This is a genomic window from Pseudomonas sp. B1-22 (genome assembly GCF_050474425.1).
Taxonomy (GTDB): Bacteria; Pseudomonadota; Gammaproteobacteria; order Pseudomonadales; family Pseudomonadaceae; genus Pseudomonas.
Genome location: NZ_JBCHVH010000007.1, coordinates 171,760 through 227,209, shown reverse-complemented (window position 1 = coordinate 227,209; position 55,450 = coordinate 171,760). Strand labels below are relative to the sequence as shown.

The following is a 55,450-nucleotide window of genomic DNA, read 5'->3' as shown; positions in this document are numbered from 1 at the left end:
TTGGGAGCGTATCGAGGTCTGGCGCGGTATGTCGGTGCGGACTTTGTCCGCTTATCGCGGGCATGGCCCGCTCCTACAGGAATAGTGCGCGGTCGACCTGTAGGAGCTGGCCATGCCTGCGACAGGCCCAGCGCATGGCATCAGGATGGAATCACATAGGGCGTTATTCGCCGTTTGGCGGATAACCCGTTCCAGGTTATGCGCCCTACGTTGCTGGAACTGGGCGGCATCAGGCTTGGACTATCACTTCGAAGCCGCCGAAGATCATGCGTTGCCCGTCGAAGGGCATGTCGCTGAATTCGGTCTTCATCCGTGGGTCCTCCATGAACTTCTTCATGCCCGCGTCCCGCACTTCCTTGCTGGGCCAGGTGATCCAGGAGAACACCACGGTCTCGTCTTCCTTGAGCTTCACCGCCATGGGGAAGGAGGTCACCTTGCCCTCGGGAACGTCGTTGCCCCAGCACTCGACGACGCCGAGCGCGCCGTACTCCTTGAACATCGCCGCCGCCTTGCGCGCCACCTCGATGTAGCGCTCGCGGCTGGCGGTGGGCACTGGTACGAGGAAGCCATCGACATAGGTCATCGTTCATCTCCTGCGGGTGGACGGACGGCCGGATGCCGCCTGCCTTTGATCAGTAGTCGAAGGGCGAAGGGCGGGATCGACAGGATGGAGGAGTGGGGCGACGGGCGGTCGGCGAGGGATTACAGCCATGTAGGGCGGATAACGCCTGGGGCGTTATCCGCCGTCTTGTTCGGTGTTTCTGCGCCGCTTCGGCGTGCTCGGGTACTTCTTGTTTCGCCCCCTCGGGCGACCCACTTTGGCAAACGACCCAAAGTGGGCAAAGGTCTTGCCCCATCATCCGGGTCCCGCTTCGCGGGACTTCCCTCGCTCCATCGAAGTTTCAGGGGCACGCGTCGACGGGCCATCCCTGGCCCGACGACGCTCTCGCGGCATCCATGCCGCTCAACCCCTGAAACTCCGACTCCACTCGGCCTCCTGAAGGGGCGCTCGGAGTGCGCGGAGGTTTCTCTGGAAGTCTTCAAGAGCAAGAGCAAGAGCAAGAGCATCGCGGGCATGGCCCGCTCCTACGGGGTGAGTGCAAGGCGTCTCTTGTAGGAGCGGGCCATGCCCGCGATTAGAGTTACAGGCAACGCCGAGCTATCCGCCGTGATGGGTATCGCTGCGCTCCACGCCATCCTACGAGCCTGCATTTTTGCGAGATTCGTTCGCCAATTGGGCTCAGTGGAAATCCCGACTCCGCACATCCAGCCCTTCCAGCAGCTCGCTCAGATCCGTCAGCCTTCCGGCGATCACATGGCGCACGCCGTCCTTGGCTTCCAGGGCGCCGTCCACCTGCAGCAGGCGGGCGCTGAGGAAGGGGCGGCGCTGGTGTTCGGCGAGGTCGCGCCAGACGATCACGTTGATCATGCCGAACTCGTCCTCCAGGGTGATGAAGGTGACACCGCTGGCGGTGCCGGGACGCTGGCGGCCGACGACCAGGCCGGCGACGCGCACCGGGCGGTCGGCTTCCAGCTTCAGCAGGTCGCGCGAACTACGGCAACGGCGGGCCTTGAGGGCGCCACGCAGCAGCGTCATGGGGTGTGGACCGAGGGTGGTGCCGAGGGTCGCGTAGTCGGTGAGCAGGTCTTCGCCACGGCTGGGCAGCGGCAGGCTGACCGGCGCTTCCTCGGTGACTTGCCCTGCGAACAACGGCAGCTGTGGTTCGACCCCGGCAATCGCCCAGCGCGCCTTGTGCCGGTGTCCGGCGAGGCCGCGCAGGGCACCGGCGTCGGCCAACTGTTCGCGGGCGCGGCCGTCGAGGTGGGCGCGCAGGCAGAGGTCGGCGACGTCGGCGAAGGGGCGTTGTTCGCGCGCCTGGGCTACGGCGTTGGCGACCTCCTCGCGTAGCCCGCGCACCATGCGCAGGCCGAGGCGGATCGCCGGCTGGCGGTCGGCGATGGGCTCCAGGGTGCAGTCCCAGTGGCTGTGGCGCACGTCCACCGGACGGATTTCCAGACCGTGGCGGCGGGCGTCCTGCAGCAACTGGTCGGGGCTGTAGAAGCCCATGGGCCAGCTGTTGATCAGCGCGCAGGTGAAGGCCGCCGGCTCGTGGCATTTCAGCCAGCAGCTGGCGTAGGTGAGCAGGGCGAAACTGGCGGCGTGGGATTCGGGGAAGCCGTAGCTGCCGAAGCCTTCTATCTGTTTGAAGATGCGCTCGGCGAAATCCTGGGTGTAGCCGTTCTTCAACATGCCTTGGAAGAGGCGCTGACGGTGCGGCTCCAGACCGCCATGCCGCTTCCACGCGGCCATGCACCGACGCAGGTGGTCCGCTTCGCCCTGGGTGTAGTCGGCGGCAATGACGGCCACTTCCATGACCTGTTCCTGAAACAGCGGAACACCCAAGGTGCGCCTGAAGACCTTTTCCAAGGCTTTGGACGGATAGGTAACGGGTTCTTCCTTGTTACGTCGGCGCAGGTAGGGATGCACCATGTCGCCCTGGATCGGTCCGGGCCGGACGATGGCCACTTCGATGACCAAGTCATAAAACGTTTCGGGCTTGAGGCGCGGCAGCATGGCCATCTGCGCACGGGACTCGATCTGGAACACGCCAATGGTGTCGGCGCGGCTGATCATTTCGTAGGTCTTCGGACATTCCTGCGGCAGGGAGGCGAGTGTCCACCGCTGACCACGATAACGTTCGATCAGGTCGAAACAGCGGCGCAGCGCGCTGAGCATGCCGAGGGCGAGCACGTCGACTTTGAGCAGGCCGACGGCGTCGAGGTCGTCCTTGTCCCATTGGATCAAGGTGCGTTCTGGCATCGCGGCATTCTCTACCGGCACCAGGGTTTCCAATGGCTGCTGGGAAATCACGAAACCGCCGGGATGCTGTGACAGATGCCGGGGGAATCCGACCAATTGCTCGGTAAGCGCCAGTACTCGTCGCAGTACCGGGCTGTCCGGATCGAAGCCGGACTCAATCAGACGGTCACGGGGAGGGCCTTCACGACTCCAGCGCCCGCAGCAATCGGCCAGGGCACCTACTTGATCGGGCGGAAGACCCAGAGCCTTGGCCACGTCGCGCACCGCCCCAGCGCCCCGGTAGGTACTGACTACGGCAGTCAGTGCTGCCCGCGTGCGGCCGTAGCGGCGAAATATGTACTGGATGACTTCCTCGCGGCGGTCGTGCTCGAAATCGACGTCGATATCCGGCGGCTCGTTGCGTTCGCGGGAGATGAAGCGGCCGAACAGCAGGTTGCTGTGTGTTGGGTCGAGTTCGGTAATCCCCAGCGTGAAGCACACTGCGGAATTGGCGGCCGAACCGCGTCCCTGGCAGAGGATGTGCTGCGAGCGGGCAAACCGGACGATGTCATGGACCGTGAGGAAATAGCTTTCGTATTTCAGTTCGATGATCAGCCGCAGTTCCTTGCGGATGCGTTTGATGATTTTCTTCCTGGCTCCTTTGGGCCAACGTTCGCGAATGCCTTTGTGAGTCAGGGCGCAAAGCCAACTGGCTGGCGTATGCCCTTCGGGCACCAGCTCGCGCGGGTACTGGTAGTCGAGTTGACCGAGGTCGAAAGCACAGCGCCCGGCAATCTTCACCGTCTCCGCCAGCAGCTCGGCGGGGTAGATCGACGCCAGCGCCTCCCACGGTCGCAGATGGCGTTCGCCGTTGGGATAGAGGTACTGCCCGGCCTCTTGCACCGGCAGGTGCTGGCGGATGGCGGTCATGCAGTCCTGCAGGGCGCGGCGGCCGCGCACATGCATGTGCACGTCGCCGCAGGCCACGGCGGGAATCTCCAGGCGTGCGGCCTGTTCCTGCAGGCGCCGCAGCTTGCCGGCGTCGTCCGGGCCCTTGTGCAGCTCGACGCCCAGCCACAGGCGCTCAGGGAACAGCCCGCGCAACCAGAGGCCGTCGTCGTCCTGATCATCCCGTGGCAGCCAGATCGCCAGCAGGTGCTCCAAGTTGCCGTCGAAGTCCGCGCGCACCAGTCGATAGCTGCCTTTCTCGGCACGGCGGCGGGCGTGAGTGAGCAGGCGGCAGAGGTTCTCGTAGCCGGCCAGGTTCTCCGCCAGCAGCACCAGCTTCGGGCCTTGCGAGAGGCTCAGTTCGCTGCCGGTGATCAGCGGGATTTCCGTCTCCTTCGAGGCCTGCCAGGCGCGGACGATACCGGCCAGGCTGCATTCGTCGGTGATCGCCAGCGCCCGGTAGCCGAGCTTCTTCGCCCGCTCGAAGAGCTCGGCCGCGCTGGAGGCGCCGCGCTGGAAGCTGAAGTTGGACAGGCAATGCAGCTCGGCATAGCCGATGCCTTCGGCCGGCGCGCTCATGCGAACCAGCCGTGCAGCAGCAGGGGGCCGTCGTCGCCCACCGGGCGGAACGCCCAGGCGCGCTGGCCGCTGCGGGTTCGCACCTGGTAGTAGTCGCGGCGGATGTCCTCGCCGTCCCACCAGCCGGATTCGATGCGCTCGGGGCCGGCCAGCAGCGTCGGGGCGAATTCGCGCAATGGCTGGGGTTCGGCCAGCAGCCAGCCGGGGCGCGGGGCTTCGGTGACGGGCAAAAGCGGCATGGAGCTGCTTTGCCAGGCGCGCTCCGGGCGATGGTCGGCGCGGCCACCGAGACTGTGCACGGCATCGTCGCCCAGTCGCGCGCGCAGCCGTTCGCGCAGTTGCTCCCAGGGCAGCGACTGCTGCGGGCGGTCGTCGAACAGCTCGCGGTGCTGCGGGACGAAGGCCGGCAGGTCGTCGGCCAGCAGTCGCACGCTGTGCACCGGGGCGCGCAGTTGCAGTTGCTCCAGACGGCCACGGGTCAGCTCGAAGAGCATCGCTGCCTCGCGCTCGGCGCTGAGCAGGCCGACCGGCATCTGCGTGTCGCTGCCTTCGTGGTGTTCCAGATAGAGGACGAAACGCTGCACGCCACTGTCGCGCCCGGCGAGGAAGGCGGCGAGGTCGGCGGTCAGGCGGCGCAGCGGGAACAGCAGTGCCTGGGTCGATTCCACGTCGAAGTTCAGCTCGATGCGTGACTCGAAGGTATCCGGCGGCCGGTAGAACTCCAGGGCCAGCGGGCGCTGGCCGAGCAGGGTGTCGACCTGCCGCAGCACCTGTGGCGGGAAACGCCGGGCCAGACTCTCGCGCGGCAGGGCGAGCAGTTGCTGCAGGCTGCGCAGGCCCATGCGGCCCAGGGAGGTGGCGGTGTCGCGCTCCAGGCCCAGGCGCTCCAGCGGCATCCGTCCCAGGTACTGGCGCAGTTGCTGGTTGTCGTGGATCGCCAGGCCGTCGTGGCCGTTGGCGAGGATGCGCGCCGCGGCCGGATTGGGCGCGGCGGTGATGCGATGGCGGAAGCCCAGTCCGTTCAGCTCCTCGCGCAGGCGCGCTTCGAAGCGTGGCCAGGGACCGAACAGTTGCAGGCTGGACTGCACCTCCAGCAGCAGCGCGCGCGGGTAGTGCTGGCTGACTTGCGAGCTGAAGCCGTAGGCCCAGGCGGCCAGCAGGTTCTGCCAGCGCTGCACGTCGCGCAGGTCGTACTCGGCGGTGGCGAAGTCGCGGCTCAGCGCCTGGGCTGCGGTGAGCGACTGGCCGGGCTTGAGCCCCAGCGCCCGCGCGGCCGGGTTCACCGCCTGCAGCACGCGGCGCTGGGGCGGCCCGGCGAGCAGCGCCAGGGCGGCGTCCGGCTCGGGACGGCCGCGCAACACGCCGTCCATTGCCAGCTGCGGCAGGAGAATGCAGGCCCAGAGCATGGCGGCCTCAATGCCAGGGCAGCGGGATGGACCGCGTCGGCGCCAGGCCTCCACGGCACTTGAGCACGCGCAGCTGCGCCGGGTTGGCGTCCAGCGCCAGGCGCAGTGCGGCGGGCGACGGGTTGAGCGCTTCGCGCTGCGAGCGGTAGGCGATGGCCAGGGTCTGCCCGGTTTCGGCGGCCACCTGCAGGCGGCGCAGGGCGCGGTCGTCGGCCTGCTGTGGCCAGCACAGCACGGCGCCGCAACTGCCCGAGCGCAGGCACTGCTCGGCGGCCCAGAGCGCATCGCGGCCGCTGGCCTGGACGATGGTGAGCTGGTCCAGTATGACGCCGGCGGCCTGCCAGGCGGCCGGGTAGGGGATGTGGGGCGGTGCGACCAGCACGATGCGTTCGCCCGCCGCGCTGAGCCGCGCGAGGGTCGGCCAGACCAGTTGCAGCTCGCCGGTGCCTTCGGTAGCCAGGAGGATTTCGCTGAGCGCCGCTTCCGGCCAGCCGCCGCTGGGCAGGGCGGCGTCCAGCGCGGCATGGCCAGTGGGTTGCAGGCTGGGCGGCAGACCCTGGGGCTGACCCTTCCAGACCTGGCGCTGGTTAAACAGGGTGTCGAGCGCGACTACGCTGCCCATCACGCGCTCCTGGTCGGCGAGCGGAGACGGTCATGCGTCCGACGGGCGAGTTGGGGGATGGGATGGCGGGGCATGGGGTGGCTCGAATATGACTGTATGGATATACAGTTTATCCGGTGGGATGGGGCCGTCAATGGTGGTTGGTCTGACGGACGTTGGGGCTCACTGTAGGAGCGGGCCATGCCCGCGATCAGCCGGCAGGCGGCGTTTCAGGCGAGGTTCGCGAGCAAGCTCGCTCCTACAATTTGGCGGGGGCCTCGGTATTTCCGGGTGGGATCGAAATACGCCGCGATGGATGTCGCGGGCATGGCCCGCTCCTACGGGAGCAACCGCCATGCCCTCGCTCTTGATCTTTGCTCTTGCCCTTGGGACTTCCAGGGAAACATCCGTACGCGCCGAATGCCCCTTTCAGGAGGCCTCGTTGAATTGGAGTTTCAGGGGTTGAGCGGCATGGATGCCGCGAGAGCCGCGATGGGCCAGGGATGGCCCTTCGCGGCGGGCCCCTGAAACTGCGATTCGACGAGGGTATTTTTCGCCCCCATGCGAAAAACCGGATGGAGGGGCAAGACCTTTTGGTTCCTTTTGTGAGGGCGGCTATCCGACGTTTGACAAAAGGGGCTCGCCCGAGGGGGCGAAACAAAAAGTCCCAGCACACGCCGAAGCGGCGCATACACACCCAACCCGAAGCAAAAGCATCGCGGACAAAGTCCGCTCCTACCTAGCCGGAAATGCCGGCGCCGTAGCAGCTCCCCATGGGCGCTATCACGGGCATGCCCCGATCAGACCGTGCAAAGGGCTACAGCAGCAGATACCCCTGCGGCGCCTTGAACCGCGGCGGGTCGGCGATGAACTTCAACCGCTCCGGCTTCCACCACCCCGGCAGCAACTTCCGCACCGCCGGCTGGTTGAAGCGGTCATCCAGCAGGTAGATCACCCCCGAATCCGTCGTCGTGCGGATCACCCGGCCGGCCGCCTGGACGACCTTCTGCAAGCCGGGGAACAGGTAGGTGTAGTCGTAGCCGTCGCCGAACATCCCCTGCATGCGCTGCTTGATCTCCTCGTTGACCTCGTTCACCTGCGGCAGGCCCAGCGTGGCGATGAAGGCGCCGATCAGCCGGTCGCCCGGCAGGTCGATGCCCTCGCCGAAGGCGCCGCCGAGCACGGCGAAGCCGATGCCGCGTGATTGGGTGGTGAAGCGGTCGAGAAAGGCCTGGCGCTCCAGTTCGTTCATGCTGCGCGACTGCACCCAACAGGGAATATCCGGGTGCTCGGCGGTGAAGCGCTCCAGCGCCTGCTGCAGGTAGGCGTAGCTGCTGAAGAAGGCCAGGTAGTTGCCGGGGCGCGCGCGGAACTGCCGGGCCATCAGGGTGCTGATCGGCGTGAGGCTGGCCTCGCGGTGCTGGTAGCGGGTGGACAGGTTGCTCAGCGCGTGGACTTCCAGCTGCTCGGCGTGGAAGGGCGACTCCACCTCACGCCAGCCGGTGTCTTCGGGCAGGCCGAGCAGGTCGGCGTAGTAGTGCGCCGGGGTCAGGGTGGCGGAGAACAGTGTGGTGCTGTGCGCCGCCTTGAAGCGCTCGGCGAGGAAGGGCGCCGGCACCACGTTGCGCAGGCATAGGGTCGAGAGCACGCGCCGCGCGCTGACGTCGTGGCGGGTGATGTCGAACAGCGAGTGCGGCCCGTAGGACTCGGCCAGACGGCAGAACAGCATGGCGTCGAGGTAGAAGCGCAGCAGCTCGGCCTCGTTGCCGGTGGGCTGGTCGGTGAGGTGGTCGGTGATGGCGCTGACGGCCTTCTGCAGCGCGGCGATGAACAGGTCGGGAATGGTCGGGTAGATCTGGTACTCCGCGTCCTGGTCCTGGTGCAGCTGGTTCCAGTGCCGGCCGACGCGCTCCAGCGCGCTCTTCAGCTTGGCCGGGGCGACCTTGCGCAGGGCGTTGAACTCGCCCTGGTCCAGCTCGGCGCTGTACATGCCACGGCCGCGCTCGATGAGGTTGTGCGCCTCGTCCACCAGCAGGGTGACCTTCCAGTCGTTGAGCACGGTAAGGCCGTAGAGCAGGGCGGTCATGTCGAAGTAGTAGTTGTAGTCGCCCACCACCACGTCGGACCAGCGGCACAGCTCCTGGCTCAGGTAGTAGGGGCAGACCTGGTGCTCCAGCGCCACCTGGCGCACCGTTTCCTGGTTCAGCCAGCACTGTTTGAGCGCGGCCTCGCGGGCGGCGGGCAGGCGGTCGTAGAAGCCCTTGGCCAGCGGGCAGGATTCGCCGTGGCAGGCTTTGTCCGGGTGTTCGCAGGCCTTGTCGCGGGCGACGTGCTCCAGCACCCGCAGCGGCTGGGCGGCCTCCTGCTGGCGCAGGGTCGCCAGGGCGTCCAGGGCCAGGCGCCGGCCGGGGGTCTTGGCGGTGAGGAAGAACAATCGGTCCAGTTGCTGGCCGGGGAAGGCCTTGAGCTGCGGGAACAGCGTACCGAGGGTCTTGCCGATGCCGGTGGTGGCCTGCGCCATCAGCGTCTGGCCGTCGCGGGCGGCGCGGTACACCGACTCGGCAAGCATGCGCTGGCCCTGGCGGAAGTCGGCATAGGGGAAGCGCAGCGCTTCCAGTCCCTGGTCGCGTTCGACGCGGTGGGCGCTCTCCTGCTCGGCCCACTGCACGAAGCGCTGGCATTGCAGCTCGAAGAAGGCGCGCAGTTCGTCAGCGGCGAAGCGCTCGCGGAACTCGGTTTCCTTCTGGGTGATGACGTTGAAGTAGACGACGGCGAGATCGATGGCGTCGATCTCCAGCGTCTGGCACAGCAGCCAGCCATACACCTTCACCTGCGCCCAGTGCAGCAGCCGATGGTTCTGCGGGATGCGCGCGACGTCGCCGCGGTGGGTCTTGATCTCTTCCAGCAGGTTTTCGTTCGGGTCGTAGCCGTCGGCGCGGCCGCTGACCACCAGGCCCGGATATTCGCCGCGCAAAGGCAATTCGGCGATGTAGCCAAGGCCGCGGCGGGAGACCACCGTGGCGTGCCCGGCCATGCCTTCCTGGGCGGTGGGGGCGGGGGTGAAGCGCAGGTCGAGGTCACCTTCCTTGGCGGTGAATTCGCACAGCGCGCGCACGGCGATGGCGTAGCTCATTCGGCTTCGTCCGCCTCGCCCTGCCAGCGCACATAGCAGACCTCCACCGGCATGCCGTGCTCGGCGCAGAAGGCCAGCCAGCGCTTCTGGTTGTCCTGCAGGCGGTCGCCGGGGCCTTTCACCTCGATCATTCGGTAGCGCGCCTCTCCGGGCCAGAACTGGATCAGGTCGGGCATGCCGGCGCGGTTGGCCTTCGGGTCGGCCAGCAGGCGCTCGAACCACAGCTTCAGGTGCGCCGCCGGCAGGCAGTGCAGGGCCTGTTCCAGCAGGTTCTCATCGAGCAGTTCCCAATGCACGAAGGGCGAGAGGATGCCGGACTTGGCGGCCCAGGTTTCGCGGATCGCCGTCCGGTACGCGTCGCTGTCCAGCAACGCCAGGCGTGCGGCAAAGGCTTCGGCACGGCGACTGACGAAGTCGCTGCGGTAGAGGTCGCTGGGCCCGGCCTGGAAGGGGTGGAAGAAGGCGCCGGGCAGCGGCGCGAAGATCACCTCCCAGCAGAGCAGGCCGAACAGGCTGCAGACCAGCGCGTTTTCAACGTAGTGCACCGGCGCTTCGTCCTGGTGAAGCACGGCCTGCACGGCGAATTCGACGTTGACGTCCGGGCGCGGCAGTTCCAGATCGATGCGCAGCGGCGGCACGGCCTTGGCGGTTTTCTCTTTCGGCAGGCCGAGCTGGCGGACCAGCCGGGTCAGCGCGCGCTCCACCAACTGCAGCTCGCCGTCGCTTTCCGGCGCTGCCAGCGCGGCTTGCACCAGAGCGTGGGCTTCCTCGAAGCGTTGCAGGCGTTCCAGCACGCGGATCTGCCGCTGCCGCGAACCTCCGGCGGCGGTGCGCTGGTACAGCGCCAGCGCGGCGTCCAGCTCGCCTTCGCGCTCCAGCTGGTAGGCCATGCGGTACAGCAGGCGACCGTGGCGGGTCTGTAAATAAGGGTTGTCGCTATGGAAGTCGCCCAGTTCGGCCAGCAGGTCAGCGATGGGCTCACCGCTTTCGAAGCGCACCGCACCGTTCCACAGGTGGATGTAGGCCTGCAGGTCGTCGCGACTGCGGAAGGCTCGGGAATCGGCAGTGAAGGGGACGTTTTCGTAACGGAAGATGCCGAGGTCGGCGAGGACGAATTCGGACCAGTCCTGCTGCAGGTTGCCGAAGAACAGCAGGCGCAGGCGGTCGCACAGCGGTGTCGCCATCAGGGTGTAGAGCGGGTCGAGGTTCGGGTACCAGCCGGCGAAGGGCTGCACCTGTTCGTGGTAGGCGTGCAGGTGCTCGTACAACTCGGCCTTCTTCAGCGCGCCGCGTGGCAGGTCATCGCGAAAGCGCGCGAGCAGTTCGTCCTTGAGCAGCAGCGGCAGCAGCTCTTCCAATGTCAGCGGGCAGGCGTCGTCCAGCCAGCCCAGCTCCAGCAGCGGCGCGGCGGCACTGGGGATGTCACCGATCTCCGCGTAGCTCAGCTTGCCGGCGCGAAAGTGCGGGCCCTTGCGCATCACCAGCCGCACCAGCAGCGCCCGCGACGGCAGCGGCAGCGCGCGGAAATCGGCGATGAACCGGGCTTCCTCGGCGTCGAGCAGGTCGGCGTAGCGTTCGTCGATCCAGTCGAGGGCGCGGTGGAAGTTGGTCAGGTAGTAAAGGCTGGGGTCGAGCGGCGCGGACATCGGCAGGCACTGGTTTTACATACAGTGGCAAGGATGGCGTGATGGGGGCCTGGCCGCAAGGGTTAGTGCGGCCTTTCATCGGGAGATTGCCTACATAGCAGCGGGCTGCTCTTCGTAGGAGCGAGCTTGCTCGCGAACCGCATTGCACCGAATGGCCCGGCGTGAAGCGGGGTTCGCGAGCAAGCTCGCTCCTACAGGGGCATAGTGCCGGCGATGGGGCGGCGGATAACGCCGTAGGCGTTATGCGCCCTACGGGGCCTCGAACTGGTGCGCCCATTCGTAGGGCGAATAACCGTTCACGGTTATCCGCCGTTTTGGCGTCAGGCGGATCAATCCAGCCGGAACACCAGCGCCTTGAGCCCGCTGTCTTCCTCGATATCGGCAAACTCCGGCGGGTTTTCCAGGCGCTCGACGAAGCGCAGCTGCGGCGCCTCGGCGGCCATACCCTGGAGGAGGAAGTCCACGCCCACGGCCGGGTCGTTCACGCAGGCCAGCACGGTACCGGCGCCGTCCAGCAGCTCCGGCAGGCGGCGCAGGACGCGGGCGTAGTCCTTGTCGAGGACGAAGCTGCCTTTCTGGAAGCTCGGCGGGTCGATGATGATCAGGTCGTACGGGCCGGATTTCTTCACCTTACCCCAGGACTTGAACAGGTCGTGGTCGAGGAAGCTTACCTTCGACAGGTCGTGGCCGTTCAGGCGGTGGTTGTCGCGGCCACGGCTGAGCGCGGCGCGGGCCATGTCGAGGTTGACCACCTTCTGCGCGCCGCCGGCCATCGCCGCCACGGAGAAGCCGCAGGTGTAGGCGAACAGGTTGAGCACGCGCAGCCCGGCGGAGTGGGCCTGCACCCACTGGCGGCCGTAGCGCATGTCGAGGAACAGGCCGTTGTTCTGCTTGCGCCCCAGGTCCAACTGGTAGCGCAGTCCGTGTTCGCTGATCTGCCAGCCGTCGAAGGCCTCGCCGTGGAGCACTTCCATGGTGCTTTCCAGGGTGTAGCGGTGCTGCAGCATCAGGCTGCGGGCGCCGGTGGTGCGCCAGATATCGCCTTGCGCCAGTTCCACCAGCATCGCCCGCAGCGCGCTCAGCTCGTCTTCGGCCGGCTCGCGGAACAGCGACACCAGCAGCACGCCTTCCAGCCAGTCGGCGGTGACCTGCTCCAACCCCGGCCAGCGGCGGCCGCGGCCATGGAACAGGCGGCGGGTTTCCGCGGGGGCGGGGTTCAGGGCGCTGAGCAGTTGCTCGCGAAGGGTGGCGATGGCTTCGGTGTTCATCTTTCTGGTCTTTCTGAGTTCAGGCGATTGGGGCCAATCGGGGCGGCGATTCTACGCGCCATGGCGCTGCACCTGCAGCTTTTCCTCCGGACGCGGGGCGACGAAGTAGCGGTTGAGCGCTTCGTAGCCGGCCGGGTCCAGCGGCGCGGCCAGGGGCGCCAGGGCATGGCGCGCCAGCAGTCGGCTGCGGCAGGTGGCCGGGTCGACGTCGAGGAAATGCAGGCAGTGCGCGGCGCCGGCCTGCTGCGCCAGGTCGATCAGCCAGCGGCGGTCGGCCAGGGTGTTGGCGGGGATATCCAGCACCACGCTGGTGCCGGCGCGCAGCAGGCCGACCACGTGCGGGCCCATGACCTTGCGCACCCGGCGGGCGTAGAGCTGGTAGTCGTCCGGATTGCTGATGCCCCAGGGGAACAGCTCGGCCAGCCATTGTTCCTCGGCCAGCATCACGGTGCCCGGCGCCTCGGCCAGTTCGCGGGCGAGGCAGGATTTGCCCGACGCGGCCTTGCCGCACAACAAGTGCAGTGTGCCGGTACTCATGTCGAGGCCTCCAGCAGGTCGGTGCCATAGGAGTTGTCCACGGCGCAGCGCCAGGCGCCGTCGGCCTCGCGGCGGAACACGTAGGTGGCGCGGCGGCTCAGCTTGCCGTGGCTGGTGTTGAGCAGGGTCTGCGCGACCACCAGGGCGGTGTCGCCGGTTTCGAGGATTTCCAGGCTGCCCTGGCGTACCCGCAGCTTGTGCCCGAAGTGCTCGGCGATAGCGACGAAGGCACGGCGGATCTGCTCCTTGCCGCGCGCCAGCAGGCCGGGCTTGACCACCAGCACGGCATCGTCGGTGTAGAACGCCAGCAGCGCGTCGAAATCCTCGCGGCCGATGGCTTCGTCGGCGGCCTGGATGAGCGCGTGCAGAGGGTGCTGTTGTGGGTGGCTTGCCGGGTCCATCGGTCTCTCCTTGTCTGGGAGCCTCGGACGGCGGGCATTAAAAAACCCGCCGGGAGGCGGGTTTGGTTGTTCGCGGAATGCGCTAACCCACCATCGGAGCGATGGTGGTAATAATCTGCTGGAAGGTGCGGTTGGCGGCATTCATGGAGCCAGAAGCTAGCAGAAGTTTCGTCCGTCGCGCCAGCACTCTTTTTTTGCTGGCGTCATGGCATGATCGCGCCGCGCCGTGGTCCAACGGCCAAGTCTTTCTCCTCGCTGTAGCGGAGCACCCCCATGCCATCCCCCCATCCAACCCGCATCCTGCGCGCGCTGGCGCTGCTCGCCGGGTTGGTCATGTCCGCCGAAACGCCCGCCGTCAGCTGCCCCACGGGGCAGCGCCAGGTCTGCCTGGACACCTGCGTCTGCCTGCCGGACCTGGGCGCTGTGCTCGGTCCGGTGATCGCCGATACCCGCAAGATGGCGGGGCAGGCGCTGGGCGTGTGGCTGCAGCAGTCCCGCGACCAGGCGGAGCAGGGCGGCACCCAGCCGATCCCGCTGGAAATCCGCGCGCAGCTTCAAGCCTATTTCCCGGATGAAGTGCTGATGGCGGCGCGCTATTCCACCGGCGCGCTGGACGAGCTGAACGCCGCCCAGACCATGATGCAGAACCCCGACACCGAGGCCGTCACCCTGGTGGACGTGATCGTCTTCCGCCGCGAGGAAGACGCGCAGAACGACGTTGCCCTCTGGGCCCACGAGCTGTGGCACGTCAAGCAGTTCCAGGAGTGGGGCGTGCAGGGCTTCGCCAGCCGCTACAGCGAGGATTACGAAGCCGTGGAAACGCCGGCCTACGCCATGCAGCGGCGGGTAGCCAAGGACCTGCGCGACAGCCAGCAGACGGCCGCCGTACAGCACTAGCGGCTGGCGGAGGCTCCAGCAGCCTCTGGCGCAGGCGTCCCTCCACCGAGCGCCTTGCACAGGGCGATCAGGCTCAGGCGCAACTGGGTATCGCTGTCCACCAGGTCGCGGCGCGATTGCAGGTAGGCGCGCTGGGCGTCCAGTTCCACCAGGAAGTCGGTCATCCCGCCGGCGTAACGCGCCTTGGCCATGCCGTAGGCGATGTCGGCGCTGCGCTGCTTGTCCTGCAACTGGCGGTTGCGCTGGCGTTCTGCGCCGTACTGGCTGAGGCTGTCGTCGACTTCCTGCCAGGCCTTGAGCACGGTCTGCTGGTAGGCCACGGCGGCTTCCTGCTGCTCCAGTTTGCGCAGGTTGATGCTGGAGCGTCGCCGGCCATTGTCGAAGATCGGCACGCTGAGGCTCGGGCCCACGCTCCAGGTACGGCTGCCCCAGTCGCCGAGGTGGCCGCCCTCGGTGGATTCGAAGCCGAAACGCGCGCCCAGGCGGATGGCCGGGTAGAGATCGGCCACCGCCACGCCGATATTGGCCGTGGCGGCATGCAGCTGGGCTTCGGCGGCGCGGATGTCCGGGCGCCGGCGGGCGAGTTCCGAGGGCAGACCGAGGCTGAGGTCCGGTGTTTGCGGTTCGGCTGCGGCAACGGGTTTGAGTTCGTCGCGCAGGCTGCCGGGCTCGGCGCCGATCAGCACGCCGATCTGGTTGATCGCCGCGCTTTCGCTGGCCAGCAGCTGCGGCAGGCGCGAGCGCAGGTCGGCGAGCTGGCCGCGCTGGCGTTCGACGTCGAAATCGTCCACCAGCCCGCCATCGGCGCGGGCCTGGATCAGTTGCAGCGACTCCTCGGTGGCGGCCAGGTCCTGGCGGGTCACGGCGATCTGCTGTTGCACACCGCGCAGCTCGAAGTAGGCGCGGGACAGTTCCGCCGCGACGCCCAGGCGCACTTCGTCGAGCATCGCCGCCTGCGCCGCCACGCCGGCGTCGGCGGACTCGATGGAGCGGCGGATGCGGCCCCACAGGTCCGGTTCCCAGGAGGCGTCGAAGCCGGCCTGGTAGAGGGTGAAGGGTTCGGCGAGGACCTTGCTGATCTGCTCGCTGTTCGCGCCCGGGGCGATGCGCTGGATCATCAGCGCGTTGGCGCCGTTCTCGCTCATGCGCTGGCGGTTGACCGCCGCCGAGGCGTTGACGTCCACGCCGCGCTGGGACGCCACCATCTGCCGCTGCATGCGGCTCTGGGCGAAGCGCAGCACGGCGGTGTTGAGGTCCGGGCTGGCCTTGTCCGCGCGGCGCTGCAGGTTGTTCAGCACCGGGTCGTTGAACAGCGTCCACCAGTCCTCGGCGAGCCGGGTGGTGCCGGCGCCGGGCTGCAGCGCTGCCTCGCCGGAATGGGCCGCCTGCCAGCTGGCCGGGCTCTTGGTCTGCGGCGCTTCATAGTCGGGGCCGACGGCGCAGCCGCCGAGCAGGATCAGGCAGCAGGCGAGGGGAGTGAGGGAATGCTTCATAGGGTTTCTCTCACGTCAGCCGGTGGCGGAACAGCCACGAGGCGAGCGGCAGGGTAACGGCGGCCACCACCAGCATGGGGACCAGGTTGAGCGACACGCTGGCGAGGCTGGCACCTTCCAGGTAGATGCGCTGGATCAGGTCGATGCCGAAGCGCAGCGGGTTGGCGTAGGTGACCACCTGCAGGAATTCCGGCATGTTGCGCACCGGCGTGGCGAGGCCGGAGAGCAGCGTCAGCGGCATGATCAGCACGAAGGTGTAGAGCATCGCCTGCTGCATGTTCAGCGAGATGGCGGAAATCGACATGCCCAGACCGACGCAGGCGACGGTGAATACCGCCAGCCCGCCGTAGAGGTCGAGCAGCGAACCGGCCATGGGGATGCGGAACCAGAACAGCGCCATCAGCAGCACCAGGCTGGCCTGCGCCAGGCCGATCAGGGTTGGCGGGATGGCCTTGCCGAGCATGATTTCCAGCGGCGTGTAGGGCGTTACCAGGAGCTGATCGAAAGTGCCCTGTTCGCGCTCGCGGGCCACCGAGAGGGCGGTGAGCATCAGCGTCTGCATCATGCTCAGGGTGGCGATCAGCGCCGGGATCAGCGGCCAGCGGGTTTCCAGGTTGGGGTTGTACCAGGCGCGGCTGACCACGCTCAAAGGCGGTGCCGCCAGGCCCCGGCTGCGGTTGAAATCGATGACGATGTTGGCCACGCCCGCTGCCGCGGAGCCGGCGGTGTTGGAGTTGCGCCCGTCGAGGATGACCTGGATCGGCGCCGGATCGTTCTGCGCCAGGCGGGTCTGGAAGTCGGACGGGATGTGGACCACCAGCAGCGCTTTCTGCTCGTCGATCACCGTCTGGATTTCCTCGACCCGCGTGAGGGTCGCCACCCGGTGGAAGATGCCGCTGCCGTCCAATCGCGAGACCAGCTCGCGGGAGGCCTCGCCGTGGCTGAGGTCGAGCAGGGCATAGGGGGCGTCGTTGAGGTCGAAGGTCACGGCGTAGCCGAACAGCACGCTCTGCATCAGCACCGGCACCACCAGCACGATGCGGTTGGCCGGGTCCTTGAGGATCACCAGCAGTTCCTTGCGCCAGAGGTTGAGAATGCGCCAGAAGAATTCCATCACGTTCTAGTCCAGTCGCTTGCGCGTCGCCAACCGCGCCAGGCCCAGCAGGACCACGGCGTAGGCGGCGAGAATCGCGCAGTCCTTGAGGATCATCGGCCAGAAGTTGCCGGCCAGGAACAGGGATTTCACCAGTTCCATGAAGTAGGTCGCCGGCAGCAGGTCGCCGACCACGCGGATGGCGGTGGGCACGTTGCGCAGGTCGAAGATGAAGCCCGAGAGCATCATCGCCGGCAGGAAGCTAGCGAGCAGGGCGATCTGGCTGGCGAGGAACTGGTTCTTGGTCATCGCCGAGATCAGCAGGCCGATGCCCAGGGCCACCAGCATGTAGAGCATGGAGGCCACCACCAGCACGACGAAGGAGCCATACAGCGGCACGTCGAACAGCAGGCGCGCGGCGAGCAGGCAGAGGGCGAGGCCGATCATGCCGATGCCGAAGCAGGGGATGATCTTCGCCAGGAGGATTTCCACCGGCCGCACCGGGGTGACGAACAGCGCCTCCAGGGTGCCGCGCTCCCATTCGCGGGCCATCACCAGGGCGGTGAGAAAGGCGCCGACCAGGGTCATGATCAGCACGATCAGCCCCGGCACCAGATACCAGGTGCTGGTGTTGGCGGCGTTGAACCACATGCGCTGGACGATGGTGACGGCGCCGCCCTGACTCTGGGCACCGGCGCTGCGGTCGGCCTGCTTCTCGCCCCAGCCGGCCAGGGCGCTGCCGACATAAGTGGCGACGCTGGCGGCGCGGGTGGCGTCCGAGCCCTGCACCAGCACCTGGATCTGCGCGTTGCCTTCATTCAGGCGGCGGGTGAAGTCGGAGGGGAGCTGCACCAGCGCGTCCACCTCGCGGGCCTTCATCAGCGCCTCGCCCTCGGCGAGGGAGCGTACCGGGTGCGGCACCAGATAATCCGTGCGGCTGATGCTGGCGGCCACGTCGCGGGCAATCGGCGAGGGATCGTCGAGGACGATGGCGATGACCGCGCGCTTCACGTCTAGCGACAGGCCGTAGCCGAAGATCAGGATCAGTGCGATGGGCAGGCCGATGCCGATCAGCAGGTTGCTGCGGTCGCGCACCAGCTGCCGCACTTCCTTGCGGGTCAGCGAAGCGAGGCGCCGCCAGAAGCCGCCGCTCATGCCGCGCCCGCCCTGGCCTGTTCGCGGTTGCTTTCCACGATTTCAATAAAGGCCTGTTCCATGTTGAGCGTGCTGCCCTGGCCGCCGGCCTGCTCGCGCACTTCCTGCGGGGTGCCCATGGCCAGCAGCTTGCCGGCGTCCTGGATGACGATGCGGTCGCAGTACTCGGCTTCTTCCATGAAGTGGGTGGTGATGATGATGGTGGTGCCGGAGGCGGCCAGCGCCGTGATGCGCTGCCAGAAGCCACGGCGGGCCAGCGGATCGGCGCCGCTGGTGGGTTCGTCGAGAAAGAGGATTTCCGGCTCGTGGAGCAGGCCGACCGCCATCGCCAGGCGTTGCTTGAAGCCGCCGGGTAACTGGCCGCTGGGGGCGTCTTCCTGGCCGGCGAGGTCGAACTGCCGCGATACCGCGTCCATCCGCTGGCTCAGGCGCTTGCCGCCCAGGCCGTAGGCGCCGCCGAAGAAGCGCAGGTTCTCGGCCACCGAGAGGTTGCCGTAGAGGGAGAACTTCTGCGACACGTAGCCGACCTTGCGTCGCGCCTGGGCCCGCGCATGGCGCAGGTTGACCCCGGCTACCTGGAGGGTGCCGCTGGTGGCGGGCAGCAGCCCGCAGAGCATGCGGAAGGTGGTGGTCTTGCCGGCGCCGTTGGGGCCGAGCAGGCCGAAGATCTCTCCCCGGCGCACGCTGAAGCTGGTGCTGGCCACGGCGGTGAAGTCGCCGAACTTGCGCACCAGGTCCTTCACTTCGATCACCGCCTCGTCGCCGTCTTCGTGGCGTTGAGTGCCGGCTTTCAGCGATTCCATGTCCACCGCTTCGGCGTCGCTGCGGGCGCGCAGCAGGAACATGAAGCCATCTTCCAGCCTTGCCTCCACCGGGCGGACCGGCGCGCCGTCTAGCAGCTTGTCCAGCACCCCCTGGTCCGCGTCCGGTTGGCGGATGAAGCGCACTTCACCCGATTGCGGCACGGCGTCGACGATGTTGTGGTGGTCTTCCAGCAGCCGTGCCTGAAGCGTACGCGCCGGCTCGCCCTGTGGCGGCGTGGCGATGAAGCAGAGGTTGTCGGCGTGCTGGCGGATCGATGCCGGGTCGCCCTTGGCCATCAGCTGGCCCTGGTGCAGCAGGAAAACTTCGGCGCAGCGCTCGGCTTCGTCCATGTAGGAGGTGGAGACCAGCACGCTGAGCTGCTCCTGCTCGATCAACTGCTGGATGATCTCCCAGAGTTCGCGGCGCGACAGCGGGTCGACGCCCACCGTGGGCTCATCGAGCAGCAGTAGGTCCGGCGAACGCACCAGCGTGCAGGCCAGGCCGAGCTTCTGCTTCATGCCGCCGGAGAGCTTGCCCGCCGGACGATCGGTGAAGCGCGCCAGGTCGGTCATCTCCAGCAGGCGCTTGTAGCGCTCAACACGCTGTGGGTGCGGAACCCCGTGCAGGTCGGCATAGAGGTCGAGGTTCTCCTGCACGCTCAGGTCTTCATAGAGGCCGAAGCGCTGCGGCATGTAGCTGATGCGGTCCTGCACCTGCTGCGGGTGGGCGTGGACGTCCAGGTCCAGCGCCGTCAGGCGGCCGGCGTCGGCCTGCAGGAGCCCGGCGACCAGGCGCAGGAAGGTGGTCTTGCCGGCGCCGTCCGGACCGACCAGCGCGGTGAGCTGGCCGCGCGGGATGTCCAGGCTGATGTTCTTGAGTGCCTGTACCGTCTTGCCCGACTCTTTCACCAGGAAGTGCTTGGCCAGACCCTCGGCGCGGATTACCGGACCTTCGTTGAGGCTTTTCTGAACAGGCGCCATCAGCGCGGCTCGTCGGCGAAGCGCACCGTGGCCGGCATGCCCAGGCGCAGGCGGTTGTCCGGGTCGGCCACCAGCACGCGCACCTCGTAGACGAGGCTGGTGCGCAGCTCCTCGGTCTGCACCGATTTCGGGGTGAACTCGGCCACCGAGGAGATGAAGCCGATGTGGCCGTCGATGGCCTGGTCCGGGTGGCTGTCGGTGAATACCTGGGCTTTCATGCCCGGCTTGATCCGTCCCAGGTTGATTTCGCTGACGTAGGCGCGAATCCATTTCGGGTCGGTCAGCGCCAGGGAGTACACCGGGCGCTGCGGCGAGGCCATGTCGCCGGGCTCCAGCAGGCGCGAGCGCACGGTGGCGTTCTGCGGCGCCTTGAGGTCGGCTTCGTCGAGGTTGTGCTGGAGCAGGGCGAGGTCGGCGCGGGCGGCGGCGAGCTGGGCTTCGGCCTGGGCGATGTCTTCCGCGCGCGGGCCGATCTGCGCCAGGCGCAGGGATTTCTGGCGGTCTTCCAGCTGGGCCTGGGCGACTTTCTGCTGCGAGGTGGCGCTGTCGATGTCCTGCTGGCTCACGGCGCGGCCGCCAGGACTGTTGGCGCGGATGTTCTGCAGGCGGCGCAACTGGGTGTTGGCGAGGTCGAGCTGGGCGCGGGCGGCCTGGTCCTGGGCCTTCGCGCGGTCGATGTCCTCGGGGCGCGAGCCGTTCTTCAGGCGCAGCAGGTTCTGCTCCTGCGCGGCGATCTGCGCCCGGGCCTTGTCGATCTGCAGGCGCAGGGCGCGGGTGTCGAGGCTGGCCAGCACATCGCCGGCCCTCACCAGGTCGCCTTCATCGACGTTCATTTTGGCGATGCGCTCGCTGCCGATGAAGGCCAGCGAAACCTGGCGGATATCGACGTTGCCGTAGAGCACCAGTCCCCTTTCTTCGTGTTCTCGAGACTGCAGGTACCACCACAGCCCGCCCCCCAGCAAAGCCACCAGCAAGACGACGAGCAACAGCCTATTGCGCATTACGGCCCTCCATGTTCCGCGACAACGAGGTGAAAGCAGCAGCACGAGCAGTGCAGGGAGTAAGAGTTTCTTGTGCATCTAATTTGGCGCTCGTACCGCCAGACGAAGGATAGACAGGGATTTCGGAGGGCGCAGACTTGCGCGCCCGCAAGGCTAACGCAGAGGGGCTGGGGAGAACGGCGGAACGGCGTCACGTTCGGCGCTCCTGGGCCGTTGGCTTGCGCATTCGTCGGCCCGGTGATCCGCCGCCGTGGCGGCTGTTAACGTGAGGGAAGGTTCCCTGGAGGAGCGCTGTCATGAACGACGATATGGAGAAGCTTCAGTCCCTCAAGCAGTTCCCCTGGTACCGCCGCGTGCAGCTGATGCAGTGGTTCGGCCTGGTGATGTTCGTGCTGGCCATCGGCCTCGCCGCGCTGACGGATTTCATGGTGCGTCAGGAGGGCATCGTGACCGTCATTTTCTTCGTGGTGCTCGGGCTGCTGGCGATGGTGGCGGCGCGCCTGATCCTCGGTGCCCATCTGCGGCACCCGTAGGGCGTGGCATGGCTCTTCGTAGGAGCGAGCTTGCTCACGCCCAGCTCAACCCCGCTGTGGCCGGGTAATCCTCGCTCGCGACTCCGTCCAGCGCCGACCTTGCCGGCGAATCGCGGAGAAGCTCGCTCCTACGAGAGCAGCGCTGCGCTCTTCCTGTGCGATCAACGCCGGGGAATAGCCTGAACCTGCTGCGGGGCAATCCCCTGGTAGCCGATATTGATCTCGTCGGACATCTGCGGCTTCGGCGGCGGGGCCACGTTGTGCTCGCTGGGCTGCCCCTGGCCGCTGCAGGACGAGCCGCCCAGGGCGAAGGCCAGTACGCCCGCCAGCAGCACGGCGATGAATCTACGCATGTCTGCATCCTCCCATTGGCTGTCCCACCCACCAGTGAACGCGCCTTGGCGCCAGTGACTGCGCGCGCCTGACGAACGGCTCCACCCCTCTGTCACGAAATGAAAAGCCCCTGTCGTTCGATGTGAAGCGTCTGTCCGGCCCCCTCCCTAGAGTCCGATCCATGGGCATCCGCCCTTTAAAAAAACAAGACAGACTGGAGAATCCGGCATGGCCAAAGCCGTTCGTTTCTATGAAACCGGGGGTCCCGAAGTTCTGCGTTACGAGGACGTGGAGGTCGGCGATCCCGGCCCGGGGCAGGTTCGCCTGCGCCACGTTGCCGTAGGGCTGAACTACGCGGACACCTACTTCCGTAATGGCACCTACGCGGTGCCCCTGCCCAGCGGCATGGGCGTGGAGGCTGCCGGGGTGGTGGTGGCGGTGGGCGAGGGCGTGAACAACGTCGTGCCGGGTGACCGTGTCACCTATACCGGCTTCATCAATACCCTGGGCGCTTACAGCACCGAGCGCCTGGTGCCCGCCGCACCCCTGATCCGCCTGCCCGAAAGCATCGCCTTCGAGACCGCTGCCGCCATGACCATGCGCGGCCTGACCTCGGCCTACCTGATGCGCCGCATCCACGACTTCAAGCGCGGTGACAGCATCCTGCTGCACGCCGCCGCCGGTGGCGTGGGCCTGATCGTCTCGCAGTGGGCGCGTCTGCTCGGCCTGCGGGTGATCGGCACCGTGTCCAGCGAAGCCAAGGCCCAGGTCGCACTGGCCCACGGCTGCTCGGATGTCATCGACTACAGCCGCGAAGACGTCGCCACCCGCGTCCGCGAGCTGACCGATGGCCGCGGCGTCGATGTGGTGTTCGACAGCGTCGGCAAGGACACCTTCATGTCCTCCCTGGACTCGCTCAAGCGCCGTGGCCTGATGGTCTGCGTCGGCACCGCGTCCGGGCCGATCCCGCCGTTCGACCCGGTCCTGCTGGCGATGAAGGGCTCGATCTTCCTCACCCGCCCGGCGCTGGCCGACTACATCGCCGACCCGGCGGAGAAGGCCGCGCTGCTGGATGAACTGTTCACCCACGTCGGCAATGGCGACATCCGCATCGAGATCAACCAGCACTACGCGCTGGAAGATGCCGTGCAGGCCCACCGCGACCTCGAGTCGCGCAAGACCACCGGTTCGTCGATCTTCGTCATCTGAGGTGACTCGTCATGCACGTGGAGCAACTGACTTGCAGCATCGGCGCTGAAGTTTCCGGCGTGAACCTGGGCGATGCCGCCCGTGACGATGCACTGTTCGACGAAATGCGCAGCCTGCTGCTCAAGCACAAGGTGCTGTTCCTGCGCGATCAGGACATCAGCCGCGCGGACCACGTGGCCTTCGCTCGCCGTTTCGGCGAGCTGGAGGACCACCCGGTGGCTGGCAGCGACCCTGAGCATCCGGGCCTGGTACGTATCTACAAGACCCCGGACCTGCCCAACGACCGCTACGAGAACGCCTGGCACACCGATGCCACCTGGCGCGAGAGCCCGCCCATGGGCTGCGTGCTGCGCTGCGTGGAGTGCCCGCCGGTGGGTGGCGACACCATGTGGGCCAACATGGCCCTGGCCTACGAGAACCTGCCCGCCGAGATCAAGACCAAGATCGCCGAGCTGCGCGCCCGCCACAGCATCGAGGCGAGCTTCGGCGCGGCCATGCCGATCGAGAAGCGCCTGGCGCTCAAGGCGATGTACCCGGACGCCGAGCACCCGGTGGTGCGTACCCATCCGGAGACCGGTGAGAAGGTGCTGTTCGTCAACGCCTTCACCACCCACTTCACCAACTACCACACCGCGCAGAACGTGCGCTTCGGCCAGGACGCCAACCCCGGCGCGATGGACCTGCTGCGCTATCTGGTGAGCCAGGTCTACATCCCCGAGTACCAGGTGCGCTGGCGTTGGAAGAAGAACAGCGTGGCGATCTGGGACAACCGCAGTACCCAGCATTACGCGGTGATGGATTACCCGCCCTGCGTGCGCCGCATGGAACGGGCCGGAATCATGGGCGACAAGCCGTTCTGACCCTCGGAAAAAAGAGCTCTACAAGAACAATTTACGGAGACTGACATGCAATTTTTCGACGATTCCCTGCACCCGGAAAACCAGGAGAAGGTAGTCATCACCGTGGCCCCCTACGGCCCGGAATGGATGCCCGAGGATTTCCCGGAAGACATCCCGGTAACCATGGACGAACAGGTCCAGAAGGCCGTTGACTGCTACGAAGCGGGCGCCACCGTGCTGCACCTGCACGTACGTGAGCTGGACGGCAAGGGCTCCAAGCGCCTGTCCAAGTTCAATGAGCTGATCGCCGGTGTACGTGAAGCCGTACCGGACATGATCATCCAGGTCGGCGGCTCGATTTCCTTCGCCCCGGAAAGCGACGGCGAAGCGGCCAAGTGGCTGTCCGACGACACCCGCCACATGCTGGCCGAGCTGACGCCCAAGCCCGACCAGGTGACGGTGGCGATCAACACCACCCAGATGAACATCATGGAGCTGCTCTATCCGGAGTACCTGAAGGGCACCTCCCTGGAAAACCCGCTCTACCAGGCGGCCTACAGCGAAATGACCGTGCCGGCCGGCCCGGCCTGGGTCGAGGAGCACTTGAAGCGCCTGCAGGCGGCCAACATCCAGCCGCATTTCCAGCTGACCGGCATGCATGCCCTGGAAACCCTGGAGCGCTTGGTGCGCAAGGGTGTCTACCGTGGCCCGCTGAACCTGACCTGGATCGGCATCGGTGGCGGCTTCGACGGCCCCAACCCGTTCAACTTCATGAACTTCGTGCACCGCGCACCGGACGGCGCCACCGTCACCGCCGAATCGCTGCTCAAGAACGTGCTGCCGTTCAACATGATGGCCATGGCCATGGGCCTGCACCCGCGCTGCGGCATCGAGGACACCATCATCGGCCAGCACGGTCAGCGCATGACCTCGGTGGAGCAGATCCAGCAGTGCGTCCGCGTTGCCCACGAGCTGGGCCGCGAAGTCGCCAGCGGCCAGGAAGCCCGCGCCATCTACAAGATCGGCGTGCAGTACGACAGCATCGAGGAAACCCTGCGTATGAACGGCATGGCGCCCAACCGCCAGCCGGGCCAGAAGTCCGTCCCGCTTCGCGCGTGACAGGCTCCGGCGCGGGTTCTGCCAGTAACCCGCGCCGGCTTTCCTACAAGAACAACAAGAACCCGATTACTCGCCTGGAGAGGTAGCGTCATGGCCATCCACTCCGTCGCCCTGGGCGACATTTCCGCCACCACCCCCAGCGTGCCGCGCCGCTATGCCTGGGTGGTCTTCGCCCTGACCTTCGGCCTGCTGATTTCCGATTACATGTCGCGCCAGGTGCTCAACGCGGTCTTCCCGCTGATCAAGAGCGAATGGGCCCTGAGCGACGCCAAGCTCGGCCTGCTCAGCGGCATCGTCGCCGTCATGGTCGGCCTGTTGACCTTCCCGCTTTCGCTGCTCGCCGACCGCTGGGGCCGGGTGCGCAGCCTGTCGCTGATGGCCATGCTCTGGAGCCTCGCGACCCTGGGCTGCGCCGTGGCGCAGACCTTCCCGCAGATGTTCGCCGCACGCTTCTTCGTCGGCGTTGGCGAGGCGGCCTACGGCAGCGTCGGCATCGCCGTGGTGATCTCGGTATTCCCGGCGCACCTGCGCGCTACCCTGACCGGCGCCTTCATGGCCGGCGGCATGTTCGGCTCGGTGCTGGGCATGGGCCTGGGCGGCGTGCTGGCCGCCCACATGGGTTGGCGCTGGGCCTTTGCCGGCATGGCGCTGTTCGGCCTGCTGCTGGCGCTGCTCTATCCGCTGGTGGTGAGCGAGAAGCGCATCGCCCCGGTGGCCGCCGCCGAGGCGCCGCGCCGGGCTGGCGGGCGTTCGCTGCGCAGCCTGTTCGGCAGCCGTTCGGTGATCGCCGCCTACCTGGGCAGCGGCCTGCAGCTGTTCGTCGCCGCCGCCGTGATGGTGTGGATTCCCAGCTACCTGAACCGCTACTACCACCTGGACACCGACAAGGCCGGGCTGATCTCGGCGGTGATCGTGCTGGTGGGCGGCAGCGGCATGGTGCTCTGCGGCATCCTCTGTGACCGCCTGGGCCGCTCCAATCCTCCGCGCAAGATCGCCCTAGCCATCGGCTTCTGCCTGACCAGCTGCGTGCTGCTCTCGGTGGCCTTCCACCTGCCGCCGGGCGCCACCCAGCTGAGCCTGCTGGCCCTGGGCATGCTGGTCGCCGCCGGCACCTCCGGGCCGTCCGGCGCCATGGTCGCCAACCTCACCGCGCCGGCCGTGCATGGCACCGCCTTCGCCACCCTGACCCTGGCCAACAACCTGCTGGGCCTGGCGCCCGGCCCGCTGCTCACCGGCGTGCTGGCCGACGCCGTGGGACTGGACCGCGCGTTCCAGATCGTCCCGCTGCTGAGCATCTTTGCCGCGCTGGTGTTCATCTACGCCCGGCGCCATTACCACAGCGATATCTGCCGCCTGCGCGGCGAGGAGGAGGGCGCATGATGCCGACGCTGAACCTGGACATGACCTTCGACTTCATCTGCCCCTGGTGTCTGATCGGCAAGCGCAACCTCGACAGCGCGCTGCGCATGCTGGCCCGGCAGCGTCCGGAACTGGACGTGCGGGTGAACTGGCTGGGCCTGCAGCTGCTGCCCCAGGTGCCGATGGACGGTGAACCCTTCGCCGCCTTCTACCAGCGCCGCCTGGGTGGCAAGCGGGCGGTGCGCGCGCGGCAGATGGAAGTGCGCGACGCTGCGCGCCAGGCAGGTGTGGAGATCGATTTCGAACTCATCCGCAGCATGCCGAATACCACTTACGCCCACCGTGTGTTCCAGCGCGCCGCGCAGCTGGGCAGCCAGTCGCAGCTGGAGCGCCTGCTGGAGCTGCTGTTCCGCGCGCACTTCCAGCTTGGCGAGGACATCGGCCAGCGCGACACCCTGCGCCGCCTTTTGCGCGCCTGCGATTACCTCCCCGAGGAGTTCGAAGAGGCCCTGGCCGACGGCGCGCGGGCGTTCATCGGCCGCCGCGTGGGGCTGGCGGACTCCAGCGTGCCGCTGTTCCTGCTCGACGGGCGCGCCTTTGCTCTCGGCGGGCAGAGCCCGGATCACCTGCTCGTGGCCTTGCTGCGGGCCTTCGATCGGCAGGAGGCGCTGTCGGCATGAGTGGCGCGTTGCACATTCCGAGTGAGCGACTGCCTGCACCGGGTGGCCGCAGCCTGTTCCATCACGACAAAGGCATCGTCCTGCTGTTCGACGTCGAAGGTTGCCTGTACGCCATTGATGACCGTTGCCCCCACGCCGGCGCCTCGCTGTTCAGCGGCCGCCTGGATGGCCGCTGGCTGCAGTGCCCGGCGCACGGGCTGAAATTCAACCTGGACACGGGTTGCCCGGCGGGCCTAAAGGGCTTCGGCGTGCGCCGCTACCCCATCGAGTGGCGCGCCGACGAGTGCTTCCTGCTGCTCGACGAGGGCATCGCCGAGGGGGCTTGCGCATGAGCACTGCCGTTATCTCCACACTCGGCAGCCGCAGCCGGACTCTGCTGCCGGGGCTGCTGGTCAGTGCCATGGTCGCGGCTGCTGCGACCTTCCTCTCCGAACACTACGGCGCGCCGGTGATGCTGTTCGCGCTGCTGTTGGGGCTGGCGCTGAACTTCCTCGCCACCGACAGTGTGTGCAAGGCCGGCATCGAGTTCACCGCCCGCGAGATCCTGCGCCTGGGCGTGGCCTTGCTGGGCATCCGCATCACCTTCGGGCAGATCGCCGAACTGGGCTGGCAGCCGGTGGTGATGGTCGTGGTGCTGGTGACGGTGACCATCCTGGTCTCCATCGCTGCCGCCCGCGCCATGGGCTTCAACTTCCTGTTCGGCCTGCTCACCGGTGGCGCCACGGCCATCTGCGGCGCCTCGGCGGCCCTGGCCCTGGCGGCGGCGCTGCCGGCCCACACGCAGAAGGAGAAGGCCACGCTGTTCACCGTGCTCGGTGTCTCGGCGCTCTCGACCCTGGCGATGATTCTCTACCCGATGATCGTCCACGCCCTGGGCCTGCCGCCGTTGCAGGCCGGCATCTTCCTCGGCGGCACCATCCACGACGTGGCCCAGGTGGTTGGCGCCGGCTACAGCATTTCGCCGGAAGTCGGCGACAGCGCCACGGTGGTCAAGCTGATGCGGGTGGCCATGCTGCTGCCGGTGATCCTTTGCGCGGCGATGATCACCCGCGCCCGGGGCGTCGAGCCGGGAGACAAGCGTCCGCCGCTGCTGCCATGGTTCGCCGTGGGCTTCGTGCTGCTGGCGGCCATCAACAGCACCGGCGTGCTGGCGCCGGTGGTGCAGCAGGCGGGCAGCAAGCTGTCGCAGTGGTGTCTGGTGATCGCCATCGCCGCGCTGGGCATGAAGACCCAGCTGCGTGCCCTGGCCACGGTGGGGATCAAGCCGATCCTGCTGATGGTGGGGGAGACGGTGTTCCTGGCGGTGCTGGTGTTGGGGATGTTGCGTCTGGCGGGTTGATCGGTCGGCGTTGATCGTTGCGCCCTATCGGCGCCAATCGCGGACAAAGTCCGCTCCTACGTAGGCGCGATGCGTTGGCATTCCCCTGTACGAGAGGAGCCATCCGCGATGGATTTCGCGGACAAGGGCTAGGCGCCCCCGTCGCTCCTACAGGAGCGCAGCTCCGCTCTGGCTCTGGCTTTAAAGACTTCCAGAGAAATCTCCGCGCACTCCGAGCGCCCCTTCAGGAGGCCGAGTGGAATCGGAGTTTCAGGGGTTGAGCGGCATGGATGCCGCGAGAGCCGCGATGGGCCAAGGATGGCCCTTCGCGGCGTGCCCCTGAAACTTCGATGGAGCGAGGGGAGTCCCGCGAAGCGGGACCCGGATGCAGGGGCAAGCGCTTTGGTTACTTTCTCGCGTTTGAGAAAGTGACTCGCCCGAGGGGGCGAAACAGAAGACATCCGAGCACGCCGAAGCGGCGCTGGAACACCCATATCCCACAACGGCGGATAACTCCCATACATGCCCTACGAAGTCCGCGCAGCCGCCCGCCGCGCAGCCCGTCGCTTGAGCTTCCGCGCACGGCGCTCCAGCCACAGGTAGACCAGGCAGGCGAGCAGCAGGGGAACGAGGAAATACAGCACCCGATAGCCGATCAGAGCGGCCAGCAGCGCACCACGGGAAAAGTGCTCGCGCAGCACCGTAATGAACACCGTCTCCAGTACGCCGAGCCCGGCCGGCACATGCAGGACCACGCCGGCAATGCTGCTGATCAACAGGGTGGCCAGCACCTCCGGATAGCTTGCGCTGTCGGGCAGCAGGATATGGATCAGCAAGGCCATCATCGACCAGTTGCTGGCGCCGGCAATGCCCTGCAGCAGTGCCAGCCGCCAGCTCGGCAGCTGCAGTCGGTGCTGCTTCCAGCCCCAGGAGCGGCGCCGGGCGAAGCGGCAGGCCAGTGGGTAGGCGGCCCCCAGCAGCAGGCACAGTGCACCGACCAGTTGCAGTCCGCCGCCGCCGAGCCCCCAGCTGCGCGGCAGGTTCGGATAGCCCGAGGCGAACAGCACGCCGGCCAGCAACAGGTAGCCGTACCAGTTGGTGATCAGGCTGAAGCTGAGGATGCGGGTGATATCCCCCGTGTTCATGCCCAGCCGGCCGTACAGGCGATAGCGCAACGCCACGGCGCCGACCCAGGAACTCAGGTTGAGGTTGAAGGCGTTGCACACGAAGGCCACGGTCAGCACCCGCCGCACCGGCAGCGGATGGCCGATGTAGAAGCGGCTGAGCACGTCGAAGCTGCTGAAGATCGCGTAGCTGCCCAGGCTGATCAGCATCCCCAGGGCGAGGGTGGTCGCCTTGTACTCGCCCAGTAGGTGAAACACCTCGCGCCAGTCGGTGGCGCGCAGCAGCAGGAACAGCAGGATCGGCAAGGCGATCAGCAGCGCGACGTTGAAGATGCGATTGGCCAGCCTCCAGAAGTCACGGCGGTTCATGGCTGCGCCTGCGATTCGCCATGCTCGCCTGCCGCCGTACCTGCCGGATGGAGCGCCTGGCGGTGGGCGGGCAGTTGCCCGGCGATGGCCGGGAAGTGGCGCAGGAAGTGGAAACTCAGGAACACCAGCGGCGCCCGCCACCAGTAGCCGCGCCGCGCGGCCTTGCGGGTGACCCGTCGGCAATTCTGCGTGGCGAGGCGCAGCAGGTGCGCGTCCAGTTCGCTGGCGAAGGCGGCATCCTCGATCATCAGGTTGCCTTCCAGGTTCAGCGACAGGCTCAGCGGGTCCAGGTTGCTGGAGCCCACCGTGGCCCAGCGCCCGTCCATCACGGCGACCTTGGCGTGCAGCGGGCGCTCGCAGTATTCGTAGATCTCCACGCCGTCACGCAGCAGGGTGTCGTACAGCAGCTTGCTGCACAGGCGCGCCAGCGGCATGTCCGGCAGGCCCTGCAGGATCAGCCGGACCTGCACGCCCCGGCGCGCCGCATCGCGCAGGGCGCGCAGCAGGCGATAGCCGGGGAAGAAGTAGGCGTTGGCGATCAGCAGCCGTTGCTCGGCCCGGGCGATGGCGCGCAGGTAATGCTGCTCGATGTCGGTGCGGCGGTAGTGGTTGTCGCGTATCGCCAGGCAGGCCCGGCAGGGCCCGGTACCGGAGGGCGCGGGCTTGCCGTCCGCCGGGGGGAAGTCGCCGTACTGGCTGAGCAGCTCCAGGCAAGCCTGGCGGATGTCCGCAACGATCGGCCCTTCCACCCGCACGGCATAGTCCTGCTTGGCCATGGTGCCGAAGTCGGCCAGGTGCTCGGCACAGAAGTTGATGCCACCGACGAACGCCAGCCGGTTGTCGATCACCAACAGCTTGCGGTGTAGGCGGCGGAACAGGTTGGTGCGCATGCCCAGCAGGCGCGGGCGCGGGTCGAACAGGTGGAGCCGGGCGCCGGAAGCGAGCAGTGGCCCGAGATACTCGACGCCCAGGTCCGGCGTGCCATAGCCGTCGGCCACCAGTTCCACCCGCACGCCACGTTGCGCGGCGGCGATCAGCGACTGGCGCAGCGCGCGCCCCACCTTGTCGTCGAAGATGATGAAGGTTTCCATCAGCACCTCCCGGCGTGCCGCGGCGATGGCCTGGAATGCGGCCGGGAAGAAGTCCTCGCCGTTGATCAGCAGCTCGACCCGGTTGCCGCTGCGCCAGCGCTCGTTCACAGGCGTACCTCCGCCAGCAGCGGCAGGTGATCCGAAAGATGCGGCCAGGGGCGCCGGTTGAGCACTTCGCTGCTGTTCACCGCAAGGTTGCGCACGTAGATGCGATCCAGGCGCAGCACCGGCCAGCGCGCGGGGAAGCTGCGCGGCTCGCCGCCCTGGCCGAATACCGGGCGCAGCCCGCAGTGCGCGAGAATTCCGCTGGCGCGGCAGCGCCAGTCGTTGAAGTCCCCGGCCACCACCAGGGGCGCATCCGCCGGTAGTTCCCCGATCAGTGCGCAGAGCAGCCGCAGTTGGCGCTGCCGCTGTCCCTCGCGCAGCCCCAGGTGTACGCACACGGCATGCAACGAACGCTGCTCCGGCAGTGCGATGCGAGCGTGCAGCAAGCCGCGCTGTTCGTTGCCGGCAATGGAAATGTCGCGGTTGACGTACTCCTGGATCGGCAGCCGGCAGAGCAGCGCGTTGCCGTGGTGGCCTTCGGGATAGACCGCGTTGCGGCCATAGGCGAAGGCCGGCCACATGCTGTCGGCGAGGAATTCGTACTGCGGCGTCGGCGGCCAGTTGGCGTTGCGCGAGGCGTGCAGCTGGTGTTCGCCGTGGACCTCCTGGAGGAACACCAGGTCCGCCCCGGTGGCGCGCACGGCGTCGCGCAGCTCATGAAGGATGAAGCGGCGGTTGAAGGCGTTGAAACCCTTGTGGGTGTTCACCGTGAGTACCCGCAGTGTCATGCCGCGCAGGTCGACCGTGTCGGCTCCGGCCCGTGTCATGACCAGTCTCCGGCCGGCGCGCCGGGCTCCTGGCGCTCCGGCAGGCGCAGGTCCAGCAGCGCCATGAGCCGGCTGGCGTCATAGGGCGCGCGGACCTTGAGGTCGTTGTCGAAGTAGCAGAACACCTCGCGCGGATGGCGGTCGCCGCGCACGCCGCTGTCGAGCAACTCCGCGTCCGTCGGCTGCAGGCCGTGCCGCCAGTGCTCGATACGCTCGCGCCAGCGTTCGAGCGCATCGGCATCGTAGCCGCTGGCGTACAGCTGCTTGTCGCCGTGCAGGCGCAGGTAGACGAAATCCTTCGCCGTCAGGTCCTCGGCATAGGGCCACTTGCGCGGTGCGTCGGCGATCACCAGGGCCACGCCATGCCGTCGCAGTTGTTCGGCGAAGCGCGGGGTGACGAAACTCGGATGGCGTACTTCCATGGCGTGCCGCAAGCGCCGCTCGCCCAGCGGTTTCGGCCAGTGCGACGGCGGGCGGGTCGCCCAGCGCCTGGCCAGCGCCAGGGCCGCATCCGCGCGGTCGGGCAACAGGGCCAGGAAGGCCTCGACCAGCGCCTCGTCGTAGACCAGGCTCGGCGGCAGTTGCCAGAGCAGCGGGCCCAGCTTGTCGCCCAGCTCCAGCGGGCCGGACGCGAAGAAGTTCGCGAGTCCCTCGCGGGGCTCGCGCAGCCGCTTGATGTGGGTGATGTAGCGAGGCCCCTTGATGCTGAAGCAGAAGTGCTCCGGGGTATCCCCGGCCCACTGGCGATAGCGCTCGGGCGTCTGCAGTGCGTAGAACGAACCGTTCAGCTCGATGCTGTTGAACGCCCGCGAGGCATAGCGCAGCTCATCGCGCTGACGCAGCCCCTCGGGGTAGAAGTCGCCGCGCCAGGGGGCGTAACGCCAGCCGGAGATGCCGATGTGCAGTTCCTTCATACGTCGTCATCTCACTGCGCATGGCCTGCTCCGGGTCGGTGTACGACTTCCTCGTCGCCCACCCGCGCCTCCTGCCGCTGCGGCTGCAGTTCCACCTTGACCCAGCCGGTCTCGCGCTGGTCGAAGGCCTCGAAGGCGGCGATGGCATCGTTCATCGGCTTGATCTGGGTGAGGACCTTCTCCGGATCGATGCGTCCGGACAGCACCAGCTCGATCAGCCTGGGGATGTACTGACGGTGGTGACAGTTGCCCATCTTCAGCGTGAGGTTCTTGTTCATCGCCTCGCCGATGGGGAAGGTGCGCGCATCGGGCCCGTAGACGCCGATGATGCCCAGGCTGCCGGCCTTCGCCAGGCCGGCAACGGCCCAGTCCAGGGCCTGCGCGGGGGCGTTGCCGGGTTCCCATTCGGGCTTGTGGTCCTGCGCCGGTGCCACGGTCACGCCCTGGCTGTGTTCGGCATCCACGCCGACGGCGTCGATGGCGCAATCCACGCCAATGCCGTCGGTGAGCCAAAGCAGCGCCTGGGGCGGTTCCTCGCGGTCGAAGTCGATCACCTCGGCGCCTTGCTGGCGGGCCATGTGCAGGCGGTCCGGATGCCGGTCGATGGCGAACACCCGCGAGGCGCCCATCAGCAGCGCGCTGGCGATGGCGAACTGGCCGACCGGCCCGCAGCCGAACACGGCCACGGTATCGCCGATGCCGACTTCAGCGAGCTCCGCGCCAAACCAGCCGGTGGGGAAGATGTCCGACAGCAGGATCGCCTGGTCGTCGCTGATCTGCGGCGGCAGGCGCACCAGGCCGATGTTGGCGTAGGGGATGCGTGCCCGCTCGGCCTGCAATCCCTGGAAGGCGCCATTGGCTTCCGGGCCGCCGAAGAAGGCGGTGCCGCCGCGCTTGCCGTTGGGGTTGGCGTTGTCGCACTGGGCGTAATAGCCGGAGCGGCAGTACGCGCAGTTGCCGCAGGCGATGGTCGAGGGAATCACCACCCGGTCGCCGATCTGCAGGTTGCGGACCTCATCGCCCAGTTCTTCGACGATGCCGACGCCTTCGTGGCCGAGGATGGTGCCTTGCTTCATGCCGCCGACGCTGCCGCGCACGAAGTGCAGGTCGGTACCGCAGATGGCCGAGGCGGTGAGACGCACGATGGCGTCGTTGGGGTGTTTCAGCGTGGGTTCCGGAACATCCTCCAGGCGGATGTCGCCGACGTCATGGAATACGACTGCTTTCATGGCGTCCTCCTGTCAGGGACGGGCCGCACGCCAACGGGGCGGCGGCCGGGCTGTGTGTGCGTCAGTGCGCCTGGGCGACGCCGCGCAGGAGGGTGTCGCTGGCGTGTTCGCTGCGGCAGGCGGCGATGTTGCCGAGCGAGACGACTCCCACCAGGCGTTTCTGCCGGCTCAGGACCGGGAGGCGGCGCATCTGGATGTCCGCCATGTTCTGGGCAACGTGCTGGACGTCCTCGTCTTCGAAGCAGTAATGCACGTTGCCGCTCATCACGCGTCCCACCGGGGTCGACGGGCCGAGCCCGGCGGCCACCGCGCGGATCGCGATGTCCCGGTCAGTGATCATGCCCACCAGCAGGTCGCCTTCGTTGACCAGCAGGGCACCGCTGTCGATGCTCGCCATCAGGGCGGCGGCGTCCTTGAGCGTGGTATCCGGAACGACCCGTTGTACGTCGCGGGTCATGATGTCGCCGATCTTCATGGTGTTCTCCTTCCTGTTCGGGATGATTCGGACGGCCCTTTATCGGGCGTCTACTGGTTCCGACTGAGGTCGATGGTCACCGTTCAGAGGGATTTTCCCCGCTCGTCAGGCCGGTCAGTCCTCGCTTCGCCGCAGCGTGAACAGCGCAACGCAGCGGCTATCGAGGGGGTAGGGGGTGTGGAAATCCCAGAGCGGCTCGTGGTCTTCCGGGCGTTCGGCGGTGTCCATCAGCAGTTGCCAGTCGCGTCCCTGGGCGGCGGCGGGCAGCTGGAATTCCAGCGGTTCGTGGCCGGCGTTGAGCAGCAGGAGCAGGGTCGCGTCGCCGCCGCTGCGGTGGATGCCCGAGGGTTGGGCGCGGCCGTCCATGAGCATGCCCAGGCTGCGTCGCTGGCTGTCGTGCCAGAGCGCCTCGCACATCTCGCCGCCCTCCGGGGCGAGCCAGGTGACGTCGCGCACTCCCAGTTCGGCGTTGTACTCGCCGACCAGGAAGCGCCTGCGCCGCAGTATCGGGTAGGCCTGGCGCAGGCGGATCATGCGCCGGGTGAAGGCCAGCAGCTCGCGGCCTTCGGCGTCCAGGTCCCAGTCCACCCAGCTCAGTTCGTTGTCCTGGCAGTAGACATTGTTGTTGCCGTGCTGGGTGCGGCTGAACTCGTCGCCGGCCACCAGCATCGGCGTGCCCTGGGAGAGCAGCAGGGTGGCCAGCAGGTTCTTCATCTGGCGCAGGCGCAGGCGGCGGATCTGCGGATCGTCGGTCGGGCCTTCGACGCCATGGTTCCAGGAGCGGTTGTCGTCGTGCCCGTCGCGGTTGTCCTCGCCGTTCGCCAGATTGTGCTTGCTGTTGTAGCTGACCACGTCGCGCAGGGTGAAACCGTCGTGGGCGGTGATGAAGTTCACCGAGGCGTAGGGACGGCGCCCGCGCTGGTCGTACAGGTCGCCGGACGCGGTGAGGCGCCTGGCCAGTTCCGGCAACTGGCCCTCGTCGCCGCGCCAGAAGCTGCGGACGGTATCGCGGAAGCGATCGTTCCATTCCACCCAGCCGGGCGGAAAGCGGCCGACCTGGTAGCCGCCGGGCCCGCAGTCCCAGGGCTCGGCGATCAGCTTGCGGTGGCTGAGCAAGGGGTCCTGGCGGCAGGCGACGAGGAAACTGTGGCGCTCCTCGAAACCCTCGGCGTAACGGCCGAGGATGGTGGCCAGGTCGAAGCGGAAACCATCCACGCGCATCTCGGTCGCCCAGTAGCGCAGCGAGTCGGTGACCATCTGCAGCACGCAGGGATGGCTGAGGTCGAGGGTATTGCCGGTGCCCGAATCGTTGACGTAGTAGCGTCGGTCGTCGGCATGCAGACGGTAGTAGGAGACGTTGTCGATGCCGCGCATGCACAGCGTCGGGCCGAGCTCGTTGCCTTCCGCGGTGTGGTTGTAGACCACGTCGAGGATCAGTTCGATGCCGGCATCGTGCAGGTGCGCGACCATTTCCTTGAATTCGTTGATCTGCCCGCTGGCCAGGTAGCGCGAATGGGGCGCGAAGAAGGCGATGCTGTTGTAGCCCCAGTAGTTGTTCATGCCTTTTTCCAGCAGGTGCTTGTCGTCGACGAAGCCATGCACCGGCAGCAGTTCCAGGCTGCTGATGCCGAGGTTGCGCAGGTGCTTGAGCAACTCGCTGTTCATCAGCCCGGCGCAGGTGCCGCGCAGGCGTTCGGGCACCTCCGGGTGGCGCATGGAAAGTCCGCGCAGGTGCGCCTCGTAGATTACCGTTTCGTCCCAGGGCACGCGGACCTGTTGCTGCTCGCCCCAGGTGAAGGCCGGGTCGATGACCCTGGACTTGGGCACGAAGGGCGAGCTGTCGCGTTCGTCGAAGCTGAGGTCGGCATCGGGCGAGCCGATGGAATAGCCGAACAGGCTCTCCGACCAGCGCAGCTCGCCCACCAGTTGGCGGGCGTAGGGGTCGAGCAGCAGCTTGTTGGGGTTGAAGCGGTGGCCGGCATCCGGGGCGAAGGGGCCGTGGACCCGGTAACCGTAGATTTGTCCGGGATGCGCGTCGGGCAGGTAGCCATGCCAGATTTCATCGCTGTACTCGGGCAGCTCGATGCGCTCCAGCTCGCGCTTGCCGGCGGCGTCGAACAGGCACAGTTCCACCTTGGTGGCGTGTGCGGAAAACAAGGCGAAGTTGACACCCAGTCCATCCCAGGTCGCCCCCAGCGGAAAGGGGCGGCCTTCGGTGACACGGGAATGTGCTCGGCGGGTCATGCAGACCTCCTGGCATCAGCTGTTCTTGGGCGCCCTGGACGAAGAGGGGGCGGTCGGCTTCCTGGCGGTCCCGGCCCCGGCTGGTTTCGCAGCGGCGCGCCTGGGCTTGGCGGCGGGTTTTGCCGGCGCCTCCGGGGTGGCCTCGGGCAACTGCCCCTGTCGCCGGGGCGGCGGTTGCAGGATGGCGGGAGGCTCCGGCTCCTCCTTGCCCTCGAAACGAGGCTGCACGTCCTCGGGCGGTTGCAGGGGTTTGACCGCCTCACCCTCGGCCAGGCTGCGGGCCATCCGCCAATGCCGCTCATGCTGGCCTTCGGGACGGCCCTCGGCCTCCCAGATCTGGTAGGCCAGTTCGCGTACGCGTTTTTCAGGGACACTCATCCTTCACCTCCAGTGCGGGGCATCAGCAGATTGACGGGAAGCTCGCCCAGCAGCTCGGCCAGGTGCAGCTCCGCGTTGCGGGGAATGTGATCGCGAGTGAGGCCCCGCCAGCACACCGCGCCCAGGGTGGGCGGCAGCGACAGGCGCGTATCGCCCCAGGCCTCGGGGGGCACCAGCGGTCGGCTCGACTCGCCGAGCAACCCGGCGCAGCAGTGGGGAACGACCACCAGCAGATACACCCCGGAAAGGCTGCGCAGGAAGGCGGCGACCTGCCCGGCTTGTTCACCGCGTACGGTCAGCGGCAGATAGTCGCCGTGGATGAACAGGTCTGGCCACTGCCTGCGCAAACCCAGCGTGTGGGCCAGCAGCGCCTGCTTGATCCGGCCGTCGCGCCAGGCGTTCAACAACGCCGTCCAGTCCGGCTGGCCGCTCAGGGCCGCCTCGCGCGCGGCGAAATCGGGCAGTCGGCGGTTGTCCGGGTCCACCAGGCTGAAGTCCCAGAATTCGCAGCCCTGGTACAGGTCCGGTACCCCCGGCACGGTATTGCGCAGCACGCATTGCGCCAGGCCGTTGACGGCGCCCGCCGGCATCAACTGCGCGGCGGCGCGGGCGATGGACTCCCGCAGAGGGCGCCCGGCGGGGTCCAGCAGGATACCGGCGAGGAACTCGCTGCAGGCCGTTTCGTACGCGTCCACCGGTGCGCTCCAGTGGCTCTCCAGCTTGGCTTCGCGGATGGCCTTGCGCTGCCATTGCTCCAGCCTCCGGTAGAAGGCCTGCAGGCCGTCGCTGTCGTCCAGCGCAAGCTCCAGCGGCCAGCTGCCGAGCAGGCACTGATAGAGGAACAGTTCGTCCCCGCCGCTGGGGGCGGCGCCATGGGGCAGCGCCCGGCGCATCGGCGCGGCGAGCGTCCACCATTGCCAGACCTGGCTGGCGAACCAGTCGGCGCGTTCGCTCAGTACCGCCAGACGGGCACGGCAGTCCTCACCGCGCTTGTGGTCGTGGGTGGCGGTGGCCAGCAGCGACTGTGGGAAATGCCACAGCCGTTCCTGGCAGTCGTGGTGGAAAGCCTGGACGTCGCAACCCAGCCTGCCGGGATCGAAGCCGACGTCGTTGCGCCCCAGGGCGACCACCGAGCGATAGCAGGCGGTGTCTTCCAGGGCCTTGGCGGCAATCGGCGGTGTGAGCTGCTGGAAGCGTGCCAGGGCCTGTTCCCGCAGGCGCCGCAGTGGGCCGGGGGGGATGGTGCACAGGCGCTCGCCGCCCAGGACCGTGTCCAGCCAGTGCAGGGTGCCCAGGTCGGTCGGCGCCAGATGGCGTTGGGCGTCCACCAGCGCCTGGGCCATGAACGCCTGATCCTGTGCCGAGCGCCCCAGCGCGCCGGCATAGCTGCGGTAGACCGGGAAGGCCACCAGCAGGCGATACAGCGCGCGCCGAATCGAGCCCAGCGGGATGTCGCGGCTGGCCAGGTCCTGGCGGGCGACCCGCCAGAGCAGCCGCGCCAGACTGTCGAAATCGCCGGCGAAAGAGGTGCCCAGCACGCGTTCGCGGGCTCGGCGCACTTCGTCGGCAAAGGTCCCACGGCGGTCACTGACTTCCTCCCAGAGATTGCGCAAGGCCGGCTCGCCCCGCACGTCATGCTGGAGGAGCGACACCTGGTTCATGAAGTCGTAGCCCGTGCTGCCGGCAACCCGCCAGTCGGCCGGCAGGGTCTCGCCCGGACCGAGTATCTTCTCCACGTACAGCGGTGCACCGTTGCTGGCCCGCCACAGGCGGCGGCAATAGCCGCGGGGGTCGGCAAGGCCGTCCACGTGATCGATCCGCAGGCCGTCGATCAGGCCATCCTTCATCAGCTTCAGCAGGTAGGCATGGGTAGCCTGGAATACCTCGGGACGCTCGACACGCAGTCCGACCAGCTCGTTGATGTCGAAGAAGCGCCGCCAGTTGATCTCATCGTCGGCCACTCGCCAGTTGGCCAGACGGTAATGCTGCTGTTCGAGCAGGCGGTGCAGGGCGTGCCAGTCCGCGTGATACAGGTCCAGCAGCGATTCGCGCGCCGGGCCCGAGAGCAGCGCGGCCAGTTGCAGGCAGAGCCCGTGGGCCAGATGACGCGCCTGCGGATGGCCGCGCAGTTCGACGAAGCGCGGCGCCAGTTCGCACAGTGCCGGAATCTGCGAATGGGACAGGATCATGCCGTAGCTCGCCGGGCAGACGGGGAATACCTGCCCGGCATAGCGCAACAGGAAGCGCCCGCTGGCCGGGTCGAAGTCCAGCCCGAGGCGACCGGCGTTCAGCGCCTGGACATAGTCCTCGGCGAGGCAGGGCAGCAGCACGCGCAGGTCCAGCAGCGGATCGTCGCTGTGCCAGCGAATGTCGAAGAAATGTGCGTAGGGGCTGGCCAGCCCCCATTCGAGCACGTCCTGCCACCAGGGGTTCGCCGCACCGATACGCATGTGATTGGCGACGGTATCGACCAGCAGCCCCATGTCGTTGCGCCGCAAGCCCGCGACCAGCCGCCGCAGTGCCGGCTCGCCACCCAGTTCCGCGCTGATGCGGGTGGGGTCCACGGTGTCGTAGCCATGGCTGGAGCCCGGCTGCGCAGCCAGCAGCGGCGAGGCATACAGATGACTGATGCCCAGGCGGGCGAAGTAGTCCAGCCAGGGCAGGGCGTCGTCCAGGGTGAAGGCGGAACTGAACTGCAGACGCAGGGTGGCGCGGATTTCAGCCATGCTGCGGCCCTCCATCGCGATCGCGCGCGCGGCGCAGACGCTCCAGTCGCGCGCTGACTTCAGGCCGGTCGAGCATGTCCCCGGCCGGGGTGCTGAAGCGCCGTCGCCAGTTCGGATGGGCGTCGCCCGGCCCCGGCAGGTTCGGCTGCTCGACACAGGCCATGGCGTCCTCCAGTGGCAACAGCACCAGGGGCGCGGGGGTGGTTCCGAGCAGTTCGATGGCGCCGTCGAGCAGCGGCTCGGCGGCGATACCGTTTTCGTTCAGGGCGCGGCGCAGGGCCTCGGTTTCGTGCCGGCGGTTGTCGCGTTCGGTTTGCGAGGCAGCGCGGGAGCGCTGGCCAAGCCGCTCCCGCCAATCGATGTCGCGGCCTTCTCGCCAGCCTTCGAGGGTCGGCAGGTCGTGGGTCGTCGAGGTCGCCAGGGCATCGTCGGGCCAGTCCCGTGGCGGGGTAAAACCGGCGTCCCCCTGCTCGAACAGCAGCACGCGCATGCCGAGAATGCCGTGGCTCGACAGGCTTTCCCGCAGGCCTTCGGGCACGGTGCCGAGGTCCTCGCCGATGATGACCGCATCGGCCCGTTCGGCTTCCAGGCAAAGTAACTGCAGCAGGTCGTCGAGGGGATAGTCGAGGTAGGCGCCGGCTTCCGGCGGCGCACCTTCGGGAATCACCCAGAGACGACGCAGGCCGAGGATATGGTCGATGCGCAGGCCGCCGACGTAGCGCAGGTTGGCGCGCAGCATCTCGATGAATCCACGGTACCCGTTGCGGCGCAGGCCGCCGGGGGAGAAGGCGCAGATGCCCCAGTCCTGGCCGGCGCGGTTGAGGATGTCCGGCGGGCAGCCGACGCTGACGCCGGTGAGCAGCTCGCCCTGGCGCATCCAGGCCTGGCAGCCCGAAGGTTCGGCGCCGACGGCGAGATCGGCGATCAGGCCGATGCCCATGCCGCCACCGCGCGCGGCCTGCTGTGCCCGTTGCAGGCCACGGACGACGAGCCATTGGGCGAACGCCTGGCGGGTGATCGCCTGCTCCTCGTCGAGCATGAAATGGCCAAGTTCGGCGCTGCCGAGGGTGCGATAGGGCATGGGCCAGAAGCGCCAGTCCAGGCCGTGGCCGGCCGCGGCCCGGCGCTGCTGCAACACCTGGAAGCAGCAGTGCTGCAGCAGCTCGATCCCGCCCTGGTTGCGAAAGGCGAGAAAGTCTTCGTTCAAGCTGCCGCCGGACTGCTGGAACTGGCGGTAGAGCTGCTCAAGGAGGCGGTCGCGCAGCAGGGCAACGCCATGCCAGTCGATCAGTTCGAGCTGCTCCAGGCGTTGCCACTCGTCACCCAGCCCGGCCCCGGCAATCGCCTGGCGCACCTGTTCTTCGCCCAGCAGCCGCTCCGGTGCGGCATGGAGTTCGTTGAACAACAGCCGGCTGGAGGGCGAGTAGGGGCTGTAGATGTTCCGCGCCGCGGGGAACATGGCGTGCACCGGGCTGATGGCCAGGGCGTCCGCGCCGTGGCGGGCGGCGCTGGCGGCCAGGTCTTCGAGTGCCGCCATGTCGCCCAGGCCACCGTCCCCGTCGCGCCGCAGCGAGTAGAGCTGCGCCGTCAGCCCCCAGGCGCTGGCCTTGCCGCAGCGCTGGAGCACCGATGGGCAGCGTGGCGGCGCCACCGCCAGCACGCATTCGCGGCCGTCCATCCGCAGGTGGTAGTAGCCGCTGCGCTCCACCGGCGGCAGGCGGCCTTCGTGGTCGATACGTCCGTGGTGATGGTCGCTGCCGTCTTCGTTGAGCAGCTGGTAGCGCGTGCCCGCGCTGGCGCCCAGCGGAAGCGCCCGGCCCTGCCGGGCGATGAGCAGCTCCGCTGGCAGGGCATCCTGCTGATCGAGGACTTCCAGGCTCTGCTGAATCTGCTCCGGGCTCTGCGCCGGATAGCCCAGGGCCTCCAGCACGTTGCGTTGCACCTCCGGGGTGAGGCGCTGCTCGCGCCGGTCGGCATCCAGCCAGGCGTTAATCAGGCCGGCACGGGTCGCCAGGCGTTCGAGTTGCGCATCGCTCATCAGGGCGCCTCCAGGCTGACTGCCAGTCCGTCGGCGCCGAGCCAGCCATGTCGGTAATGGGCCGCACCCTGTCCGAGGCACAGCAGGACCTGAGCACTTTCCCCTGGCGGCTCGATACCGATGTCGTCCGGCCCCAGGTTCAGGTCGATACGCCACAGGCTGCCGTCGCCCAGGCGCCATTTCGCGCTCAGGGCACGCTCGCCCAGTGGCTGGGCGTCCAGCGCGCGGCTGCCCGGCAGGCGCGGAACCAGCCAGCGGTGGCGCAGTTCCAGCAGGTGCCGGTAATGCTCGCGCCAGGCGGCATCGCCGTGTTCCGGGCGCGGACGGGACTTCTCGAAGGTCTGCGCATCGTTGGGATCGGGAATCCTCGCCGCCGCGTCCGCCTCGGAAAATCGACTGAACTGGCGGAACTCCGCGCGTCGTCCGCGGGTAACGGCTTGCGCCAGTTCGCCCTGGAAGTCGGTGAAATAAAGGAAGGGCCGCCGCTCGCCCCATTCCTCGCCCATGAACAGCATGGGCACCATGGGGGTGAGCAGTACCAGGGCGCTGGCGGCGCGCAGCGCGGCAGTGCCGGCAAGCGTGGTGAGACGCTCGCCGAAGGCGCGGTTGCCCACCTGGTCATGGTTCTGCAGAAAGGCCACGAAGGCCTGCGGGGAGAGGTCCGCGCTCGGCTCGCCACGGGCCTGGCCGCGATAGTCGGTTTCGCCCTGGAAGGCGAAGCCTTCGCGCAGGCAGCGGCACAGGCGCTCGATGGGGTCGCCGGCAAAGTCGGCGTAGTAGCCCTCGCTCTCGCCGGTGAGCAGGACGTGCAGGGCATGGTGCAGGTCGTCGGTCCACTGCGCATCGAAGCCGTCCCTGAGCAGGCTCGCCTGGTTGTTTTCGTTCTCCAGCACCAGGTGCAGATGGCGACCTGGCGCCGCCGCGCGCGCCCGGCCGGCCATTTCCAGGAGGAAGGTGTTGTCGCGGATGGCGTGTACCGCGTCGATCCGCAGGCCGTCCACGCGGTACTCACGGACCCACATTTCGGCATTGCCGATGAAGAATTCGCGGACGGCGCTGTCGCGGAAATCGATGGCCGGCCCCCAGGGCGTCTGCCGGTCGGTACGGAAGAAGGGGCTGGCGTAGCGGGCCAGGTAATTGCCCTGTGGCCCGAAGTGGTTGTAGACCACATCGACGAAGACCATCAGCCCCAGGCCGTGGGCCGTGTCGATCAGGCTCCGCAGGCTGTCGGGATCACCGTACGCGCAGGCCGGCGCATAGGGCAGCACACCGTCGTAGCCCCAGTTGCGCAGGCCGGCGAAGGCATTGAGCGGCATCAGTTCGATGGCGGTGATCCCCAGCCGGGCCAGTTCCCGCAACCGTTGTTCCACGGCCGGGAAGCCGCCAAGAAGGCCGACGTGCAGCTCGTACAGCACCGTTTCATGCCAGGGGCGACCGTGCCATTGGGAATGCCGCCAGCGGTAGGCGCCGGGGTCCACCACCCGACTGGCACCCTCGACACCACCCGACTGCGCGCGTGACGCCGGATCGGCGACGCTCAGGGCATCGTCGATCCGGTAGCGATAGGCCGTGCCAGCCGGGCAGGGGAGCGCTGTGCTGTACCAGCCGCCGGTGTGCCGCGACAACGACTGACGCTCGCCATTCTGGAATTCCACATCCACCTGCCGGGCATCGGGCGCCCACAGGGTGAAGCGGGTCAGGCCGTCGCCCAGCACCTGGGCGCCGTGCGTGAACGCCGAGCTCATCGGAGTGCCCTTAGCGGAGCCTTGAGCAGCCGCCGGTAGAGTCGGGTATAGGGGCGCACCGCGGCGTCCCAGTGCTGGGGCGAATCCATGGCCTTGCGGCGCATGGCATCGAGCAGGTCGGGATGGCGGTAGATGTTCAGGGCCCGGCGGACGGCATCGAAATAGCATTCGACCGTTTCGTCGCGGAACAGCAGGCCGGTCACGCCGTCGACGATGGTATCGGCCAGTCCGCCCGTATGCCGGGCGATGGGCAGCGAGCCGAAGCGCTGTGCGTACATCTGGCTGAGGCCGCAGGGCTCGTAGCGCGAGGGCATGAGCAGGAAGTCGCTGGCGGCGAAGATGCGTCGCGCCTCGGTCTCGTCGAAGCCGATGTGCACGCCGACGCGGCCGGGATAGGTCGCTGCCAGCCGCTTCATCGCCTGCTCGAGTTCCGCCTCGCCACGCCCGATGACGACCAGGCGCGCGCCCGCGGCGATCATCGGCGCGGCAATGCCCAGGGTCAGGTCGATGCCTTTCTGCCGGACCAGCCGGGAGACCACCGCGAACAGCGGCCCGTGTCCCGGCAACAGGCCGAACTGCCTTTCGACGTAGGCAGCGTTGCAGCGTTTGCCGCCCAGGTGCGTCGCATCGAAGCGCTCGACCAGATGCGGGTCCTCGCTCGGGGCCCAGCTCTCGTCGATGCCATGGGTGATGCCGCTGAGCTGGCCACGGTTGCGCCGCTGGCTGAGTACGCCGTGCATGCCGCAACCGAAGGGTTCGCCGGTGATTTCCCGGGCGTAGGTCTCGCTGACGGTGGTGATATGGCTGGCGTGGTTGAGTCCGGCCTTGAGGAATGACAGCTTGCCGTAGAACTCCATGCTTTCCGGCAGGCCGGCGGTACTCGGCAGGCCCAGCTCGGCGCGGCAGCCCAGCGGGCAGGAGCCCTGGTAACCGAGGTTGTGGATGGTCAGCACGCTGGGCGTGGCCTGTCCGCGCCAGGCCATGTAGGCGGGCGCCAGGGCCGCGGGCCAGTCGTTGACATGGAGCAGGTCCGGGCACCAGTTCAGTTCGCAGCGGCCGGCGGCGATATCCGCGGCGGCCAGGCTCAGGCGGGCGAAACGGATGTGATTGTCCGGCCATTCCTGGCCCGCGTCGTCGCCATAGGGGGAGCCGTGGCGGTCGTAGAGTTCCGGGCAGAGCACCGCGTAGACCACCAGCCCGTCGGCCAGCGTCAACTGGCCGATATCGCAGGGAGGCAAGGCCGCCATGCCGGGCAGATGCCCCACCACCGTGCAGGCGACCGCGCTCTCCAGCACCTGCCGATAGCCCGGCAGCAGGACGCGGATGTCATGCTCGGCCAGCAATGCGCGGGGCAGCGCCGCCGACACATCGCCCAGGCCGCCGGCCTTGACGAAATCGCTGAACTCGGAGGTCACGAACAGGATGCGCTTGAGCCGACGCGGGCGTTCTTCGAACGGAATCATGGGCGGCAGGTCGGTTGGGTTTGATTGCTCCATGCAGGCATCGGCCAGCGGATAGCGCATCGTGAGAATCCTCATGCTTGTCAGGGGGCCAGCGGTACACGCATGGCCTTGTCGGGTTTTCCTCATCCTCCTTGCGGGGGACTTGATTGCCGGGCGCGAAGTTTCGATTTTTCCGCCAGTGGCCCGAGCCGGGGATTGGCATTCGCGGGCAGGACGCCGGTCCGACGTTTATCTGCCTGGCCGGGGCCAGACCGTCCATTTTTTGATCAGGCGGCGTGCATGAATCGCCCATGAGGGCAGTGCTCGCATGCGTGGTCGAATGTCTGGAGGAGGGTGCCCTGCTACGGATGTCGGGTAGGGCTACAAGCAGGGCGCGTGCCACTCTTTGGCTCTTGCAAGCTACTGATTTGATTTGCGAAAAATTATTTGATGGCGCTCTGCCGCGGGCAGGTTGCACGATCGCCCGGGCGGCGGTCGTGCATTCTGCCTGCCTCAGGCTTCACGCCGGGGATGCTGCTTGCCCTTGTAGTCGAGGTCCTGCGCGCGCTCGACCGGGAGCGGGTGGTCGAGGCTTTCTTCGGCCATTTTCCAATGGCGCTCGGCCTGGCCGCGCGGCTTGCCCTCGGCCACCCAGATGTCATGGGCCTTCTGGCGTATCTGCGCTTCGCGATCGGGATTCATGGCGGTCTCCACAGTTCGTCACGTGCTTAGAACCCCTGACTGCATCGACAGTCGAGTGTTCATACATCCTGTCCGAGGAAGCACTCCATGATCGCTGCCGACACCCCACGTATCGTCGTTGCCTGTGCGCTGGAGAGCGATGCGCAATCCGCGCAGGCGCAGACCAATCGGGCCCTGGCCCGGTGGCTGGCGGATATCCAGGGGCTGGAATTCAGCCCCGACCCCAGCGATGCGCACGCCTCGGGACAACCGATCTATTGGGTGCCGGATGCGACGGTAGTGGGCCGCGAGCAGGCGGCCGCACTGCGAGTCCACGGTCCGCTGGACCTGTTCGGTGGTTACGTGGAGCGGGAATTCCATGCCGGAAAGGCCATCGTGCATCCCTTGCCGGAGCGACCGACCCTGACTCCACGCGGCTGGAACCAGGCGTTCGCGCTACGGGTGCAGCCCCTGGTGCTGAACGGGCAAAGCGTGTTCTGCCACAACGACGCCCTGCGCTTCGCCAGCACCCGTCTGCAACGCGGCGCGCAACGCCTGAAGCCGGCGGGTAGCCGCGGAGGCATGGGCCAGCAGGTGGTCAATGACGCCGATGGGTTGGCCGAGGCGCTGGACCGCTACGAGGAAGCCGACTACCAGCTCGGCCTGGTCATCGAGGACGAACTGCAGAACGCCCAGACCCATAGCGTCGGCCAGGTCATGATCAATGGCGTGCTCCTGAGCTATCACGGCATCCAGCAGCAGAACCGCAACCGCCGTGGCGAACTGGTGTATGGCGGCAGTGATCTGCTGGTGGTGCGGGGCGACTTCGATGGCCTGCTCTCACTCGACCTGGTCGCGTCCGTCAGACAGGCCATCGAGCAGGCGCGGCTGTTCGATCGCGCCGCGCATCAGCTGTTTCCGCAGTTCTACGCCTCGCGCCGCAACTACGACCTGGTACAGGGTATCGATGCCCAGGGGCAGGCCTGCTCGGGGGTGCTGGAACAATCCTGGCGCGTCGGCGGAGCCAGTGGCGCCGAGCTGGCCGCGCTGGAAGCCTTCGTCGCCGACCCGACGCTGCATGTGGTGCGCGCCTCCACCTTCGAAATCTTCGAGGACAAGGCATTGCCCGACAACGCGCATCTCCTTTATCGCGGCCCCGATGCCCATGGCGACCTTCAACTGAAATACGCAATGGTGGAGCCTTATGAACTCCAACGGTGAAGACATCCATATCGACGTTGGTCCCCTGCGCCTGCAGGGTAACTTCCTCATTCCACGCACCCATGTGCCGGGCGTGCTATTCGTGCACGGCTGGGGCGGCAGCCAGCAGCGCGACCTCAAGCGCGCCCGGGGGATCGCCGGGCTCGGCTGCGTGTGCCTGACCTTCGACCTGCGCGGCCACGGGGCAGGGGAGGCGCAGCAGGCCTGGATTACCCGGGAAGACAATCTGCACGACCTGCTGGCGGCCTACGACCAGCTGGTAACCCACCCGCGCATCGACCCTGCAGCGATTGCGGTGGTGGGCACCAGCTACGGTGGCTACCTCGCCGCCATCCTCACCGAGCTGCGCGCGGTGCGCTGGCTGGCGCTTCGGGTACCGGCGATCTACCGCGACGAGGACTGGCTGCTGCCCAAGCGGGAACTGCCGCGCGAGGACCTGATGGCCTATCGTGCCAGTCACATCCCGGCCGCCAGCAACCGGGCGCTGAAGGCCTGTGCCGGCTTTACCGGCGATGTGCTGCTGGTGGAGTCCGAGCATGACGACTTCATTCCCCACGCCACCATCATGAGCTATCGCTCGGCCTTCCAGCGCACGCACTCGCTGACGCACCGGATCATCGACCGCGCCGACCATGCCTTGAGCTGCGAACAGTCGCAGGACGACTACACCCAGATCCTGGTTCGCTGGATCACCGAGATGGTGGTAGGGGAGCGGGCAGGTCGCCTGGCAACGGGGTGAAGCGAACCAACGACACCAAGGCGGCGTATCCGGCCACCGGAGCGTCGCCGCCAGACCGGGAGGAATCCGAAGATGATCAGCGACAGCGACAATGCGACCGTCACCATCCTCAACGACCTGATCGAGACGTGCCGTGATGGGAAAGAGGGTTTTCTCACCTGCGCCGAGCACGTGACGGCACCCCATCTGCAGGAACTGTTCAGGCGTCGCGCCAGGCAGTGCGACGTGGCTGCGCAACAGTTGCAGGAGTGCGTGCTGGAACTGGGCGGCCAGGCGGAGCAAGGCACCAGTCTCGGCGCGGATCTGCACCGGCGCTGGATCGACCTGCGCGCCTGGGTCGGCGGGAAGGATGACGAGGCGATAATGAGCGAGTGCGAACGTGGCGAGGATGTCGCCCAGCAGCACTATGAAGACGCCCTGAAACAGGCGTTGCCAACGGACATCCGGGAACTGGTGACCCGGCAGTACGCCGGGGTGATCCGCAACCAGGACCAGATTCGCGCCTTGCGCCGGCAACTGGCAGGGTGAGGGCAGGGTGGGCCGGAGGGCGTCCTGCGCGCACTCCGGTCCTCCTCGCCGATTCAATCCGAAGGGTGTGCCTTGGCCAGCGCCTGCGCCATTTCCAGGTGCTGCTGCAGTACCGGCAGGGTTTCCTGGGCGAACGCCTTGATGTCCGTATCGGCGGCATGATCCGCAGCGTCGGTGAACAGCTTCACGGCTTCCTCGTGGGCGCTGACCTGGTTATTGGCATAGGCCGCGTCGAAGGACTCCTTGCGCACGTCGAGGATCTTGGCCTTGGCCTGGCTGGCCAGGCTCGGCTCGTCCGCCAACTGCAACTGGTGCTTCTGGGCCAGTTCCTTGAGCTGGGTGTTGGCCTTGCTGTGATCATCGATGATGTGCTGCGCGAAGGTCTTCACATCGGCCGACTGGCTCTTCTTCAGGGCCAGTTTGGCGGCGTCGATCTCCGCCATGCCCGCGGCCGACGCTTCGCCGATGAAATGTTGCCCCTGGGATGAGAACTGCTCGGCGAGCAGTGGCCCGGCGGGTAGCAGGAACGCGCACAATAGTGCGCCGCGAAGGAGTGCTGCATTTTTCATGATGATTCTCCGTGTCGGGAAGGGAGCCTCGTCATGCGAGACCTGCTGGGTTGACGAGGCTCGGGGGCGGGGGTTCAGAGTTTCCGCACGGGCGGTGCGGGCAGTGGCCCGCGATCAGAAAAAGCGAACGATCCCGCGGACGGTCCTCCAACGACAGACCAGCGTTTCATTCATCCAGCCTGGAGGTCGACACCATGCCCGTTCCCGTCCAAGCCCAACGTCCCGCGCCGGAGGAATCGCCGCCCGACCGGGAGAGCCAGATTCCCGAGGAATTCCCCGAAGAAGTGCCCATGCAGCAACCGCCGGAAGAGCCGGTCCCGCAGCCGGAACGCTGAGCTGCACGGCTACTTTTGCAGGTACTCGCCGCTGCCGACCATGGTCTGGCCCCAGAGCTCCAGGAAGCCGAAGGCCGTGGTGAGCAGGGCGAGGAACCCGAAGGCCAGGATGCAGGCTCCATAGAACGCCGTTTGCCGCCGGGACAGCCGCATGTAGATCGGCAGGCCGATATACAGCAACCAGGCGGAATAGACGCTGCCTGCAGCGGCGGCCAGGATCAGCAGCCAACGCGACGGCATCAGGGCGGCCAGGCCGGCGATCATCAGCGGCAGGGCTGCGGCGGTCGAGAAGGTCATGCTGAAGCCCACGGCCGGTCGGCTTTCCGTGCGGAACAGCACCCAGCGCACCAGGTAGGCGATCAGCACGACGCCTGCTAACAGGCCGGCATAACACCAGAAAGCGAGGAGGGTGCCGCTGGCCAGGCTCAGCACCTGGGTGTCCTCGTCGCCCGGCAAGCGCCAGCCGACCTGGGTGGTGCCGATCAGCAGGCAGATCGCAGGTATCAAGGGCATCAGCAACCAGAACGGCAGGAAGGCCCGCGGATGCCGGTCAACGCCATGGCGCAGGTCGCGCCAGGCCTGTTCAGGACGCACGAAGAAACCGAACAGCGGAAAGTTCATGGCGGACTCCAGGCCTCGGGTGGCAAGGCGATTGAAGGATGCAGGATGTGAGTCAATGACGGCGGGTCAGTTCGTCCACTTCGATCTCGATCAGCGAGCCGGGATCTTCATTGCCCGGATCGTTGATCTGAGGCGAGCGCGGTGGCTCTGGCGCCGCATCGAACGGGAGGTTCAGCAAGGGCAGCAGGTCATCCCGAAACTGCTGTTGCTGCTCCTCGGACAAGGCGGCGAAACCGTGGTCGAGGATGTAACGGGCGAGAATCTCCTGGCGGCTGTCGGGCTCCAGGGTTTGCTCAGCCAGCAACTGGCGAAGTTGGTGGTCGAGTGCCACGTCTCGATGATCGTTCCAGCCCATGGCGAGTTCCTCCTGCGTTGTGGTGTCCATCGCGTCGGCGTCGAAGTCTCTCGTCGCCACGTGGTGTCGACTGAGCCTGTCCACGGGTGTTCAGCATGCGGGATGAACGGTGCAGGAAGAGGGATTTCGTCCGTTGAGGGGAACTCCGGGCAGAAACGACTCTGCACGGAAGAGGCGCCGTAAGGTCGTCGGCAAATCTGGAGCCTGATCGGGTTGCGGAGAGCTATAGCCACCCTCGGGGCGTATTACGTATTTTGCGATTTAACATAATATACATTATGCGAATATACGGATAAAAGTCACAGCCCACGCCTTCAGGAAAGTCACGCACAGAACGTCTCGTTGTATCAGCTGGTTAGCAGCACTTCTTCAAGTTCTGCTTGATCAGGCTCCTGCTTTGGAATTCAACGCTCCACCCTCCATCATTCCCGCGTGATGCCCGTGATGGTGATTCCGTAGAGATGCAGCAGCATATCGATCGGCGTGTCCCCAGGCTTCTCGTGCGCGGCGCCGTAATCGCCCTGTGCGAGATTCTTGCGCGCCCAGGCAAGCAACTGCCCCGCGGCGTCTTCCATGCTGGGCTTGGTGGCGGCTGACACTGTCAGTGTCGAGGTGTTGTTGTCCTTCTGATAGCTGATGATCCAGTTGGCCATGGAGAACCTCCTCGCAACGGACTTATTTGCTGTGCTCCGGTGAGCTCGGACCCTGGGTGACGCCACGTGGGCCGGCGACGCCCCAGATCGCCAGGCCCAGCAGCGGAAAGATGACGATCAGCAGCGACCACAGCGCCTTCGCGTTGACGTTCGTGTCGCTTCTGAAAATGCTGATGATGGCCCAGAGATCCAACAGCACGATGAGTGTTGCGACGCCGATCAGCGCCCAGGTTGCCAGCGAGGACATGACGCACCTCCTGCGTGGGTTTGTTCTGTTGCTGGCCTGTCATTCCCGGCAAGGTTCCCTTCAACGGACGAAATTCCTTTCCTGCACCGTATTCGGGTAGATGGCGGCTGGTGGCCATGATTCGTCCTGATTCGAGGCTGGAGGCGGCCCCTGATGAAACCTACCGGAGCCGGGCAATGTTCTCGTCGATCCGTCCCTGGATGTTGCGCAGTGTGGCGGCGGTGATCTGGCCCGGCAGCAGGTCCATCGCTGTCCGCGAGAACGAACCAGCCACCTCGCAGAAGTGCTCGATGATGCGGCCTGCTTCCTGGGCTGGGAGGTCCGCCTCCTGCTCCGCCAGGCCCAGCAGATGCGCCCTGCCGATATCCAGGGCCTCACCCAGGACATCCATCTGGTGATAGCCGCCGGGGCCCTCGCAGAAGGTCACGTCGTAGGCGGGAGCCAGGGTCCAGTCTCCTGCGCGGGACATGACGTACGAGAAGTTCTTGGGGTGGTCGTCGCGGTTGTTGAATACCACGTTGAAAACCACACGCTCGAATGCCCGCGCACGCTCCCGGACATCGTTCGTACAGGCGGCAGTCGCCCGCAGGAAACCGGTGTAATCCAGGCTGCCCGCTACCCGGTAGTCCGCCCCGGTCAGGGCCGCAAGGCTCTGCATCGGGACGCGCATGCCGTCACACCGGTCGAAACGCCGGGTGGCAAAGGCCGTCTGGCCATCAGGAAGCGCAAAGTACTCGGTATCCGGCGTCGAGATGCCGCAGCGGCGCAGGCAATGCGCATAGACATCTTCGATGGCGCAGACCTCGGGATGCTCCTGGTTGGCCGGGAACTTGACCAACCAGGCCTCCATGCCTGGCATGGCCGTCGATGAAAAGCTGCGTCCCTGGGGCGATCGATAGAGCAGCGCCTTCGGCCTGGCCCCCTGGGGCGACCCGCCCATCTGCAGCAGACTCAGGAGGAACTCCCCTCCTTCACCCTTGAGTACGTCCTGGACTTCAGTTGCCAGGCGATCCAGGGTGATCCGCTCCGGCGGCGCATCGGCCTCCGCCGCCTGTGGCTGAAAGGCCATTGCGCCCATGGCGTTTCTGCCGATATAGGCCAGCCGCTCCAATGGACCGATACGGGCGGGATTCAGGCCGTTGCGCTTGAACAGCCGGTCCATCAGCAGCATGCCCCATCCATCGGGCAGCGAGTCGTACACCGGTCCTGGCAGCCCCATCTGATGGGGCGGGAAATCGCGTCGCAGCGCCGCCCCCTGCAAGGGGAGCAGCAGGGATGAGAGTTCCAGCCCCCTCCTCCTGGCTTCGTCGCTGAATTCAAAGGCGATCAGCGGGCGACCGGTGATGGCCGTGGTCGAAACCAGCGTGCCCCATTGCCACCGCTCGCCCCAGCCGTCGTAGTAGACATCAACCTGCTTAAGCATCGGTGGCCTTCTTCTTGACCCGTTGGCGGCGAGCGCTGCCTTCATAGCGGAGGATGTCGTCCAGGCTGTCGAGCTTTGGCATGAACAGCGCCTCCACTTCCTTGGCCCGGCCCAGGACGATGGCGATTCGCACCACGCTTTCGAAGGCCACGCTGCGGCCAGACTCGAAATTGGAGACCGTGTTGACCCCAACGCCGGCACGGCCGGCTACATCCGCCTGCGTCATCTGCTGGGCCACACGCTCCTTGCGCAGACGCTCGCCGAGCAGCTTGACGATCTCTTCAGGCTTTCTCAGGATTAATTCCATAATTCAGGGCCTTATCATGGGTAAAGGCAGGTTAATCCACTGAATACAGGAGTTACAAGAGGAAATCACTTTTATTGAGATAAATCCCTTATTTCAGTTCTTATGTGTGATTTTAGCGCTTAATACGCCGAAATAAGGATTTATAAGGAGGTCATTCATGGGGCCGGAAGCGCAGCGCCTGACGGACCTGCGCCCTACCCCTGCACTAATGAGCTCAGCACCGCCCTCAGCTTTCCAGGGCGGACCGGCTTGTTCAGCAGCGGAATGTCCAGCCGTTGCAGTGCCCGTCGACACTCATCGCTGCGGTCGGCGGTGATCATCACGGCGGGAATGCCGGTTGCGTAGCGGTCGCGCAGCGCCTTGACCACCTGGCAGCCGGTGAGCCCGTAGTCGAGGTGGTAATCGGCGACGACGATGTCCGGTGCGTGCGAACCCAGTGCGGCCACGGCGGTTTCCAGGTCGGTAGCCGTGAGGACTTCGCAACCCCATTGGCCCAGCAGCGCCGTCATGCTGTAGAGGATGGCCTCTTCGTTGTCGATCACCAGCAGGCGCCGTCCCGGCAACGGGTCGCCGGTACTCGGACGCGGCGCACTCGGAGCCGGCAGGCGTACGGGCAGTTCCTCAGCCAGAGGGATTTCGATGGCGAACAGCGAGCCGCGCCCCAGGGTCGAGCGCACCTGGACTTCGCAGCCGAGCAACCCGGCAATGCGCTCGACGATGGCCAGGCCCAGGCCAACGCCCTGGCGCTCGGCAGCACGGCCGACATCGAGCTGGTTGAACTCGCGGAAGATCGCCTGCAACTGATCCGCCGGAATGCCCCGGCCGGTGTCCCAGACTTCCAGACGTACGTTATCGCCGCGTCGGCGTGCGGCCAGCAGCATGCCACCGCGCGGGGTGTAGCGACAGGCATTGCTGAGGAAATTACGCAGGATGCGCGACACCAGGTGGGCGTCGGTGCGCACCCGCAGGTCGGGAATGCGCGTGCGCAACTGCAGGCCCGAGGCACGCGCCACGCTGTCGAACTCCGAGGCCAGCGGGCCGAGCAATTCGTCGAGGTTCAGCGATTCCGGGTCGGGACGGATTGCGCTCTGGTCCAGACGGGAGATTTCCAGCAGGTCGCTCAGCAGGTTTTCCGCCCCCTCCAGTGCCTGATGCGTGCGCTCCACCAGCTGTCGCTCGGACGCCGGCAGTTGCCGCTCGCGCAGGGTCGAGAGCAACAGGCGCGCGGCATTCAGCGGTTGCAGCAGGTCGTGGCTGGCCGCTGCCAGGTACTTGTCCTTGGACAGGTTGGCCGCCTCGGCGGCATCGCGGGCTTCACGCAGTTGCTGGTTGAGCGTTTCCAGTTCGCGGGTGCGGGTGGCGACGCGCTGCTCCAGTTCCTCATTGAGGTTCTGCAAGCGTTGCTGGGCCTGGACGCGCTCGGTGATGTCGGCGACGAAGCCCTCGACCAGCCCCTCCTCGTCCGGCTTCATCAGCAGGTTCATCAGCACGTCGACATGGCTGCCGTCATGCCGACGCAGACGCGTCTCGTAGCCGAACAGTCCGCCTTGATCGCGCAACAGGTCGCGGATGCGGCGCATCTCCGCCTCGCCGCCGGCGAACAGCTGGGTTGCCATGCCCTGCAGGTCCCACAGCACCTGCTGCGGGTCGTCATAGCCGAGCATGTGCGCCAGGGCCGGGTTGGCGGCGCGCAGGCCCTGGCTCAGGCTGGCCTGGAAGATGCCGTGGACGGCGTTCTCGAACAGCCATTTATAGCGGTTGCGTTCGGTTTCCAGCTCGTCCAGGCGCGCCACCAACTCGGGGTAATGGCTCTTGCGCGCGGAATGGCTGCCCAGGCCGAGCAGCCCGGCCAAGGCCTGTTGCTGCTGCTCGTCAGAGGGCCTCGCCATACACCACCTCGACGTCGCGCAGGCTGGACTCGCGAGGGTTGGTGAGGATGCACGGGTCCTGCATGGCGTGGCGCGACAGGAAGGGAATGTCCGAACTGCCCACGCCGTGCAGGCCCAGGCTTTCATGGAAGCCCACGGCGTTCTTGAAGGCGATCAGATGCTCCACCAGGCGCTGGCGGATCTGCGCGTGGTTCAGGCCGCGGCAGTCGATGCCGAAGGTTTCCGCGATCACCTTGAAGCGCTCGGGCGCGGCGCTGTAGTTGAAGGCCACCACGTGTTCGACCAGCACGGCATTGCACAGGCCGTGCGGCAGGTCGAGGTAGCCACCCAGGCTGTGGGACATGGCGTGCACCGCGCCGAGGATGGCGTTGGAGAACGCCAGCCCCGCCTGCATGCTGCCCAGCATGATCTTCTCGCGCAGGGCGATGTCGCCGGGATTGGCGATCATCTGCACCAGGTTGCCGTTGATCAGCCGCATGGCTTCCAGGGCGTGGGGATCGGTGAGCGGACCGTGGCCGGTGGAGACGAAGGCCTCGATGGCATGCACCAGGGCGTCGATGCCGGTACAGGCGGAGAGGAACGGGTCCATGGTCAGGGTGGTTTCCGGGTCGATCAGCGACACGTCGGGCACCACCGCCTTGCTGACGATGGAGAACTTCATCCGCTCGTCCTGGTTGGAGATGATCACGAACTGCGAGACGTCCGCCGAGGTGCCGGCGGTGGTCGGGATCAGGATCAGCGGCGGGCTGGGCACGCGCAGGGTGTCCACGCCCTCGAATTCGAGGATGTTGCGGCCGTGGGCGGCGACGATGCCGATGCCCTTGGCGCAGTCCATCGGGCTGCCGCCGCCGACGGCGACGATGACGTTGCAGCCTTCGCTGCGGTAGACGTCGGCGCCGCGCATGACTTCCTCCACGCGCGGGTTGGGCGAGACATCGGTATAGCGGCAGAAGGGAATGTCCTGGGCGGCCAGGCTGGCTTCGATGTCGGCGACCCAGCCGGCGGCGAGTACGCCGGGGTCGGACACCACCAGCACCTTGCGGGCGCCGAAGGTTTTTACGTAGTTGGCGACATTGTGCCGGCATCCGGCACCGAAAATGATC

50 protein-coding genes (1 of these 50 cut by a window edge) are annotated in these 55,450 nt (G+C 67.0%); 13 read left to right on the top strand and 37 right to left on the bottom strand.

All coding sequences use genetic code 11. The annotated features are described in order from the left end of the window. Positions 1-229 precede the first annotated feature (229 nt). The 9 genes from ACQ5BL_RS25990 to ACQ5BL_RS25950 form a co-directional block, all read right to left on the bottom strand. A complete protein-coding gene (locus ACQ5BL_RS25990) occupies positions 230-583 on the bottom strand; it encodes a DUF1428 domain-containing protein (protein ID WP_207886228.1) in 354 nt (117 codons plus the stop codon). Positions 584-1,240: 657 nt separating this feature from the next. Then, the gene (locus ACQ5BL_RS25985) at positions 1,241-4,327 is read right to left on the bottom strand and encodes an error-prone DNA polymerase (RefSeq protein WP_430293332.1); all 3,087 of its coding nucleotides are present in this window, start codon (positions 4,325-4,327) and stop codon (positions 1,241-1,243) included. Continuing rightward, positions 4,324-5,733, bottom strand: a complete 1,410-nt coding sequence (locus tag ACQ5BL_RS25980) for a Y-family DNA polymerase (RefSeq protein ID WP_243808285.1) — start codon at positions 5,731-5,733, stop codon at positions 4,324-4,326. The genes ACQ5BL_RS25985 and ACQ5BL_RS25980 overlap by 4 nt, the downstream gene beginning before the upstream one ends. A 7-nt stretch (positions 5,734-5,740) precedes the next feature. Next, entirely contained in the window at positions 5,741-6,355 is a 615-nt protein-coding gene (imuA, locus tag ACQ5BL_RS25975; RefSeq protein ID WP_243808284.1) for a translesion DNA synthesis-associated protein ImuA, read from the bottom strand. 796 nt (positions 6,356-7,151) lie between these two features. Further along, positions 7,152-9,467: an ATP-dependent DNA helicase gene (locus ACQ5BL_RS25970; RefSeq protein WP_243808283.1), complete on the bottom strand. Its 2,316-nt coding sequence runs from the start codon at positions 9,465-9,467 to the stop codon at positions 7,152-7,154. Further along, on the bottom strand, positions 9,464-11,113 hold the full coding sequence (locus tag ACQ5BL_RS25965) for a VRR-NUC domain-containing protein (protein ID WP_243808282.1): 1,650 nt from the start codon (positions 11,111-11,113) through the stop codon (positions 9,464-9,466). The genes ACQ5BL_RS25970 and ACQ5BL_RS25965 overlap by 4 nt, the downstream gene beginning before the upstream one ends. Before the next feature lie 329 nt (positions 11,114-11,442). Next, positions 11,443-12,381 carry a class I SAM-dependent methyltransferase gene (locus tag ACQ5BL_RS25960; protein WP_243808281.1) on the bottom strand — a complete coding sequence of 313 codons (939 nt, stop codon included), beginning with the start codon at positions 12,379-12,381 and terminating at the stop codon, positions 11,443-11,445. 51 nt (positions 12,382-12,432) lie between these two features. Then, complete coding sequence (locus ACQ5BL_RS25955; RefSeq protein ID WP_243808280.1) at positions 12,433-12,918, bottom strand: AAA family ATPase; 486 nt, start codon at positions 12,916-12,918, stop codon at positions 12,433-12,435. Continuing rightward, positions 12,915-13,319 carry a YybH family protein gene (locus tag ACQ5BL_RS25950; RefSeq protein ID WP_243808279.1) on the bottom strand — a complete coding sequence of 135 codons (405 nt, stop codon included), beginning with the start codon at positions 13,317-13,319 and terminating at the stop codon, positions 12,915-12,917. The genes ACQ5BL_RS25955 and ACQ5BL_RS25950 overlap by 4 nt, the downstream gene beginning before the upstream one ends. Positions 13,320-13,592: 273 nt before the next feature. On the opposite strand from ACQ5BL_RS25950, the gene ACQ5BL_RS25945 reads away from it, so the two are divergent. Further along, a complete protein-coding gene (locus ACQ5BL_RS25945) occupies positions 13,593-14,216 on the top strand; it encodes a DUF4157 domain-containing protein (RefSeq protein ID WP_243808278.1) in 624 nt (207 codons plus the stop codon). Here the strand turns inward: ACQ5BL_RS25945 and ACQ5BL_RS25940 are convergent. Genes ACQ5BL_RS25940 through ACQ5BL_RS25920 form a run of 5 tightly spaced genes read right to left on the bottom strand, consistent with a single transcriptional unit; the run spans position 14,213 to position 20,742 of the window. After that, on the bottom strand, positions 14,213-15,709 hold the full coding sequence (locus tag ACQ5BL_RS25940; RefSeq protein WP_243808277.1) for an efflux transporter outer membrane subunit: 1,497 nt from the start codon (positions 15,707-15,709) through the stop codon (positions 14,213-14,215). The genes ACQ5BL_RS25945 and ACQ5BL_RS25940 overlap by 4 nt on opposite strands. Before the next feature lie 10 nt (positions 15,710-15,719). After that, positions 15,720-16,823 (bottom strand): ABC transporter permease, encoded by a 1,104-nt coding sequence (locus ACQ5BL_RS25935; protein WP_243808276.1) that lies wholly within the window; start codon positions 16,821-16,823, stop codon positions 15,720-15,722. A gap of 6 nt (positions 16,824-16,829) precedes the next feature. Beyond that, positions 16,830-17,957, bottom strand: a complete 1,128-nt coding sequence (locus ACQ5BL_RS25930; protein ID WP_243808275.1) for an ABC transporter permease — start codon at positions 17,955-17,957, stop codon at positions 16,830-16,832. After that, positions 17,954-19,741, bottom strand: a complete 1,788-nt coding sequence (locus ACQ5BL_RS25925; protein WP_243808274.1) for an ATP-binding cassette domain-containing protein — start codon at positions 19,739-19,741, stop codon at positions 17,954-17,956. Before ACQ5BL_RS25925 ends, ACQ5BL_RS25930 begins: the two co-directional genes overlap by 4 nt. Then, positions 19,741-20,742, bottom strand: coding sequence for an HlyD family efflux transporter periplasmic adaptor subunit (locus ACQ5BL_RS25920; RefSeq protein ID WP_243808273.1), 1,002 nt, complete (start codon positions 20,740-20,742; stop codon positions 19,741-19,743). Before ACQ5BL_RS25920 ends, ACQ5BL_RS25925 begins: the two co-directional genes overlap by 1 nt. Before the next feature lie 296 nt (positions 20,743-21,038). Between ACQ5BL_RS25920 and ACQ5BL_RS25915 the strand changes: the two genes are divergently transcribed. Next, positions 21,039-21,275, top strand: a complete 237-nt coding sequence (locus ACQ5BL_RS25915; protein ID WP_243808272.1) for a hypothetical protein — start codon at positions 21,039-21,041, stop codon at positions 21,273-21,275. A gap of 161 nt (positions 21,276-21,436) precedes the next feature. Here ACQ5BL_RS25915 and ACQ5BL_RS25910 read toward each other — a convergent pair whose 3' ends face one another. Next, positions 21,437-21,628, bottom strand: a complete 192-nt coding sequence (locus ACQ5BL_RS25910) for a hypothetical protein (RefSeq protein ID WP_243808271.1) — start codon at positions 21,626-21,628, stop codon at positions 21,437-21,439. 208 nt (positions 21,629-21,836) lie between these two features. Between ACQ5BL_RS25910 and ACQ5BL_RS25905 the strand changes: the two genes are divergently transcribed. The 7 genes from ACQ5BL_RS25905 to ACQ5BL_RS25875 all read left to right on the top strand — a co-directional run bounded on the left by ACQ5BL_RS25905 (position 21,837) and on the right by ACQ5BL_RS25875 (position 28,153). Then, positions 21,837-22,817, top strand: a complete 981-nt coding sequence (locus tag ACQ5BL_RS25905; protein WP_243808270.1) for a quinone oxidoreductase family protein — start codon at positions 21,837-21,839, stop codon at positions 22,815-22,817. An 11-nt stretch (positions 22,818-22,828) separates the two neighbouring features. Continuing rightward, the gene (locus ACQ5BL_RS25900; RefSeq protein ID WP_243808269.1) at positions 22,829-23,677 is read left to right on the top strand and encodes a TauD/TfdA dioxygenase family protein; all 849 of its coding nucleotides are present in this window, start codon (positions 22,829-22,831) and stop codon (positions 23,675-23,677) included. 45 nt (positions 23,678-23,722) lie between these two features. Then, positions 23,723-24,775: a 3-keto-5-aminohexanoate cleavage protein gene (locus tag ACQ5BL_RS25895; RefSeq protein ID WP_243808268.1), complete on the top strand. Its 1,053-nt coding sequence runs from the start codon at positions 23,723-23,725 to the stop codon at positions 24,773-24,775. A gap of 90 nt (positions 24,776-24,865) precedes the next feature. Next, a complete protein-coding gene (locus ACQ5BL_RS25890; protein WP_243808267.1) occupies positions 24,866-26,155 on the top strand; it encodes an MFS transporter in 1,290 nt (429 codons plus the stop codon). Next, a complete protein-coding gene (locus ACQ5BL_RS25885; protein WP_207886249.1) occupies positions 26,152-26,814 on the top strand; it encodes a DsbA family protein in 663 nt (220 codons plus the stop codon). Before ACQ5BL_RS25890 ends, ACQ5BL_RS25885 begins: the two co-directional genes overlap by 4 nt. After that, a complete protein-coding gene (locus tag ACQ5BL_RS25880; RefSeq protein ID WP_243808266.1) occupies positions 26,811-27,146 on the top strand; it encodes a Rieske (2Fe-2S) protein in 336 nt (111 codons plus the stop codon). The genes ACQ5BL_RS25885 and ACQ5BL_RS25880 overlap by 4 nt, the downstream gene beginning before the upstream one ends. Beyond that, positions 27,143-28,153: a YeiH family protein gene (locus ACQ5BL_RS25875; protein ID WP_207886251.1), complete on the top strand. Its 1,011-nt coding sequence runs from the start codon at positions 27,143-27,145 to the stop codon at positions 28,151-28,153. The genes ACQ5BL_RS25880 and ACQ5BL_RS25875 overlap by 4 nt, the downstream gene beginning before the upstream one ends. A gap of 506 nt (positions 28,154-28,659) precedes the next feature. On the opposite strand, the gene ACQ5BL_RS25870 is transcribed toward ACQ5BL_RS25875, so the two are convergent. The 13 genes from ACQ5BL_RS25870 to ACQ5BL_RS25810 all read right to left on the bottom strand — a co-directional run bounded on the left by ACQ5BL_RS25870 (position 28,660) and on the right by ACQ5BL_RS25810 (position 45,481). Next, a complete protein-coding gene (locus ACQ5BL_RS25870; protein WP_243808265.1) occupies positions 28,660-29,625 on the bottom strand; it encodes a lysylphosphatidylglycerol synthase domain-containing protein in 966 nt (321 codons plus the stop codon). Further along, positions 29,622-30,824 carry a cardiolipin synthase ClsB gene (gene clsB, locus ACQ5BL_RS25865; protein WP_243808264.1) on the bottom strand — a complete coding sequence of 401 codons (1,203 nt, stop codon included), beginning with the start codon at positions 30,822-30,824 and terminating at the stop codon, positions 29,622-29,624. Before clsB ends, ACQ5BL_RS25870 begins: the two co-directional genes overlap by 4 nt. Then, entirely contained in the window at positions 30,821-31,588 is a 768-nt protein-coding gene (locus tag ACQ5BL_RS25860) for an endonuclease/exonuclease/phosphatase family protein (protein ID WP_243808263.1), read from the bottom strand. Before ACQ5BL_RS25860 ends, clsB begins: the two co-directional genes overlap by 4 nt. Then, complete coding sequence (locus tag ACQ5BL_RS25855) at positions 31,585-32,502, bottom strand: DUF72 domain-containing protein (RefSeq protein WP_243808262.1); 918 nt, start codon at positions 32,500-32,502, stop codon at positions 31,585-31,587. Before ACQ5BL_RS25855 ends, ACQ5BL_RS25860 begins: the two co-directional genes overlap by 4 nt. A gap of 11 nt (positions 32,503-32,513) precedes the next feature. Further along, entirely contained in the window at positions 32,514-33,731 is a 1,218-nt protein-coding gene (locus tag ACQ5BL_RS25850; RefSeq protein WP_243808261.1) for a zinc-dependent alcohol dehydrogenase, read from the bottom strand. Between the two features lie 61 nt (positions 33,732-33,792). Further along, complete coding sequence (locus tag ACQ5BL_RS25845) at positions 33,793-34,206, bottom strand: CBS domain-containing protein (protein WP_243808260.1); 414 nt, start codon at positions 34,204-34,206, stop codon at positions 33,793-33,795. A gap of 114 nt (positions 34,207-34,320) precedes the next feature. After that, positions 34,321-36,450, bottom strand: a complete 2,130-nt coding sequence (gene glgX, locus ACQ5BL_RS25840) for a glycogen debranching protein GlgX (protein ID WP_243808259.1) — start codon at positions 36,448-36,450, stop codon at positions 34,321-34,323. 15 nt (positions 36,451-36,465) lie between these two features. Beyond that, positions 36,466-36,828, bottom strand: a complete 363-nt coding sequence (locus tag ACQ5BL_RS25835) for a DUF2934 domain-containing protein (RefSeq protein WP_243808258.1) — start codon at positions 36,826-36,828, stop codon at positions 36,466-36,468. Then, positions 36,825-39,554, bottom strand: a complete 2,730-nt coding sequence (gene treY / locus ACQ5BL_RS25830) for a malto-oligosyltrehalose synthase (protein ID WP_243808257.1) — start codon at positions 39,552-39,554, stop codon at positions 36,825-36,827. Before treY ends, ACQ5BL_RS25835 begins: the two co-directional genes overlap by 4 nt. Then, a complete protein-coding gene (gene malQ / locus ACQ5BL_RS25825) occupies positions 39,547-41,592 on the bottom strand; it encodes a 4-alpha-glucanotransferase (protein ID WP_243808256.1) in 2,046 nt (681 codons plus the stop codon). The genes treY and malQ overlap by 8 nt, the downstream gene beginning before the upstream one ends. Further along, positions 41,592-43,337, bottom strand: coding sequence for a malto-oligosyltrehalose trehalohydrolase (treZ, locus tag ACQ5BL_RS25820; RefSeq protein WP_243808255.1), 1,746 nt, complete (start codon positions 43,335-43,337; stop codon positions 41,592-41,594). Before treZ ends, malQ begins: the two co-directional genes overlap by 1 nt. Beyond that, a complete protein-coding gene (glgA, locus tag ACQ5BL_RS25815) occupies positions 43,334-44,860 on the bottom strand; it encodes a glycogen synthase GlgA (RefSeq protein ID WP_243808254.1) in 1,527 nt (508 codons plus the stop codon). The genes treZ and glgA overlap by 4 nt, the downstream gene beginning before the upstream one ends. Positions 44,861-45,292: 432 nt before the next feature. Beyond that, positions 45,293-45,481, bottom strand: coding sequence for a DUF2934 domain-containing protein (locus tag ACQ5BL_RS25810; RefSeq protein ID WP_243808253.1), 189 nt, complete (start codon positions 45,479-45,481; stop codon positions 45,293-45,295). An 87-nt stretch (positions 45,482-45,568) separates the two neighbouring features. Between ACQ5BL_RS25810 and ACQ5BL_RS25805 the strand changes: the two genes are divergently transcribed. From ACQ5BL_RS25805 to ACQ5BL_RS25795, 3 genes are all read left to right on the top strand, one after another. Continuing rightward, positions 45,569-46,681 (top strand): DUF3182 family protein, encoded by a 1,113-nt coding sequence (locus ACQ5BL_RS25805; RefSeq protein ID WP_243808252.1) that lies wholly within the window; start codon positions 45,569-45,571, stop codon positions 46,679-46,681. Further along, complete coding sequence (locus ACQ5BL_RS25800) at positions 46,665-47,420, top strand: alpha/beta hydrolase family protein (RefSeq protein WP_207888192.1); 756 nt, start codon at positions 46,665-46,667, stop codon at positions 47,418-47,420. Before ACQ5BL_RS25805 ends, ACQ5BL_RS25800 begins: the two co-directional genes overlap by 17 nt. A gap of 75 nt (positions 47,421-47,495) precedes the next feature. Continuing rightward, positions 47,496-47,948, top strand: coding sequence for a PA2169 family four-helix-bundle protein (locus ACQ5BL_RS25795; protein WP_243808292.1), 453 nt, complete (start codon positions 47,496-47,498; stop codon positions 47,946-47,948). A gap of 53 nt (positions 47,949-48,001) precedes the next feature. Here the strand turns inward: ACQ5BL_RS25795 and ACQ5BL_RS25790 are convergent, their stop codons facing one another. Beyond that, complete coding sequence (locus ACQ5BL_RS25790; protein ID WP_243808251.1) at positions 48,002-48,517, bottom strand: DUF4142 domain-containing protein; 516 nt, start codon at positions 48,515-48,517, stop codon at positions 48,002-48,004. A 194-nt stretch (positions 48,518-48,711) separates the two neighbouring features. Between ACQ5BL_RS25790 and ACQ5BL_RS25785 the strand changes: the two genes are divergently transcribed. Beyond that, positions 48,712-48,852: a hypothetical protein gene (locus tag ACQ5BL_RS25785; protein WP_243808250.1), complete on the top strand. Its 141-nt coding sequence runs from the start codon at positions 48,712-48,714 to the stop codon at positions 48,850-48,852. Positions 48,853-48,861: 9 nt separating this feature from the next. Here ACQ5BL_RS25785 and ACQ5BL_RS25780 read toward each other — a convergent pair whose 3' ends face one another. The 8 genes from ACQ5BL_RS25780 to ercA all read right to left on the bottom strand — a co-directional run. Then, positions 48,862-49,473 carry a Yip1 family protein gene (locus tag ACQ5BL_RS25780; protein ID WP_430293331.1) on the bottom strand — a complete coding sequence of 204 codons (612 nt, stop codon included), beginning with the start codon at positions 49,471-49,473 and terminating at the stop codon, positions 48,862-48,864. A gap of 52 nt (positions 49,474-49,525) precedes the next feature. Next, positions 49,526-49,912 carry a hypothetical protein gene (locus ACQ5BL_RS25775; RefSeq protein ID WP_243808248.1) on the bottom strand — a complete coding sequence of 129 codons (387 nt, stop codon included), beginning with the start codon at positions 49,910-49,912 and terminating at the stop codon, positions 49,526-49,528. Between the two features lie 338 nt (positions 49,913-50,250). Next, positions 50,251-50,481 carry a hypothetical protein gene (locus ACQ5BL_RS25770; RefSeq protein ID WP_243808247.1) on the bottom strand — a complete coding sequence of 77 codons (231 nt, stop codon included), beginning with the start codon at positions 50,479-50,481 and terminating at the stop codon, positions 50,251-50,253. A 22-nt stretch (positions 50,482-50,503) separates the two neighbouring features. Further along, positions 50,504-50,728, bottom strand: a complete 225-nt coding sequence (locus ACQ5BL_RS25765; protein ID WP_243808246.1) for a PLD nuclease N-terminal domain-containing protein — start codon at positions 50,726-50,728, stop codon at positions 50,504-50,506. A 160-nt stretch (positions 50,729-50,888) separates the two neighbouring features. Beyond that, positions 50,889-52,151: a type II toxin-antitoxin system HipA family toxin gene (locus ACQ5BL_RS25760; protein ID WP_243808245.1), complete on the bottom strand. Its 1,263-nt coding sequence runs from the start codon at positions 52,149-52,151 to the stop codon at positions 50,889-50,891. Beyond that, positions 52,144-52,458 (bottom strand): helix-turn-helix transcriptional regulator, encoded by a 315-nt coding sequence (locus ACQ5BL_RS25755; RefSeq protein ID WP_279577348.1) that lies wholly within the window; start codon positions 52,456-52,458, stop codon positions 52,144-52,146. The genes ACQ5BL_RS25760 and ACQ5BL_RS25755 overlap by 8 nt, the downstream gene beginning before the upstream one ends. Before the next feature lie 194 nt (positions 52,459-52,652). Beyond that, the gene (locus ACQ5BL_RS25750) at positions 52,653-54,347 is read right to left on the bottom strand and encodes a PAS domain-containing hybrid sensor histidine kinase/response regulator (protein ID WP_243808244.1); all 1,695 of its coding nucleotides are present in this window, start codon (positions 54,345-54,347) and stop codon (positions 52,653-52,655) included. Continuing rightward, positions 54,331-55,450, bottom strand: partial view of an alcohol dehydrogenase-like regulatory protein ErcA gene (ercA, locus tag ACQ5BL_RS25745; RefSeq protein ID WP_243808243.1) — the 3' portion only. It continues 44 nt past the right edge of the window; only the last 1,120 of its 1,164 coding nucleotides appear in the window; its start codon lies off the right edge, out of view — the gene reads right to left on this strand; the stop codon is at positions 54,331-54,333. Before ercA ends, ACQ5BL_RS25750 begins: the two co-directional genes overlap by 17 nt.

Bases quoted from the DNA above. Each gene is read 5' to 3' on its own strand.
- ACQ5BL_RS25990 (WP_207886228.1), bottom strand. From the start codon at position 583: ATGACCTATGTCGATGGCTTCCTCGTACCAGTGCCCACCGCCAGCCGC.
- ACQ5BL_RS25985 (WP_430293332.1), bottom strand. From the start codon at position 4,327: ATGAGCGCGCCGGCCGAAGGCATCGGCTATGCCGAGCTGCATTGCCTG.
- ACQ5BL_RS25980 (WP_243808285.1), bottom strand. From the start codon at position 5,733: ATGCTCTGGGCCTGCATTCTCCTGCCGCAGCTGGCAATGGACGGCGTG.
- imuA (WP_243808284.1), bottom strand. From the start codon at position 6,355: ATGGGCAGCGTAGTCGCGCTCGACACCCTGTTTAACCAGCGCCAGGTC.
- ACQ5BL_RS25970 (WP_243808283.1), bottom strand. From the start codon at position 9,467: ATGAGCTACGCCATCGCCGTGCGCGCGCTGTGCGAATTCACCGCCAAG.
- ACQ5BL_RS25965 (WP_243808282.1), bottom strand. From the start codon at position 11,113: ATGTCCGCGCCGCTCGACCCCAGCCTTTACTACCTGACCAACTTCCAC.
- ACQ5BL_RS25960 (WP_243808281.1), bottom strand. From the start codon at position 12,381: ATGAACACCGAAGCCATCGCCACCCTTCGCGAGCAACTGCTCAGCGCC.
- ACQ5BL_RS25955 (WP_243808280.1), bottom strand. From the start codon at position 12,918: ATGAGTACCGGCACACTGCACTTGTTGTGCGGCAAGGCCGCGTCGGGC.
- ACQ5BL_RS25950 (WP_243808279.1), bottom strand. From the start codon at position 13,319: ATGGACCCGGCAAGCCACCCACAACAGCACCCTCTGCACGCGCTCATC.
- ACQ5BL_RS25945 (WP_243808278.1), top strand. From the start codon at position 13,593: ATGCCATCCCCCCATCCAACCCGCATCCTGCGCGCGCTGGCGCTGCTC.
- ACQ5BL_RS25940 (WP_243808277.1), bottom strand. From the start codon at position 15,709: ATGAAGCATTCCCTCACTCCCCTCGCCTGCTGCCTGATCCTGCTCGGC.
- ACQ5BL_RS25935 (WP_243808276.1), bottom strand. From the start codon at position 16,823: ATGGAATTCTTCTGGCGCATTCTCAACCTCTGGCGCAAGGAACTGCTG.
- ACQ5BL_RS25930 (WP_243808275.1), bottom strand. From the start codon at position 17,957: ATGAGCGGCGGCTTCTGGCGGCGCCTCGCTTCGCTGACCCGCAAGGAA.
- ACQ5BL_RS25925 (WP_243808274.1), bottom strand. From the start codon at position 19,741: ATGGCGCCTGTTCAGAAAAGCCTCAACGAAGGTCCGGTAATCCGCGCC.
- ACQ5BL_RS25920 (WP_243808273.1), bottom strand. From the start codon at position 20,742: ATGCGCAATAGGCTGTTGCTCGTCGTCTTGCTGGTGGCTTTGCTGGGG.
- ACQ5BL_RS25915 (WP_243808272.1), top strand. From the start codon at position 21,039: ATGAACGACGATATGGAGAAGCTTCAGTCCCTCAAGCAGTTCCCCTGG.
- ACQ5BL_RS25910 (WP_243808271.1), bottom strand. From the start codon at position 21,628: ATGCGTAGATTCATCGCCGTGCTGCTGGCGGGCGTACTGGCCTTCGCC.
- ACQ5BL_RS25905 (WP_243808270.1), top strand. From the start codon at position 21,837: ATGGCCAAAGCCGTTCGTTTCTATGAAACCGGGGGTCCCGAAGTTCTG.
- ACQ5BL_RS25900 (WP_243808269.1), top strand. From the start codon at position 22,829: ATGCACGTGGAGCAACTGACTTGCAGCATCGGCGCTGAAGTTTCCGGC.
- ACQ5BL_RS25895 (WP_243808268.1), top strand. From the start codon at position 23,723: ATGCAATTTTTCGACGATTCCCTGCACCCGGAAAACCAGGAGAAGGTA.
- ACQ5BL_RS25890 (WP_243808267.1), top strand. From the start codon at position 24,866: ATGGCCATCCACTCCGTCGCCCTGGGCGACATTTCCGCCACCACCCCC.
- ACQ5BL_RS25885 (WP_207886249.1), top strand. From the start codon at position 26,152: ATGATGCCGACGCTGAACCTGGACATGACCTTCGACTTCATCTGCCCC.
- ACQ5BL_RS25880 (WP_243808266.1), top strand. From the start codon at position 26,811: ATGAGTGGCGCGTTGCACATTCCGAGTGAGCGACTGCCTGCACCGGGT.
- ACQ5BL_RS25875 (WP_207886251.1), top strand. From the start codon at position 27,143: ATGAGCACTGCCGTTATCTCCACACTCGGCAGCCGCAGCCGGACTCTG.
- ACQ5BL_RS25870 (WP_243808265.1), bottom strand. From the start codon at position 29,625: ATGAACCGCCGTGACTTCTGGAGGCTGGCCAATCGCATCTTCAACGTC.
- ACQ5BL_RS25860 (WP_243808263.1), bottom strand. From the start codon at position 31,588: ATGACACGGGCCGGAGCCGACACGGTCGACCTGCGCGGCATGACACTG.
- ACQ5BL_RS25855 (WP_243808262.1), bottom strand. From the start codon at position 32,502: ATGAAGGAACTGCACATCGGCATCTCCGGCTGGCGTTACGCCCCCTGG.
- ACQ5BL_RS25850 (WP_243808261.1), bottom strand. From the start codon at position 33,731: ATGAAAGCAGTCGTATTCCATGACGTCGGCGACATCCGCCTGGAGGAT.
- ACQ5BL_RS25845 (WP_243808260.1), bottom strand. From the start codon at position 34,206: ATGAAGATCGGCGACATCATGACCCGCGACGTACAACGGGTCGTTCCG.
- glgX (WP_243808259.1), bottom strand. From the start codon at position 36,450: ATGACCCGCCGAGCACATTCCCGTGTCACCGAAGGCCGCCCCTTTCCG.
- ACQ5BL_RS25835 (WP_243808258.1), bottom strand. From the start codon at position 36,828: ATGAGTGTCCCTGAAAAACGCGTACGCGAACTGGCCTACCAGATCTGG.
- treY (WP_243808257.1), bottom strand. From the start codon at position 39,554: ATGGCTGAAATCCGCGCCACCCTGCGTCTGCAGTTCAGTTCCGCCTTC.
- malQ (WP_243808256.1), bottom strand. From the start codon at position 41,592: ATGAGCGATGCGCAACTCGAACGCCTGGCGACCCGTGCCGGCCTGATT.
- treZ (WP_243808255.1), bottom strand. From the start codon at position 43,337: ATGAGCTCGGCGTTCACGCACGGCGCCCAGGTGCTGGGCGACGGCCTG.
- glgA (WP_243808254.1), bottom strand. From the start codon at position 44,860: ATGCGCTATCCGCTGGCCGATGCCTGCATGGAGCAATCAAACCCAACC.
- ACQ5BL_RS25810 (WP_243808253.1), bottom strand. From the start codon at position 45,481: ATGAATCCCGATCGCGAAGCGCAGATACGCCAGAAGGCCCATGACATC.
- ACQ5BL_RS25805 (WP_243808252.1), top strand. From the start codon at position 45,569: ATGATCGCTGCCGACACCCCACGTATCGTCGTTGCCTGTGCGCTGGAG.
- ACQ5BL_RS25800 (WP_207888192.1), top strand. From the start codon at position 46,665: ATGAACTCCAACGGTGAAGACATCCATATCGACGTTGGTCCCCTGCGC.
- ACQ5BL_RS25790 (WP_243808251.1), bottom strand. From the start codon at position 48,517: ATGAAAAATGCAGCACTCCTTCGCGGCGCACTATTGTGCGCGTTCCTG.
- ACQ5BL_RS25785 (WP_243808250.1), top strand. From the start codon at position 48,712: ATGCCCGTTCCCGTCCAAGCCCAACGTCCCGCGCCGGAGGAATCGCCG.
- ACQ5BL_RS25780 (WP_430293331.1), bottom strand. From the start codon at position 49,473: ATGAACTTTCCGCTGTTCGGTTTCTTCGTGCGTCCTGAACAGGCCTGG.
- ACQ5BL_RS25770 (WP_243808247.1), bottom strand. From the start codon at position 50,481: ATGGCCAACTGGATCATCAGCTATCAGAAGGACAACAACACCTCGACA.
- ACQ5BL_RS25765 (WP_243808246.1), bottom strand. From the start codon at position 50,728: ATGTCCTCGCTGGCAACCTGGGCGCTGATCGGCGTCGCAACACTCATC.
- ACQ5BL_RS25760 (WP_243808245.1), bottom strand. From the start codon at position 52,151: ATGCTTAAGCAGGTTGATGTCTACTACGACGGCTGGGGCGAGCGGTGG.
- ACQ5BL_RS25755 (WP_279577348.1), bottom strand. From the start codon at position 52,458: ATGGAATTAATCCTGAGAAAGCCTGAAGAGATCGTCAAGCTGCTCGGC.
- ACQ5BL_RS25750 (WP_243808244.1), bottom strand. From the start codon at position 54,347: ATGGCGAGGCCCTCTGACGAGCAGCAGCAACAGGCCTTGGCCGGGCTG.